Origin of the sequence: Sphingobacterium sp. UBA2610, from assembly GCF_002339225.1 — a bacterium.
Lineage (GTDB): Bacteria > Bacteroidota > Bacteroidia > Sphingobacteriales > Sphingobacteriaceae > Sphingobacterium > Sphingobacterium multivorum.
On record NZ_DDKA01000034.1, the window covers coordinates 218,442 to 264,196 of the forward strand.

Below are 45,755 nucleotides of genomic sequence, written 5' to 3' on the forward strand. Positions count from 1 at the left end.
TAGAATCAACGCGGGATAGCTGGCGGCAAGAAGTCCCGTAAAAATGGTAGTGAATAGGAATATTGCCCAGGTCGTCCCATTTTTCAGGGATGAATAATTGAGGTGTTTGCCCGAGAATGCTTCCAAAAAGGGGAGAAAGGCCATAACGAGCAGTATAGCCAAAATACTACTGACGAATACAAGAACCAATGATTCAGACATAAACTGAAAGATCAGATTGCTTTTGCTTGCTCCTATGGTTTTTCGTACGCCTACTTCCTTTGCTCTTTCCATTGACCTTGATGTAGCCAGATTCATAAAGTTCACACAGGCGATCAGTAAGATGAATCCGCCAATAATGCTGAATATGTATAAATTCTGATAGCTTCCATTGGTACCGGGTTGACGATCTGCAGACGAGTGCATGTAAGCTTGCAGAAGTGGCTCGATATGGAAATTGTATTTTGCATTTGGGTTTTCATTTGTTGGGAGATGCCGCTTGAGAAACTCCGGTATTTTCTGGTCGAACTTTACAGGATCAAAGTCTTTTGAAGCGAGAAAGTATGTGTAGAAGTCTACATAATCCCAGCCTTCTTTATTAAATACGTCTGGCCGTGCTTTTCGGAATGTACTCATCGAGAGCAATGCATCGAACGTAAAGTGTGAATTAGCAGGTACATCGGCCATTACTGCCGTTACAGTATATAGACCTGCGTCAGCACGGCCCGCAGCTAAACCTCCCTCCAGCGTCTTGCCAATGGGATTTTGATCTCCGAAATATTTCTTTGCGGTACTTTCTGTTAATACAACAGAATAGGCGTTTTTTAAAGCTGTATGAGGATCGCCGGCCAAAACCTTCCAACTGAAGACATCAAATGCAGTGGAGTCCATGAAAAATACATTTTCCTCCTGGAATCTTTTATCGCCCTGTTTGAGCAGGATAGATGTTTGACCCGAGAATTGAACAACTTTCTCGATTTCTGGAAAGTCTGCTTTGATAGCTTCACCAATAGGTCCATTGCCCCAGATTTGATGCTGCTCTGTGCTGCTAACATCTTTATAGTCGTGTACGATGCGGTAAATCCGCTCTTTGTTTACGTGATATTTATCGTAGGAAAGTTCGTTCTGAACATAAATTGCGATCAATAGGCAACAGGCCAAACCTATTGCAAGGCCAATGATATTGATGGTCGAGTATCCTCTGTTTTTCTGGATATTGCGCCAGGCTATTTTTATATAATTCTTGATCATAGCTTTATTTCTTAAGTGCCAGTGTATACATGCCAATCATCCACTTTCTTATATTCGTTTTTATTCGTCCCTTAAACTATCTACGGGATTGGATAAAGCTGCCCGAACAGCCTGGTAGCTGACGGTAACAATGGCGATCAGCAAGGCCAAAATACCACCGAAGACAAATGTTTGCAGCTCTAGATCTGTTTTATATGCAAAATTGCTTAACCATTGTTTCATCAGGTAAACCGCTATGGGACAGGCTATCAGAATGGAAATGGAAACGAGTAGCACGAAATTTTTTCCCAATAGCCGGACGACACCAAAGGTGCTAGCTCCAAGAACTTTACGGATGCCGATTTCTTTTATACGCATTTGCGCTTCGTGAGTTGCCAATGCAAACAGACCTAAAGCAGATATAAAAATGGCAATACCTGCAAAAACATTGAACAACAAACCTGTACGCTGTTCGGATTTGTATAGACTATCAAATTGTTGATCAATGAAAGTATATTTGAAAGGAGCGTCTGATGGATAGCGGTTATAAACCTTCTCTAAGGCTTTGATAGCCTCAGCGGCTTTTGTGGTACTTGTTTTTACATAAAGCGTGCCCGATCCCCAGCGCGTCCAGAAGACCATTGGACCTATTTTATCTTTGATGGATTTGAAGTGAAAATCTTTCACCACACCGATAATTTGTCCAGGGAAATCGTGGAAACTCATATTGGATCCCACATATGGCGGCTTTAACCCCATTTGTTTTGCTAAGGTCTCGTTGATAATATATCCGGAAGAATCCGCTGGCAGGCCTGTGAAATTTTTCCCCTCAACGAACTGTATATTCATTAACGGAATAAAATCCTTGTCAATTTTGGCTTGCGCTACGATTAGCTTGTTGTCTTTGGATTTGCCAGGCCAATCTATATCGCCCGTGGCATTTCCGAAATCCGTCATGTTGTAAACACTTGAAAGAGAGACTCCTTGTATTGCGTCGTTATTTTTGAGTTCGGTCTGTATGGCGTCCATATGTTTGTAGGCCTCCTCAGGAAGACCAAGTGTAATGACATGATCTCGGTCGTATCCGAGGTTGATCTTTTGGATAAAATCCAGTTGATTGCGGATAACCAAGGTGCATACAATCAGTGTTACAGAAAGTGTAAATTGAAAAACCACCAATATTTTACGCATGGTCGTTGAGGAAACTCCTTTAACTGATTTTCCTTTTAACGAATGAATGGGATTGAATGAGGAAAGTTGTATCGCAGGATATATACTGGATAAGCCTAGTGTGCCGATAATCGCAACACCTATATATATCCATATTGTACTGTTTTGGAAGGAGTAGCTGATTGATTTTTGTGCAATTTGATTGTATCCAGTATGAAGTACAAGGATAAGAATGAAAGCTATTACGAGCGAGCAAAAGAATACAACAACCGTTTCGGTGATAAACTGTAAGAATAGATGGAGACGATTAGCACCGATTATCTTTCGGATGCCAACATCTTTGGCCCGGTCCAATGCCCGTGCAGTACTCAAATTGACATAATTTACTGCACCAATAACCAATAATAAGATTGCAATGATCCCAAAAATTTGCACCATGCGAAGTGTCGATTTATTGCCGTCCGGGGCGATTAAGTGCATGGTTTTTAAAGGATCTAAAACAAAGATGGTTGAATTTTCACCATCGCGGGCTTTGGTATAATTCTCCGAGATAAATTTTCCAATGAGGGTAGGAGAAGCCGTTGGTTTTACTTTGACGTAGGTAGCGAAGCTGTAATTGCCTAAGTCTTCATCGATTGTTTTCCATTTTCCATTACCGCCCCAATTTGTAAACCGTTGTGCATGATAACCTAATGGAATGATCACATTGAATTGCATCGAGGAATTTTGTGGAACATCTTTTAAGATACCGGCTACGGTGAACAGATCTGCACCATAACGGAAGGTCTTTCCAATGGCCTGCTGGCTGCTAAAGAGTTTTTCTGCTGTTGATGCTGTGACCAGTGCCTGTTTATAATTTTCCTGAAAACCTACAAGCGAGCCCTCTTGTAAGGGAAAATGAAACATATTAAAAAAACTGCCATCAACATAATAGATACTCATATCCGTTACAGGGCGTTTCAGCTTATCGTTGACCAAGGTAACATTATAATCCTGTGAAACGCGCGTTGCAAATTCTACGTCGGGTGCATTTTTGGCATAGTTGCCTATAGGGCCGGGAGTTATGCCCCAAATTGCGCCGTTATGTTCTGGATCCAAATGGGAATTTACGGTATATATTGCCTCATAGTTTGGGTGAAATTTATCAAAGCTCTGTTCATCCTGTACCCAAAAAATAATTAATATCGCTGCAGTAAGACTGACCGACAGACCTAATATATTGATAGCGGTATAGAATTTTCTTTTCCTTAATTCTCTAATTGCGGTTATTAAATAATTCTTTATCATAGGGACAGGTGTTAGTTGTATTGTTCATTAATGAGCTTCTTTATCATCTTATTCATCTCTTAAACTATGTACTGGATTTGCACGTGCCGCTTTTATGGATTGGTAGCTAATCGTAAAAAATGCAATAAGTAAGGTTGCGGCAGCCGGAATAATAAACATCCACCAGGATAGCTCTATTTTATACGCAAAATCATCCAACCATTTGTGCATCGCCCACCAAGCAATTGGGGTAGCAATCAAAATAGAAATGAGTATAAGTTTGATATAATCTTTTGATAATAATCCAATAATCCCCAATACCGTGCTTCCCAATACTTTTCGAATACCAATTTCTTTGGTACGTTGTACCGTGGTGATGGTAACCAGACCGATCAATCCCAGGCAGCTGATGAGAATTGTCGTCGATGTAAATAGATTGATAATCTTCGAGAATTTTAGATCACTGCTATAGAGTTCTTTGATTTGCTGATCATAGAAATCATATTTGAATGGGGCTTTTGGATAATATTTTTTCCATTCTTTCTCAATCTGTTTTAAAGTTTCCGTCCAGGTAGTTGAATTACTATTGAGTTTGACGCTTAGTCTGTTTAATTCCCATTTTTTAATAGAGCTCAGCATGACAACAGGTTGAATGGCTGCATGGAGATTTTTTGTGTGAAAATTGTCGGTTACACCCACAATCTGCCGCTGTTTGTCTGTGTACGTGACAAAGCTACCTACAGCATTTTCAGCAGATTTAAAGCCTAACTTTTGAACGGTGGCTAAGTTTAACACGATGCCAGTGCTCGTATCGGCCAACTGCAGCGGGCGGCCAGCAAGCATTTTAAAATTATAGAGCTTAAAGTTATCTTGGTCGACAAATTTCATTTGTACATCAGCTTGTACCTGTCCCGTATCACTTTTCGCAAACAAGGCATTTCCCCAATGATCGTTACTCATGGGCAGATGCCCCAAGGAAGCCTGCTCTACACCTGTGATGTGCTTAATCGCTTGCTTAAAAACAAAAGGATCAACATTACTGTCCTGGTAGCTTTTACTCGGGAAACGTAGGGTAATAATCGCATCCTTATCGAAGCCGGAGTTATTCTGTAGCGCATGTTTCAACTGTAGACCAATGATGCAAGTTGAAATAACAAATAGCTGAGCAATCAAAAATTGAAATATAATGAGCATTTTCCGAAAAGAAAGATTGCCAAATTTGAGACTTTGCGCATTTGAGATTTTAATGACTTCAACAATCTTGACTTTGTTTGTTAGTAAAATCGGGTAACCCGAGGAAATTAAGGTAATCGTGATTGTAAGTGTTGCTAAAAATAGCGATACTCCCCACGGATCGGGATACAACTTGAGCTGATCGGGGATATAGGAGGCTAAAACTGTTTGAATGAGAATAAGTAAAGGCCATGATAAAAGTACCGAAAAAGCCGTAATGCAAAATGTTTCCAACAAAAAGGACTTTGTAATTCTTTTCTGGCTTTCTCCTAATGTCTTTCTGATACCAATCTCTTTAGCGCGTTGTGGGATTTGGGCGGTAGCGAGATTGATGTAATTGACACAGGCGAGTAGAAGCAAAAATATACCTATGCCGATTAGGCCATACATTATTTTCTTATTAACATTATTTTGCGCGTAAGAAGTAAAATGTAAGTCTTTTAAAGGTACTGTGTTTACATGCATTTTAAACCCAAACTTGTCAAATTCGGCATGCGTCATCTCATAGGCCTTTTTATCGGCTGTCTTTATGAGGTTAGGAAGGGAAGCCGATGATTTTACCTTAATAAAGAGCTGCCAATTTGAATTTGAATTGTTCCAGTTTGTGCTATTCCATTCCTTTTCTGGAATCTGGATAAATTCTTTACCCAAAAAGCTGCTTGGATGGGCTAGATCTTTTACAATGCCGGTGACATTGTATAATGTACTATCATAGGACAAAGTCTGTCCTATGATTTGGTCTATTGACCTGTTTGGGAAATACAATTTAGCCCGCGATTCTGTCAGGATGACTTCATGGCTATTTTTTAGTATATTCCTTTGGTCGCCAGCTAACCAAACATAAGGTGTCATTTTGAAATAGTCTCCCGTGGTACCGATGATATCGGGTTGATCTTCAAACTCTATTTTCTGCGTGTCGCCAATATTACTGACACGTTCGAAGTATTGTTTAAAGATGGGTACAGTCAGTTCAACACTAACAAAGTTTTCCTTAATATATGCCGGTAATGGTGCGGGAACACCATCGAAATGATCTAATTTATCCTTTTCTTCATAGGAGGTATGGACCTTGTAAATCTGCTCACTTTTCGGATGATGCTGATCAAAACTAAATTCATAATTGACGATACGGAAAATAAGCCAACAGGCACTTATTCCGATGGCAAGCCCAAATACATTTAAAAATGTGAAAAGACGGTTACGCCATAGTTGTCTGAAAATTAATTTAATCGTGCTCATCATTTACAGGTTATTAGGATAAATATCTTGGTTATATATGTGTGTCTTTATACCGAAGTTGTTTCCATAATCACTTGCCCGTCTAGCATGCGGATTACACGGTCAGAAAACTTTGCATCGTGTTCACTATGTGTTACCATGACGATGGTTGTGCCGGCTTCGTTCAATTCAGTCAGGAGTTGCATGACTTCGTTACCATTATTGGAATCGAGGTTACCTGTAGGCTCATCGGCAAGAATCAATTTTGGATTATTCACGACAGCGCGAGCAACGGCCACACGTTGTTGCTGACCTCCGGAGAGCTGTTGTGGAAAGTGATTTCGGCGGTGCATGATCTGGACTTTTTCCAAAACTTCTTCTACACGCTTTTTGCGTTCTGCAGCTGGAACATTGGTATAAACCAGTGGAAGTTCCACGTTTTCAAATACTGTTAGTTCATCGATTAGATTGAAGCTCTGGAATACAAAACCAATGTTATGTTTGCGGAGATCTGAGCGACCACGTTCTTTGAATTTGGCAACTTCAATCTCGTTGAACAGATAGCTTCCTTCATCCAAATCATCCAGCAATCCGATAATATTGAGTAAAGTCGATTTTCCACAGCCCGAAGGACCCATTACAGCAACAAACTCGCCCTCTTTGACATGAATGTTTAGGTTGTTTAATGCGACGGTTTCAACTTCTTCAGTGCGGTAATACTTTTGAAGGTTTGTGATCTTGATCATATTTTTTGTGCTCATGGTTTTTATGTTTTGGATCCTTGGCGATATTGCCTTGGACAGTTATTATTTCTGTTATTAAATTCTGTTTATTTAATTGTTTATTGATCTCTTAAAGTCTTCGTCGGATTGGCTATCGCTGCTTTAAATGCCTGTGAACTGATCGTCAGTAGGGCAATTACAATTGCTGCTACAGCACTGATGACAAAGATGGTCCAGGAAATCTCTACATGATGTGCATAGTTGGTTAACCATTTGCTCATAATCATCCATGCAATAGGAAAGGCAATGATACAGGAGATCGCTATAAGCGTAACAAATTCACGGTTGAGCATTTGGATAAGTCCCGAAACAGAGGCCCCCAGGACTTTACGAATACTGATTTCTTTTGCGCGTTGCTCTGTTGCAAAGGCGGCTAAACCAAACAGGCCTAGGCAGGATATAATGATAGACATCAGTGCAAATACACTGGATAGTTGCTGTACAAAAAGCTCAGCTTTAAACTTATTATTGAAACTATCATCTAAAAATTTATAGTCAAAGGGGAAGCCCGGGTTATTTTTGACGATGACCTTCTCGATTTGTTGAATGGCATCTGGTAAATCTACTCCAGCCTTTGTCTTGATGGTCATGATGCCATTATCTCTATTCATCGGTAGAAATAGCATCGGCTCAGGATCGGCATACACATTGTTATAAACGAAGTTCTTGACGACACCGGCGATGGTGAACTTTTCCTCACCGTAACTGATGATACTACCGGCCACAAGGCCATCTTTTTTGATCAGTTTTGCAAATGCTTCGTTGATGATAACCGAGGTGCTATCACCTACAAAATTTTGATGGAAGTTTCTACCGTCAGAAAGCTTTAGATCCAAAGCTGGAATAAGACCTTCATCAGAACGTAACATGCCAATCAAAATACTAGCATTTGGATCTTTTCCATCCCAGCTAAAACCGGACGTATTGGAGTTGATATTGAGTATACTCATATCACTGACACCGACCTCTTGCACAACTCCTGTTGCCAATAATTGATTTTTAATCAGTGGGAGATGTTTGGCCATATCGCCTTGTAGCGCTGTTGTCAACACCTGACTCTTATCAAATCCGAGATCCCTGTTCTTGTTGTGCTGAATCTGTTGGTAGATAATAATGGTACAGATAATCAAAACGACGGATTCCGTATATTGTAAAATCACCAATCCTTTGCGTACAAGACTTCCGCTTCCAGCTTTTTGCTTCGCACCTTTAATTGTCGTTAGTGGTTTGAATGCGGATAGGAAAAATGCGGGATAGCTACCTGCAAATAGGCCACAGGCAAGGGTAATTACCAACAGAAAAAGGAGGTGTAAAGGTGCCGATAAATTAACCTTCAGCTCTTGGCCTATCATTTCATTGAAAGGACCGATTAAGATGTAAATCAGCAACAAGGCTACCAAGGAAGAGATGGTTGCCAATACGAGCGATTCCCCTAGGAATTGCGTCACTAAAGATTTGCGGCTTGCGCCAACAACTTTACGCATACCCACTTCTTTTGCTCTTTTTTCTGACCTTGCTGTTGCGAGATTCATAAAATTGATGCAGGCAATTAATAGAACAACCCAAGCAATAAAGGTAAATAGACGTATATTTTTAATACCGCCTTCTATTTCATTTCCGCTATTGTCAAATTGGTTGTACGTAATCCAACGTTCCATTGGATAGAGGTAATTTTGTGAGAACGTGACCTCACCATTGGTTTTGCGTTTGACAAAATCCATCATCTGTTTGTTGATCTGGTCAACATTGGCATTATCTTCGACCTGAACCAATGTTTGTACGCCATTGTTTCCCCAGTTTTCCAACCAATCCTGACCAGCTTCAAACTTTTTGAAAGGAATCAGCCATTGAAAATCATAGCTGCTATTTTTGGGTAGGTCCTTGATTACCCCTGCAACAATAAATGGCTCAGTATTGTTTGTTTTGACGGTTTTTCCCAATGCCGGGCGGTTACCAAATAATTTATGGGCAGCTGTTTCTGATAACACGATATTGTGGACCTGATCGAAGGCGGTATTTCGATCACCCTCCAAAAAATCCAAGGAAAGCACATCTGCAATGGAGCCATCGGCATATACCCCTGTCTGAAATATATTATTGTCTCCTACAGAAAATAACATGGGCGAATTCCAGCTCATGCGAACGGCATGCTTAATACCGGGTATTTCTTTTGCTACGCTTTGGGCAAATGGTCCAGGTGTCGATTCGAATACATAAGTAGCACCATCGTAAGTCTGTTTTGATTTGACAACATAGATATTCTTTTTGTTGGCGAAATTATCGTTGTAGCCCAACTGGCTTTCAACCCATAAAAAAATCAACGATGCCGCAGCGATACCGACCGCCAATCCAAAAATATTAAGAAAGCTGTACCCCTTGGTTTTCCAAAGGTTGCGAAGTGCGGTTTTAATAAAGTTTTTAATCATAATTAAGTCGTATGATAAAAGCGGTTATCGAGAGATATGATGTGCTCGATAACCGCTAGGATGTTACTTTTTAATATTTAGCTCTTGCACCTTATCGTAGGTCTCATAGCTCGATACGATAACCTTATCGCCCGGTTGTAGACCTTTGATAACCTCATAATATTCCGGATTTTGTCTTCCTAATTGGATATCGACACGATATGCTGTACTTCCATTTTTATCCAATTTGAAGATCCAGTTACCACCGGTCTGTTGATAAAAACCGCCTTTTGCCAGCAATAACGCTTTGGTTTCATCGCTTAATGCCAAACGTATTTGTAAAGTCTGTCCACGGCGGATCCCTTTGGGAACATCATTGATAAACTCCATGTCAACCTGGAATCGGCCATTGGTGACTTGTGTATAGACTTTCTTGATACGGAGTTTGTAGGTTTTTTCACCGATAGAAAACTCCCCTTGTAGATCTGGGAAAATACGGTTGATATAATGTTCATCGATGTCAGCACGCACTTTGAATCCTGTTAAGACGTCGATTTGTCCCAATCGTTCCCCGGCGTTTTTATTTTGCCCGATCTCTGCATCGAAGGCGGTCAATTGCCCGTCAACAGGTGCCCTAACAATCAAGTCGCCAATTTTCCTTTTCATCAGTTCCAATGCACTCTGCGTGCGTTGGTAAGTTTGTTTGTCCTGATTGGTTTTTTGTGCATTGGAGATTTCGTCCTGTTTCAGGATCTGTTTGGTCAAGTTGACCCGTTCTTTTTGATAGTTGTATTCGTTCTTTGATTTTTCGAACTCTTGTGTACCAATGGCTTTTTCGTTAAGTAATTTTCTGTTTAGATTATAGATCCGCTCCGCTTCCCGATAGGCCTGTTCTACATCAGCCATTTGGTTGCGGTTGTTAATTGATGCTTGTTGTGCATTGGTCTGCGCAATTTGTGACTGTGTCAATAGATTGAGCACTTGCGTTTCTTGTTGTACCAGGGTAAGCTCCTGATCGGTATTGGAAAGACGCATGATTGCATCCCCTTTTTTTAAGATAGCTCCGTCTTCTACAAATTTTTCTTCGACGCGTCCGCCAACAGAAGCATCGAGGTATATACTACTAATAGGAAGCACGGTGCCATTTATCGGGATAAATTCTTGAAAGTTTCCATTTTTTATTTCGACAATAGAGATGCGGTCAGCTTCAACATTCAGTTTGCTTTTGCCGGAGGTAAAATAGAAACTGGCGCTGATCAATCCAACTAAGCCAGCAACCCCCACAATAGTCATGATACGTTTGCTATTCCACTTCTTCTTTTCTAAAGGTCTGTCCATAATTTAATATCAATTTTGTATGTAACTATGAAAGCTGTGCCAAGAATGTAAACTATTGATTGATAGATCCTTATTTTGTTTAGTTTTAAGCTTGGTGTTCGATAGCGGACACTTCTTGTACGAAGGCGTACAACTGGAAGTTTTTTGCTGTTTTGGGCGTCAACTGAAGCACTTTTAGCAAATATAAGCTAACTGCCGTGAAGCACATTAGTTCCGGTGGGGCAAAGGTTACCCTGGTTGGGTAAATTAGGTAAGGGGTAGGTCGCTATATTGACCGATAGGTCCTAAAGGTTTGTAAAAATGGTCTGTTAAAATTTAGGATTTAACTATATTACTTTCGTTATTTACTCGGAGCTTGTTCGGTACTTCTTCGGTGCTTCTTCGGTCACAACCGAAGAAAAACCGAAGAAGTACCGACTTATATCCATTGAATGGAAGAATAACTATCGAACTTGATTTGAATTATTCTGCTATTTATACAGTTTGTCTTTGCTATTGTCCAACTACGCACACCGACTGTTCATTAATGAACATTTTTGAAAATATGTTTTTTGTATCTATTTGATAGTTAGTGTTTTTGTTGTTTGGCATGGCGATGGTCAGCAAGAAAATAAAAACTGGATATGAAGAGAGTCTATATATATAGTACATTATGCTTTTTATTGAGTTATGCCAAGGCAGGGGCGCAACAGACGGAGCAGCGATTAACGGAAAGAGTGGCTGGGACAGCAACAATTGCAGCGGTCGACGATAAACAAATTACCAAGCGGAGCTTAGCTGAGTGTATTCAGTTGGCAATAAAGGCCAATCCAACCTTATTGCAGAATGAACTCGATGTGAGGCGTGCGGAGGTGAATTTAGCACAGGCTAAAGCGAATAGGCTTCCCGATGTTGATGCAAGCCTACAACATAGCCTAACATCAGGAAGATCTCAGGATAATTCGACCCTTCAATATATTTCATCCAACAACTCAACAGGAAATTTTTCTTTGGGCGCAAGCCTTCCAATATTTAGAGGGTTCCGTTTATTTCACGATATCAGGATGCGTGCTGATGCAAAGACAGCGGGTAAATTGACTTTTGATACGCAGATTAATGCGTTAAAACTGGACGTTATTACCGCTTATATCCAAAGCTTAACTGCTCAGGATATATTGCGGCAATCAGAAATGCAGACTGAAGTAACCCGAGAACAGGTCAGACGTGCGGAGAGTATGCATAAGGAAGGTGCAATTAATCCTGGGGATTACTTTGATCTGAAAGGACAACTGGCAAATGATGTCAACACGATTGAAAATAATCGTCAGTTACTATACAGTAGCCGCGTGAAGCTTGCTGCCTTACTAAATATGGATGAAAATCAATTGGGCGAATTGGATAACCTCGGAATAAAAGAGAGCGGGCAACGACTGGATGCGAAACAGCTCTATGAAATGGCCGTTGATCAATTGCCCGATATACAGGCGCTGGATTATCGGATCAAAGTGGCGGAGCGGGATATTAAGATTGCAAAATCATACTATTATCCGTCATTGAGTCTGAGCGCTGGTTTAGGGTCAAATTATTCTAAATTGGGGATTCAGGGAACGTATTGGTCACAAATGCGTAATAACGTAGGAAAGTATATTTCTCTCAATCTTTCTGTTCCGATTTTTAATCATTTGCAAGTTTATAACAACGTCCGCTTAGCAAAATTAGATCTGCAGACGGCTAGATTTCAAAAGGAGATCCAACAAAATGTTTTGCGGTCGGCGACGTCCAATGCGGTTTTTAACTTGCAGAATGCAAGTAACATGATTACACAATTACGTAGTCAAAATGAAAACTACGCGGAATCTTTTCGTATTGCCAAGGTAGTTTTCGAATTGGGAAACAGTAATTCAGTGATTTTTTTGACCGCAAAAAATAAATTCGATAACAGCCAGATTCAATTGGTCGTCAAACAGTATGAATGGCTGCTGCAAAAATATATCAATGATTATTACGCAGGCTCGTTGAATTTATAGTTATCTTAGTATCTTCAATGAAGTCAGGAAGTATGAAAAAAGCATCTATTTTAGTCGTTGATGATGACCAGGACTTATTAACTGCGGCAAGAATCTTGCTTAAACCTAAAGTTAGTCATATTCAAGTTGAACCCAATCCGGAGAATCTAATAGCACATCTGGAGAAGACACCTTATGATCTGGTGCTTTTAGATATGAATTTTAAAAGTACGATTAATACCGGTAATGAGGGATTATACTGGTTGTCCCGGATCAAAGAAAAGTTTCCACAGGTACATGTCATTATGATTACCGCTTATGGAGCTGTTGATCTCGCTGTGAAATCGCTGAAACAGGGAGCATCGGATTTTGTCGTGAAACCTTGGGAAAATGAGCAATTATTGGCAACGATAGAAAGCGCGCTTGCCGAATCAAAAAATAAAGAAAAGAAAAGTAAAAGTTCCTTGCTCAGTAGTGGAAGCAGTCCTGATTTGATTGGTAATTCCATTGTTATGGACGAATTGCAATATAAATTGGAGAAAATTGCCCCCACAGATGCGAATATATTAATATTAGGTGAAAATGGGACCGGGAAAGACCTGATTGCTCAAGCCATTCAGCGAAGATCCTTACGTTCAGATCGGACTTATGTTAAGGTTGATGTCGGGGCGTTGACAGAAACGTTATTTGAAAGTGAGCTTTTCGGTTATAAGAAGGGCGCATTTACAGATGCACGTGAAGACCGTCAAGGGCGATTTGAAGCGGCAAATGGAGGGACATTGTTCCTCGACGAAATTGGCAATATCTCTTTGCAGCAACAAGCCAAACTGTTAACCGTACTGCAGAATAGACAGGTTACACCGTTGGGTTCCTATCAACCAATCCCGGTGGATATTCGCTTAATCTCAGCAACCAATGTGCCGTTGAAACAGCTCGCAGATGAAAGCCGTTTTCGAAAAGACTTAATTTATCGGATCAATACCGTTGAAATTCAGGTACCGCCATTGCGTGAACGAGGAGAGGATATCAAGCTATTGGCTAATCATTTTCTCGATATCTATTCGAAGAAATACAATAAGCGGATTGAAGGCTTTGAACCGGATGCGGTTAAAAAAATGTGTGCGTATCATTTTCCCGGCAACGTCCGAGAACTCCAATACAGCATCGAGCGTGCTGTTATTATGGCTGATCAGCTCAGTATAGCTGGAAATGACCTCTTTTTCTCGCCAATAGAACAACAAATAGATAACCGCGTTGTCGAATCCAGTCCCAGCAGTCAAAATCTGGAAGAATTGGAACGTAAAGCAATCAAATCGGCGATTGAACGTTATAACGGAAATATCAGTAAAGCCGCAAAAGAATTAGGGCTTACCAGGGCGGCACTTTATAGACGTTTGGAGAAATATGATATTTAGTCGATGAGGCACGGAAAAATCTTAAATGCAATCAAGGTTATCTTACTGCTGGTAGCAGCACTTGTGAGCGCTTATTTGCTACTTAAAAGAGAATATGTACAGGCGGCTTTGATCTTTTGTATGATGCTATACCTGGGTTTTAACCTATATGCACAGTATAATTTTTTGGCCAGGCAGCTGATTGAATTTTCCGAAGCGGTCAAATACCGCGACTTTACCAGACGCTTCTTGGTGAAAAATACAAAGTCAGTGGAAGGGCAGCTTTTTATGGCCTTTAATCAGATCAACGAGACTTATAAGGAGATCAGCATCAAGCAGGAGATTCAGCACCAATACCTGGATCGTGTGATCAATATGCTGAATTCGGCGATTATCTTTTATGAGATGGATAGTGGTAAAGTCATGTGGGTAAATGAAGCTTTCAAACAGCTATTTCATTTGCCACATCTTGGAAACATCACTGGATTGAAGAAAAAAAACAATGATCTTTATGAAAAAACCATGTTGCTTGAAAATGGACAGCAGCAGATGGAGTCCGTTCAGTCAAGTAAAGGAAAAATAAAATTATTGATTCAGAGCTCAAGCTTTGAGACACAGGAAGCTTTGTTTCGCATTGTGGTGTACCAAAATATCAACGAAGCAATTGATGAGACTGAGACAAAGGCATGGCATAAATTATTACGTGTACTGACACATGAAATCATGAATTCCATCGCTCCGATCAGCTCACTTGCTGAAACCTTAAACGGTCGTTTGGACCATTTTAAAGGAGCTGAAGATATTGATGATCTAAAAACAGGTATTTCCACCATCAAACGTCGTAGCGAAGGACTTTTACATTTTGCGAAGAGTTATCGTATGATCAATAAGGTCGATCAGCCTCAGCTAGCGCCGATCCAAATTTCGCAGTTATTTGAGCATATCTATCAGCTGCTTGAACCAACCTTGATCCAGAAAAATATTGATGTCGATATTATTCTGAAAAATACACGGCTAATCTTATCTGCCGATGTCAATTTGATCGAGCAAGTTATTATCAACTTAATGTTGAATGCAATAGATGCGGTTAAAAATAGGGAAGAAGCCTATATTAGTTTATCTGCTCTTGAAGTAGACGGAAAGGTGCAGATTCGGATTGAAGATAACGGGGCAGGAATTCCTGCTGATCTTCAGGAGCAGATCTTTACACCATTTTTTACAACGAAGAAGACGGGTACAGGGGTCGGCCTTACCCTGAGCAAACAGATTATGCTTTTGCACAAGGGAACTATTTTCCTCAATAGTACGGAAGGAGAAGGAAGTGTTTTTATTCTCCAGTTTTAGGGGGATCATTCCCGCAAACTAAAACCTAATGTTCCATGTGAAAAATCATAAAATTTAGCGATGTTTGCAGCGAAATGAACTACATGCTTAAGTATTGGCGACATTATTTTGTATCCCATAGTCGCCATGGGACCCATTCTCCTTTTGTTTATAAATTGGTAGACGAAGTAATTTATCAAAAGACATCCAAAGGGAGCGTTTCAGAATTACCACAAACTATTCAAAACGAGAGCAAGGTAGAACAGAAAAAGTATGCATTAATCGATCGATTATTAAGGACATTTGCTTACGACAATTTTAGCTATTGGGCCGATCAGCCGCGCGAAAGTTATAGGAGTCTTTTGCACGACCGATGTGGACGTTATGCGTACCGACATATTTATTATATTGACCAGGACGATCTTGACCTGAATTTTTTGGGAAATGTTGGGGATCGAGATCTATTAATTATAAACGAGCCCCATTTATCAGTGAAAAGGGAAGCCTATTGGAATAGGCTGAAGGAGGATGATCATAGTGTAGTTACGATAGATCTATACCGAATTGGGTTGGTTTACTTTAGAAAAGGACAGCGAAAAGAGAATTTTCTGATTCGATTTTAGCCTTCTGTTCCGATCTAGCCTTCTGTTCCGATCTAGCCTTCTGTTCCGACCTCTTTTTGACTGTCGATGGTCAGTCATCTACCGCGTTCCGTTGGGCATCAACTATTTTAGCTGAAGTTGAGGGAATTGGAGAGGAGGGGAAAAAGGAAAAGGTGGATGTCATTAGGCAAGAATAAACAAGAGCATCCACACATATACGGATGCTCTTGTTTATTAAAAAGCTTCACTTAGGGACAGATAGAAACCCGACTGTCGTTTTTCTCCGGGTCTTTGTTCACCAAAAGAATAATCAAAGCGTATGCTGCTATTGTGTTCGAGACTAAAGAAGTAGCGTAAACCACCACCATAACTTGCGACATATCGACTGCTATTTTCCTTGGAAAAGGTCGATCCGAGTCCTGAAAATCCAGCGATGCCAAAGCGTGGATGAAAGCGATAACGCAGTTCAGCCTGTGAGGCAAGATAATTCTTGTCCCGGTAACGTCCGAGGTAATAACCGCGCATCATCATGTCTCCACCGAGCTCACGGTAGTTGTAAAATGGGACGGTTTTTCCAAATGTGGAACGAAAGATTCCTTGCAGGGCCAGCGTGACTTGGTTGTGCAGGGGAATAAAGCCACGGAGATCTACATCGAGGTTTGCCCCCGTAAAATCAGTACTTGTCCATAACTTTGGAGCATAGGCCAGCCGCAATTTAGCATAATACCCCTTTGTTGTATAAGAAACGTTGTCCCTATTGTCAAACAATTGCGAAAGACCTATGAGTAGCTGTTGTCCGCCATGCTTTCCAATAAGATCGGAATGATTGAAAATGCGATCGGCACTGTCGCTACGAATGGTGAAGTTATCGTATTGAATGTTGATACCCGAATACAGGTTGTTGCTGATTTTTTTCTCCGCTTCGAGTTTGACGCGAAATAATTTTTGATCAATGCGTTCTTCATCGGCTTTCCAAGTGTCCATACCGACGCCATAATAGTTAAAGGGCCAATTACGGTAGCGTATTTCACTAATCAGATGGTAGTCGTTGTTTCTAGTCCAAAGATCGGTCTGCAGTTTGAAGTTGGACTGACTATTGGATGTAAAGGTTCCCATCACCATGACAGTGGAGGTGCGGATTTTGGGATCAGATTTGTCCAGATAAAAATTATAAGCGCTCGCCAGGCCGTATTCAACTCCAGTTTCCTGCGCATAACCAACGGCCGGTAAAACCATAAAACTACCTGAACGTGTAGAATCTCTTTCGGAGGAAAGAAATTTTTTACTCAATTTTTGAATAATATTTTGAGCTTTCAATTCAGCCGATCCCATTAAAAGTACCGTAAATAGTACGGAGTATCGGGTAAGTTTTGAAAGTGATTGCGGTAAAATTTGCATGCCCAAAGATAGTATATTAGCCAAATAACCAAAACAGGTAAATATGCAATCAAAAATTATTGTGCTGCATATCAGTATAATTGCCAAAAACTGTCTTTTTTTTTTGACAAATATTTTTGTAAAGTGAGTTTTGTGTCTATCTTTGCATCAGCAAACAAGGGAACAACGGTTCAAAACAACGAAAGTTTGCTTAGTTCTTTAAATGAAAAAAAATAAAAAATAAACTTGCAGAAATCAAAAGTAAATTCGATATTTGCACTCGCTGAAAAGGTAGAAATACTTGGTCAGACGTTGATAGAATGTAAGTTTAAATAAAGATATTAGAAGCCTCTTTAGCTCAGCTGGTAGAGCAACTGACTTGTAATCAGTAGGTCATTGGTTCGATTCCGATAAGAGGCTCTAAATGTAACGAAAGTTACAGGTCTGGAGGGGTTCCAGAGCGGTCAAATGGGACGGACTGTAAATCCGTTGCTTCGGCTTCGAAGGTTCGAATCCTTCTCCCTCCACACTTTATTTTAATTAGGGTGTTAGATTTACTCTAGTTTCTAATTATTAAGCGGAAGTAGCTCAGTTGGTAGAGCGATAGCCTTCCAAGCTATAGGTCGCGAGTTCGAACCTCGTCTTCCGCTCAAATTTTTCAAGTATTAAATTTAGTCTCTATCTTCTTTGATAATAATGTATCTAAAGGTGGGGGCATTAATACGTAAATAAGGTTTTTTAGTAAGCCGAAGTAGCTCAGGGGTAGAGCACTTCCTTGGTAAGGAAGAGGTCGTGGGTTCAAATCCCATCTTTGGCTCGTACTTGTGTAAAAGTTAAGCAAGAGTATATAACAAATAGAAATAATTTATAATTACTAATTCGCATAAACATGGCAAAAGAGAAATTTGACCGTAGTAAACCACACTTAAACATTGGTACTATCGGTCACGTTGACCACGGTAAAACTACAACTACAGCTGCTATCACTAAAGTATTGGCTGATAAAGGTTTGTCAGAAGCTCGTTCATTTGATTCAATTGACTCTGCTCCTGAAGAAAAAGAGCGTGGTATCACAATCAATACTGCACACGTAGAATATTCTACAGCTAACCGTCACTATGCACACGTTGACTGTCCAGGTCACGCTGACTACGTTAAGAACATGGTAACTGGTGCTGCTCAAATGGACGGTGCTATCATCGTAGTTGCTGCGACTGATGGTCCTATGCCTCAAACTCGTGAGCACATCTTGTTGGCTCGCCAAGTAGGTGTTCCTGCGTTAGTAGTATTCATGAACAAAACTGACTTAGTTGATGACCCTGAGTTGTTAGACTTAGTTGAAATGGAAGTTCGTGAGTTATTATCATTCTACGAATTCCCTGGTGATGATATCCCTGTAATCAAAGGTTCTGCTTTAGGTGCATTGAACGGTGAGCCTGAGTGGGTTGAGAAAATCATGGAATTAATGGATGCTGTAGATAACTACATTCCAATTCCTCCACGTTTGACTGACTTACCTTTCTTGATGCCAGTTGAAGACGTATTCTCGATCACAGGTCGTGGTACAGTTGCTACAGGTCGTATCGAAAGAGGTGTAATCAACTCTGGTGATCCAGTTGAGATCTTAGGTATGGGTGCTGAGAACTTGAAATCTACAGTAACAGGTGTTGAGATGTTCCGTAAAATCTTAGATTACGGTGAGGCTGGTGATAACGTAGGTTTATTGTTACGTGGTATTGAGAAAACTGATATCAAACGTGGTATGGTTATCTGTAAACCAGGTTCAGTAACTCCTCACGATCATTTCAAAGCTGAGGTTTACGTATTGTCAAAAGCTGAAGGTGGTCGTCACACTCCATTCTTCAACAAATACCGTCCTCAATTCTATTTCCGTACAACTGACGTAACTGGAGAGATCTCTTTACCAGAAGGTACTGAAATGGTTATGCCAGGTGATAACGTTACAATCAGCGTGAAATTAATTTCTGCTATTGCAATGGAAAAAGGTCTACGTTTCGCTATCCGTGAGGGTGGTCGTACAGTAGGTGCTGGTCAAGTAACTGAAATTTTATAATCTGAATCAGATTATTCTAAATAAAATAAGCTAATCGACTGAGGTTGATTAGCTTATTTTTTCGATAAGCGATTTATCGGATTAAAATAAAAAAAAGTGAAAAAAGATTTGCAGAAAGTGGTTTAAAACACTATATTTGCATCACAAAATAAGGAATACACGGGCATAGTTTAAAGGTAGAACGAAGGTCTCCAAAACCTTTGGTCTGGGTTCGAGTCCTGGTGCCCGTGCTTATAAAAACAGATAAACTAAAATGGCAAAAGTACTTGATTTTTTTAAAGACTCTTATGTAGAGATCACTGAGAAAGTGACTTGGCCTACATGGTCTCAGTTACAAAGTTCAGCTGTTATTGTGCTTGTTGCGTCTCTTCTTATTGCATTGGTTGTCTTTGTAATGGATAAAGCTTCAAGCGTAGGGTTAGAATTCTTGTACGGTATTGCTTCTTAATTTTTCAATCGTATTTATTTATGGCAGATCAAGGTTTAAAGTGGTACGTAGTTCGTGCTGTAAGTGGTAAAGAAAAGAAAGTAAAGCAATATATTGATGCCGAAGTTAGCCGTTTAGGTATTGAGCACTTGATTCCTCAGGTGTTGATTCCAATGGAAAAATACTACTTGATGCGCGATGGTAAGAAAGTTGCTAAAGAACGTAACTACTATCCTGGTTATGTTTTATTAGAAGCAGCTCTTGACGGTGAGTTAGAGCACATCATCAAAAATATCAATAGTGTAATTGGTTTCTTGGGCGATAAAGCTGGTAACGCGGTTCCTTTGCGCCAAGCAGAAGTAAATCGTATCCTAGGTAAAGTGGATGAAATGGCCGAGCAAGGTGAAACCATTAACGTTCCTTACTATGTGGGTGAAACAGTGAAAGTCAACGACGGTCCTTTCAACGGATTTACCGGAGAAATCGAAGAAGTCCACGAAGATAAAAAGAAATTAATCGTGATGGTGAAAGTCTTCGGTCGTAAGACGCCACTTGAACTAAACTACATGCAAGTAGAAAAAGAGTAAGATTAGTAATTAACGATAGAGAAAAGCTTTTCATGAAAATTGGAAGGCTTTTTTTTGTATCTTACTACAAATGAAAAGGCCAACTATTTATCTATTCGTATTGGTGTATGTGCTGACATTGCTGAGCTGTGCAAATGTCGAGAAGTACAATCGATTTATTGAAACTCCCCTGGCGGTGGAAGCTATGCAGCAAGATATCAACTATGTTGAGCATAACTTATGGAAAATGCATCCAGACTTGTTTCTATATGTGCGGGAAGATCAGTTAAAGGTTAAGTTCGACAGCCTTCGTAGGGCGATCCGTCAGCCATTATTGCCGAATCAGTTTCAGTTGGCATTAGCATCTGTACTGGCTCAAGTTCGGCAGGGGCATATGACGCTGAGTCCCCTTATTTCCAAATTTGACCCGAAAGGTAAGGATAAAGTCCGTTATCAAAAAAGTAAGGGTCCCTTTTCACAACTGGGATTTCATTGGCAGGAAAATACACTCTATCTCTCAAAAAATGGAACGTTAGATTCAAGTTTGGTAGCAGGCTCTAAAATTCTTTCTATTGAGGGTATACAACCACAAAATCTGTACACAAAATATCGTCCAACCTTTACGTCGGACGGCTATAATACGACATTTATAGATCAGGCTTTTGAGCGTTTATTACCGCGGTATTACCAATTGGAACTGGGGTATAAAGATTCTATTTCGGTTTTGTTTTCTCGCGCCGATAGTACATATCAGCGGACTGTGGTCAGAAGGTTTGACAGTGTCGATACAAAGGCTAAATCAGGGATAAGGACCACGGTTGTGAAAAAAGTGAGCCAACCTGATCAGAAGAAAAGTGATCAAAAAAAGCAGCGTAAAATCTTTGGGTATAATGCCAACCTAAAAAGAATGAGTAAACAGCTCTCTTTCCCTGTTAAAGGCGATAGTAGTGTTGCTTTATTGAAAGTGGTTGACTTTTCGTATGGACGTCCAAAAGAAGCCTATAGAAGGATTTTTGATCGGCTGGAGCTTAATTCGGTCCAATACCTGATCTTGGATCTTCGTGGCAATTTGGGTGGACGTTTGTCCGATGTCCGTGAACTATACAGTTACTTAGTGGAAGAAGATAAATTCCAATTTATTCAGCCGGCAGTTATCAGCTCAAAATTCAACTTGCCGTTTTATCAGGTAAAAGGATTGCCGGGCTGGTCTTATCCCATTTTATCACCATTTATTATACCAAGTGCTGTAGTATCCTGGACAAAGAGCTTTTCCAAAGATGGGATAAATTATACCCACCTTACAGGGAGTAAAGTCGAAAAATCAAAAGGCAGTCGCTATCGCGGTGATTTATTTGTATTGATTGATGGCGGTACTTTTTCTGCTGCGAGTTTAATTGCTACAAATCTAAAAGTTGGGAAGCGGGCTGTGTTTGTGGGCGAGGAGACAGGTGGGGCAGCTAGTGGCACAGTTGCGGGAGTTCTTCCAGTGCTGAAACTTCCAAACTCCCATCTGCGTTGGCGTTTTGGCCTAATGGATGTCAAACCTTATTATCAAGTATCAGAAGAGGGAAGGGGTGTCATGCCGGATATTCCTGTCGTGCGGAGTGTTGATGATGTTATCAAGGGGAAAGATCCGGTATTGGATAAGGTGTTGAAGTCTATTAAAAAATAAGGAGAAGTGTAAGCGGGGGATTAGGCTTTACTTTGAGATCGTTTCCCTTGAAATAAGGTAATTATTTTCTTTAGAACAAGTTTGCTATAATGATAGATTAAGCCAAATATATTCTCTCCTGTTATATCGCTAGCCAAAGCAGGTGGTAAAAGTTCATAGATCGTGATACCAAAATAATCCGCTATTTTGTATACCTGCTCTACCTTTAGCTTCGTCTCATTGCGTTCGATTTTTGAATAGGCAGCCTGTGATATCTCCAAAACGAATGCAACAGCTTCCTGTGATATCCTGAGACTTTCTCTTTTCTGCCTAATAATTGTTCCGATTTCTTCTCTTGCCATTCTTTAAAAACCCAAATTATCGAATGGCCTAATTTAATAAATATAACTTGAAGTTGTGAAGTTTTTCAATGTTAAAACTTCTAGTTATAGTCTATAACCCTAGGTTGTGGTAGCTCAGCCTCTTTTCCATGAATTTTGATAAAAATAAATATTGAGATATCATGGAAAAGAAATTAATGTTAGCGAGTTGGATGCAAATGAAGTGTTGGAGATTGAAGGAGGATCGGAGCGGGAGGGTGAGAAAAATACAAATTGGTTAGAATCCATATGGAATTATCTTAAACCTTAAAATGCGTCTTTCAATTCGATAGCATAGGGGCTCATAATTAGTGCTAATATGGAGCCAAGAACAAATGCGACCAAGTGTAAGGATCTATTTATTTTGGATATTTTGATGAGGGAAAGTAGTACTGATGTTAGTAAAGCATATATCCAATAGTGTGTTGAATTATGAATCCATGGAATGAATAAATGATTCATTTTTTGCAAAGGGAAAAATAGTCCAGAAAAACCGAATAGTCCAAAGGAAAGGCCAGATGAACCCACAGCGGTAAATGTGAAGTCTTTCTTTTTAAAAAGTGTTTGGATGAGATTTGGTAGGATTATAAGAAGGAGAAAAATAAATATAGTAAAGACGTAAGCAATAGTAATTCCGTGTGCTTGATTTAAGACAGCACACATATCATACCCTAATCCGAAAATTACAATACAATTAAACAAGAGGTGAATCCAGTTGCGATGAATCAAAGCCGAGGTAAGCAAAGTATGAATACGCTTACCTCTTGCTATTTCGTAGGGGTGCAGGATCAGTGCATGGAAAAACGATTTATTATAAAATCCAATGATGCTGCATACCAATATAATCGGTACGACAATATAGGAATAGGGGGCTTCGGCAAAAGTTGGGAATATATCGAAAAATTTCATTTATAGTTGTTGGTGAATCACGCAAAAATATCTAATAAATTTTAAAATACAACCTCAGGTTGTGGTGGACGTAATGGGTAATGCCCAAATTTGTATCGTTGATCAACAAAAGCAGTTGCCGAAAAAGCTTTAAAATAGAGTAGGAATCAATAAATAATTTTTAATTTTATGAAAACAATAAAAAAAAATTCTCTTGCCTTATTGGCGGTAATATTTACTCTTGTAGGTATTTCTAAGATTGATTTGGTGAAAGCATCAAATGCAGGCGTGAAAGTATGTCCTGGTGATGGCAAAGGTTGCGTTCTTTGGGGTGCAATTGAAAAAGGCGACGGTAGTGGCTTTATTGAAATTGGAAAGGACGACGAATCTCAGGATACACCAGCTGAACCAGGAGCCTAACTCTATTTTATAACAAGTCTTGTAGCTAAGGGCTACAAGGCTGTATTTAATTTAGCCTTCCGCAACGCTTCTTTGATACGATGAAAGTGGGCGAGATTATATCGCGGGTTAACGATGCAGTCAAAATTCGTGCTTTTATCAATGATGTGGCGATACAAGCTGTCGTCAATGTGTTGATCGTGGTCTTTTCCTTTGCGCTTATGTTTACCTATTTTTGGAAGCTGGCCTTGATCATGCTGCTCGTTATCCCTTTTTATCTAGGGGTCTATTGGCTTTCCAATAAACTGAACAAAAAAGTAGAGCGCCGGATGATGGAAGAAGGGGCCGAACTGGAATCTCATCTGGTCGAATCGCTCAATTCGGTCAAGACTATCAAGCAGTTTGGCATTGAAACTTATTTTAATAGCGGTACAGACAATCGGTTTTCGCATGTATTGAAAACCATTTATGCCTCGGTGATGAATGGCTTGTTTTCCAATACCTCTGGCGAGTTATTGTCACGGTTATTTACCATTATCCTCTTATGGGTTGGCTCATACTATGTGATCGAACGTACGATCACACCGGGAGAACTACTCTCATTTTACGCCCTGATCGGTTATTTTACAGGTCCGGTGACGCAATTGATCGGCATGAACAAGACATTGCAAAATGCATTGATTGCAGCAGATCGCCTGTTTGAAATTATGGATCTGGAGCGCGAAGAATCAGAAGAAAAATTACAGCTTACTTCGGATCTGGTTGGGGATATTGTCTTTGATAATGTTCGTTTTTCTTACGGATCACGGGTAGAGGTATTCCGAAATTTTAGCTGCCGGATACAACAGAGCAAGATGACGGCTGTGATCGGAGAAAGTGGAAGCGGTAAGACTACGCTGGGAGCGCTTATTCAACAGCTGTATCCATTACAGGAGGGGAAGATTTCTATTGGGCAATACGATCTGAACTATATTTCGAAGAGCTCCCTTCGGGAACGCATTGCCATCGTGCCCCAACAGATCGATCTTTTTTCGGGTAATATTGTCAGCAATATTGCTGTTGGTGAGGATATCCCCAATTTTCAGCGTCTCTTGCAGGTGGTCAATGAATTGGACATGATGTCTTTTATTGAAAAGTTGCCAGCCGGTTTTGAAACTCAGCTGGGTGAAAATGGATCCATGCTATCCGGTGGACAGCGGCAACGAATTGCCATTGCACGAGCATTATACCGCAATCCGGACATTCTGATTTTAGACGAAGCAACTTCAGCTTTGGATACTTCAACAGAACAGGTAATCCAGCGGGCATTCCGTCGCTTTAAAGATTCGGGTAAGACGATGATTGTGATTGCCCATCGGTTGAGTACGATTGCCGAGGCCGATACCATTATGGTGCTTAAAGATGGTGTACTTATCGAACAAGGGGAGCATAATCAGTTGTTAGCCCAAGAGTCTACCTATAAGGATATGTGGAAAAAGCAATCGATCGTGTTAAACTAACTGTTGTTTTTTATTCAATGATGAACAATTATCAAAGAAGTAGGATAAAGTGTTGGTTTATTACTATAAACATACTGTTATCTACGAATGTACTGGCGCAGCGAGCCTGGACTTTACAGGATTGTATCGACTATGCTGTGGCTCATCATCTGCCGATCAAACAGCAGGACATCAAGGCTAAGATAAAAGTGCTGGATCAGGAAATGGCAGTGCGGGAACGCTTGCCAAGTGTGAGCGGCTACGCAAATGGTTATACCACTTTTGGATCATCACAGGATGTGTTTGGTACGATTCGGCGCAATGACAACCTGAATAGCAACATGGGGATCAATGCGGAGCTGACCCTATACCAATATAACTATTTTCGAAACCAGGCCAAGAAAGCTGCTTCCGAAGCGGAACAGGAACATATCGAAAAAGAGATATTGAAACGGAATCTTACCGTTCAGCTGATGGAAGCCTATCTGCAGACCTTGCTGGCTCAGGCACTGCTGGTCTCACAGGATTCGGCCATGCAGTTTTCACAGCAACTCTTGGATAAGGCCCAGAAAAGTACGGCGGTAGGGGCAACAGCAGTGTCGGTAGTTGCCGAAGCAAAAGCCAATCTGGCACGGGAGAAACAGCAATACCAACAATATCACAAAGATAGACAACAGTCCTTGCTCAAACTAGCCCAGCTGATGAACTACCCGGACTATAATAACTTAAGCCTGGCTGTCCCAGTAGCGGAGAGTGATCTTCTGCAAGAGCATACTTTTTCGGATATATCGAACCTGCGGGAAGAAGCTTATTTGCATAATCCGGTGTTTGCTAAGTTTCGAAGTCAAGCTGTTGGACTTGAGGTCGAGTCCAAGTTGGTTAAAGCAGCGTTATTTCCGACGGTAAAGGGATCCGCTGGCTTGGGAAGTACCTATTTCAATGCTTTTAAAGCGGACAATACGCGATCTTTTTTTGTACAGAGTAAAGACAACTTTGCCCAGCAGCTCGCTGTGACGGTTTCGGTGCCCATCTTCAACAAAGGAAAAACAAAACGTCAGTTGAAGCAGATCGACTTGAACCAGCAAAATATACAATTGGCGATTGATAATGAAAAGTTTGCTCAGCAGCAGATCTTAGATAAGCTATTGCTTGAATTGGATGAGAACAGAAAGCAATATGGTATTGCGGTAGAAGCGAGCACGGCAACAGCGCAATCTTTGGATTACACCTTGCGGAGTTTTGAAGCGGGCAAGGCATCGATCTATGATGTCAATACGAGTAAAAGTAATTTGATTAAAGCGGAGTCGGAAACGATCCGCAGCAAATATACTGTGGTGTTCAATCAGCTCATGCTGCGCTATCAGATTTATGGATCGATAAATTAAAATCATTATGAAGCTATTTCAATATATAGATCGGATTAATTTGTTGGACAAGTTGATCCGCCAAAGAAGGAAGGGGACGCAGTCAGAACTAGCAGTCCGCCTCGGGCTTTCTGTGTCACGATTGGCCCGTATTATTGAATATCTTAGAGATATTGGTGCTCCAATTACTTTTGATAGATCGCTTAATACGTATTACTATGAAAAAGACTATTCAATCCAAATCAAGGTAGAGGTTCAGCAGGAAAATATTCATTTGCTTGATTTAAATCAGATGAGACAAGCAAATGCGGGTGATAATTTTATTTCAAATCATTTTCTGAATGCTTTTTTTGTGCATTGAGCAAAAGTAATTTAGTAGTGTTGATCAATAGAGCAGGAATCCGAAAAGGCTAACAATAGAGTAGGGACTAATTTTTTATAAATCAAAAAAATGAATACATTAGATTTAAAAGGTTTCGGTGTTCAGGAAATGGATGCGAAAGAAATGGAAGTAATTGATGGGGGATGGTGGCAAGCTGCTTTGGGGACATTTTTATATAATGTCGTTGCTGATTGGAGACAAAACGTTGCTGCATTTGAAAGAGGAATAAATGGTGAAGCTTTATAAACTTGTAAATTTATGAACAAAATAGAACTAACAGAATTGACTAATTCTGAGATTATTGAAGTAAACGGTGGAGATGGTATGACAGAAGCTTTTTTTTGGGTTTTAGGTCGATTTTTTCAGGCTCAACAGAGAGATCTAGATGGATCCATTGGTGGCCCTACAGCAATTCATGGGTAATTTAGTGCTTTGAAAATAAAAACTATTTTACGTAAGAACCTAAGTACTTTACTACTTAGGTTCGTCCTAATTTTGATTTATTGAAACAAAAAATAAAACTTTTAATATTTGGTACTTTACAATCAAGTATTATATTGATTGTGTTTTTTCTATTGTTTGGCTTAGATATAGCCTCCAATACTATTACCATGTCTGATCAATTTAATATCTTTCTAATATGTATCTGTACAGCTTTTTTTGAAGAGATTGTCTTTCGGTATTATTTGATTCGCGGGTTGAGTAGATTTTTTAATAAGAAAAAATCAGTAATAATTTCCGCTGTGTTATTTGCTGCATGTCATCTAGGAAATTCTCATTTTACGACCACAGCATTTGCTTCCCATTTTCTAGGTGGTATAATTTATGCATATGCTTATATTCATACGAAATCTATATATTATCCTGTTGGATTACACTTCGGTTGGAATTATATTCAATGGTTATTTTCACTTCCAATGAGTGGAACAACAAAAAGTGGTTTATATAGTCTTATTTTGCCAACCAATGATTATTGGTTGGGAGGAAATTATGGGATAGAAGGAGGGTTTGCAAGTCTTCTGATTAGGAGTATCTTGTTTGGCGTTATCTTATTTACAGTTTCCAGATATGAAAGAAATGCACACGTGAATTATTAGGTTTCGGTTTTCTATTAATGTTAACATTTTATTTATATATGGGCCCAAAATAAGTAAAAAAGGGGAGAGTAGCATGATATTGAAATTATTAAAAAGTTGTGAATATAAGAATTATTCCATTGGATTGGGCTTTAAATTAAGATATTTAAATTATGTTGTTAGTAAAAAGTCATAACTTGATTATTATATTTGGCTATCGAATTTTTCTAATTTTGCTACTTATCCGTGCAATGGTTGCACATAATCAAAAAAATAAAGCCCGTATATAAATTAATACCACTAAATAATGATGAATCGCAGGCTATAAGAATAAACTATGGTATAAATTTATAGGAGAAAAGCATCTTCTATAAATATAATTTGAAGACATTATTACTTTTTCTACCCTAGTTCAAAGAAAGTAATGGTGTTTTGACTTGTGCTATTGGCAATTGAAGAGTAGTTGATGAGAATAATGTGAGAAAATTAATGAATGAATTAATAGATTATCCAGGGTTTGTTGTAGAGCCGAGATTGATTAGTATGTCTAAAGCTAACATGATAGGCATGTTGTTTTTCGCTGTTTTCATTCTCTTATACGGGATACCTTTTTGTTTACTGTGGGATCTAAAGGAAGAGCTGGCGGCAATTAAAGATAGCCTATATAATAAAGCTTCGAATGCATGGTGGGTTTATGGTATTGTCATTATTATCGGTGTCGTTCTTCATGAATTGATTCATGGCATTGTATTCGCATCCTTTGCGAAGCAAGGTTTCAAATCCATAAAGTTTGGAATTATTTGGAAAATGCTCACTCCATATGCTCATTGCAAAGAACCGTTACGGGTAAGACCTTATATGTTAGGTGTAGTTATGCCTTTTCTCCTTGTTGGCTTTTTACCCGCGATTTATTCAATTTTTACTGGAAATTTACCACTTTTATTTTTTGCAATTTTCTTCTCTGGTGCGGCAGTCGGAGATTTCATGATTTTAAATTTAATTTATAAAGAGAATAAAGATAACCTGGTACTTGATCATCCTACTGAGGGAGGTTGCTTTATTTTGAAAAAGGTTACTAATCCAGCGGATTTGTGATTACAAAACGATATTTGAGCTGAGATTCTAGTCTAAATACTTGTGTGATAAATTCTTAACTTCCTAATTTTTCCTTTAGCCTCACCCTTGTAATATAGATATATCCTAATGTTTATTTTTGGGACAGTAACTAAATCTAAATATTTATGGAAACTAAAACAATTTTATTATTTGTAGTAATAATAGCTATTCTGGCATTTTGTGTCTATCTGCTATCTAATGTCGGCGAATTTATTCGAGGATTTGAAGATGGTTTTAATGCGGCCAAAAATAAATAAAAACCTTAAATTTAAACGGATGAAAAAACACTTTATTCTTCTATTACTTTTTTTTATAATCACTTTTAGTGGTTTTGCGCAGGGGAATTCGATGCTGTGGAAAATCTCGGGAAATGGACTTAAACAAGATTCCTATCTGTTTGGTACGATCCACATGTTGTGCCCTGACGATTTTGAGATCAAACAAAAATGCCTGGATGCGCTTAATTCGAGTCAGAAAGTCGTATTTGAAGTGGATCTGTCGAAACCTGAAAATATGGAGGTCCTACAGGCATTTGCCGTACCTGACCCTAGTTTTATTAAAAACTTTACCGATAGCGAAGTGCGTAAAATGGATAGCGTCTTGTTGGCACAGCAGCTTTCAATTAAATTATTGGATCATGTTTCACCGGTAACAATGGCTTCCTTATTTTCAATGAAAGGCTTTAATTGTCCTGATCCAACAAAGTTGAAATCATATGAAATTGAGCTATCGGCTCTGGCCTCCGCTCAGGGTAAAACAATTGGCGAACTTGAAACAGCAGATTATCAATTCGGGTTATTGAAAGACTTGATTACGCCAAAGTTATTTATGGACTGGGTATTGCAGTTGGATAAATATCCCGCTCTAACGGCCAAAATGGTCAATGCCTATAAAAATGAAAACCTCAAAGAATTAACTGCATTGATTGAGGATCCTACATGGATGTCTGTCGAACAGAAAGAAAAGCTCTTGACAGGGCGGAATATAAACTGGACAACGATTATTCCGAATTTGATCAAAGACCAGGGGTGCTTTATTGCTGTGGGAGCTGGACACCTGTCTGGTGAAAAGGGCTTGATCTCGTTACTTAGAGCAAAAGGTTATAGCTTGACGACAATTGATTAGGATTGTTATTTTTTGAGATAAAGGAAGTATAGTCCCTTGATAGAATACGCTTATTGTTTTTCGATTGTCTCATCGTTTTATATGGAGTGCCCTTTTATTTATTGTGGGATCTAAAGAAAGAGCTGGCGGCAATTAAAGATCGCCTATATCATAAAGTTTCGAATGCATGATGGGTTTATGGCATTGTCATTATTATCGGTGTCGTTCTTAATGAATTGATTCATGGTATTGTATTCGTATCCTTTGCGAAGCAAGGTTTCAAATCTATAAAGTTTGGAATTATTTGGAAAATGCTCACCCCATATGCTCATTGCAAAGAACCGTTACGGGTAAGACCTTATATGTTAGGTGTAGTTATGCCTTAAAGTTTTAATTTATAACTTATGAAGTCGCTTAAGATCACTATCTAAAATGAAAAACGGACAATTTACGATGTGAAAATTGTCCGTTTTAGCTGGTTAAATTATTCTTTCGTAACTTACTGTTGTAAAGGTTTATCCATATAGACTTATCATACAGTTTCATCAAAAAGGAAATACATGTCAAAATATATAAATCGATTGTTGAAATTACCTGTGCTTTATTTATATACTCTTATGCTAGTTTCTTATCTGAGTATTGATGTTTTGTGTCACGTAATACTTATTGATTTATTCAAGTTTGAATCGGTTTCAAATGCGGTAACTCGAGATCAAAGTATATTGAAAATATTCATATATGCACTAATTTTAGGGCCATTTTTTGAGACATTACTATTTCAATTTATACCCGTAAAACTTCTGTCTACATATGTTTTTTTTAAAAAGAAAAAAATATGGATAGTTTTAATTTCTGCCCTTCTTTTCGCTTTGACTCATTTATATAGCTCTTATTATTTAATTTATACTTTTTTGATGGGTATAAATTTAGTCTTATTCTTTTTTATTATGGAGTTTAAGAATAAAGGTTCAGGACTTTGGCATACCACATTGCTTCATGCTATTATTAATCTAATGGTTTTTATCCATCAATATTTTAGATAATAAAATTTTGGCGTTCAGTAATCGATTTCCAAAAAAATAGTCGAAATTGATGAGGGACAAGCTACATTGTACATTTTATAATAGTGTTTCTGATTGGAGCCAAAATGTTGCTACATTTAAGCGAAGTCTACATCGGCGAGCTTTATAAAAAGATATGTGCTATGAACAAAGTAAAGTTAACAAAATTCGGAATATAAACTGGATAACGATTATTCCGAATTTGATCAAAGATCAGGGTTGCTTTATTACTGTGGGAGCTGGACACCTCTCTGGTGAAAAGGGCTTGATCTGGTTACTTAGGAGCAACAGGTTATAGCTTGATAGTAATTGATTTTACCTATGGATTGGGTTTACATATATTGGTGAGCTTTATAGCCGTTCTCATGAAAATATAGGTATAAAAATAATGAGTTGCGCTACAGGCATGGCCAATATAGTAGCCTTTTAGTAGGTTGACTATGCATATGAAACTAAAATTTATATTTATTCTGATCTGTTTGTTAACCGGGCTATTATGCAAAGCTCAGATACAGTTTGTCGGCGCTCAGAATAAGTTGCCAATTCCCTCATTAAATATTTACAATGAAAAAGGGACATTGATTGGATTTACAGATAAAACTGGTGTAACTCAGTTTCTCGATAATGGAGTGAAGAAGCAAAAACTACCATTAGCAGTTACGGTACAACATATCTCCTATGAAAACAAAACCTTTTCATTAGTATCGCTGGACGATAAACAACTATATTTTTTGGAGCCTAGAGCTCAAGTCTTAAAAGAGGTCACTGTTAATGCAAAGCCAAAAGAAGTCGTGGTATTGAAAGGGTATTTCCGCTCCCTAGAGACATTTGATGATCAGTATAAGTGTTTTTCGGACGGAATTGTAGAGTTTTATATTCCGTTGAAAAAGGGTAAACCTAAATATAGATTGGTTGATTATCGTGTGTTTGTGGATTCTATTGTCGCTAAGGATTATAATGCAAAAATGCGATCTTTCTTCCAGATTCCTAGGATTACGGAAATAGATAATAGAAAATTAGCGGATCGACTGAATGATCTCGTTAAGGAAAATGATGGGTCGAACCGTATTCACTTGTTGAAAAAAGGGAATGAGGTAGGATACCTAACGACAGACGCTGATCTAGGCAATGTTCAATTGTATTTGGATAAAGTGTTGCCTGATAGTGTAGTGAATGAGAAACTTTTTAGCCTCGAGGCGAAGACATTTCATGAGGTTACAGTCGAAAATTATAATGCAACAGAATTAAACAGCATGACGCCTTTCAATTTAACAGCTCTTTACCAAAATATTGTTGCGTCTTTAAAACGCAAAAAAGAATACGGCCATATTCCTTGTGAGATACTTAATGAATTTTATGTCATGGAGAATGGGTATATAACGGAAGAGGAATATAAATCCAATCAAAAGGGCTTGATGCAGAGTATTTATACAAAGCCCCATAAAAGCAATTATAAGACACGATTTTGGGAGAAGTTGGAAGACTATCATATTCCACCGGTCAATGATGGTCTAGCAAAAAAGCTTGGTGAAAACCTCCAATTGATTAATTGATAGTTCGCGTTAAATTTGTCGCTATATAACCACAGGTTGTGGTACAACTATTTCATAATGTCTATTTTTGGGACAGTAGTTAAGTCTAAATAATTATGGAAATTAAGAAGCTTTTAAAATTTGTAGCAATAGTAGCGGTGCTAACTTTCATTATTTATGTTATCATGAATAGTAGTGCTTTTATTGAAGCATTTAATGAGGGGTATAATAGGACCAGAAACAAATAAGTAGAATTATAGAAGATTATCGGATACTGTTAATCCCTAATTAATTAATAAAGTGCAAATAAAAAAGACTGAAATGAAATTTGAAATAAGAATAGGGTTTATTATCGGGATATTAACGATGATTTCTGTTTTGACCAATGCACAAATTAAAGTCATTGATAGCCTAACACAGGAACCTATAAGTGGTGTCAATCTGTATGCGGATAACGGTAGCTTACTTGGTGCAACAAATATAGCCGGAGAAGTTGTGTTGGATTCGTTGAAACAGGAAAAGACCGTTAATCTAACTTTTCAGCATGTTGCCTATAGTAGTTTGATGGTGCCTTTTTCGGAAGTAAAGACGATGGGCAAGATCAAAATGGTTCCCCGATCAATTAAGATTGATGAAGTAGCGATAGGCGATCGGACCAAGGCTGACTATGTTGTTTTAAAAGGGTATTTTCGGAACCTTGCTTTACTTAATAGTAAGATGGGGTATTTTGTCGATGGCACAATAGCGTATTATATTCCACTAAAGAATAAGAAAGAAAAAGTCCGGTTTATTTTGAAGGAGTACCGGATTTTTGAAAATAAAGTTGCTACGCAAGACCTCGCTGACAAGATGGGAACTTTTTTTTCCTATAATCCAAGCGTGATCAATCTTAAAAACACTTCGATCGCCTATCAGTTGCCGAAAGGATTTCGATTGGAGGAGGATAAAGGTCGGCGGTTTATAAAACAAGGGAGTACAAACATGGGCTTTGTACAAGTTTCCAACGAGGGAAAAGGGCAGGTATATCTAAATCGGGTAGCGCCGGGTACCTCAATTGACCGAAAGATATTTAAAATACAGGGCCGTCAACATAGTGGCGTAACGATAGAAACGTATGCGCATGTAACTCCGGATAATTTAACAATGGATCATTTGGTCAGTGTGGTTAGGTCATCTGTCGGTGGTCTTAAAAAAAAGAGCCAAACTGAATATATGCCGATAGAGTCATATGATGAATTTTATGTGCTTGAAAAGGAATATATCACCACAGATCAATTTACTGAATACAAAAAGCAATTTGCAAAAAGTATATTTCTGAAAGGAAGCAGTGATTATCAGAGCACCTATTGGAATGATCTCGATAGGTACGGAATCCCCGCTTTGCCTAAAGGGGTTAATGGTCAACTGGGAAATATTTTAAAAATTAAAGAGTAGCCTTATCGGGTTTTACCGTTGAACGATGAGAAACTTGAAACCGAACCCGATGAAATACATGCTATATACGTTGGTTATTAGTGTTTTTTTTATTGTATTTGTAAATAGTTTTGATGGCTTTTATGCTCGGGGAGAATAAGACGGTCGGTGATATATTTGAAAAATAAACGAATGGATGCCAGCTTTTTAAAAAAAGTATAAATTCCTGAAAAATTAAAAGTTAGATACTTGCAGGATTCAAATCTTCTTATTAACTTTGCACCTCGGTTGGGGTGTTACGTCCCGATCGATGAATGTTACGTTATTTGCTTCCAACTTACTAACAGACATTTAACAAAATTAAATTCAAAACAAAATGGCAAAAGAAGTCAGTGCGTTAGTAAAATTACAAGTTAAGGGCGGAGCTGCGAATCCTTCACCTCCAGTAGGACCTGCATTGGGTGCTAAAGGTGTGAATATCATGGATTTCTGTAAACAGTTCAACGCTCGTACGCAAGACAAACCAGGTCAAGTATTGCCTGTTGTCATTACAGTTTACGCTGATAAATCATTTGATTTTATCATCAAGACTCCACCGGTTGCAGTTCAGTTGAAAGACGCTGCTAAATTAAAAAGTGGATCTGGCGAGCCTAACCGTAAAAAAGTTGCGGCTATCACTTGGGAACAAGTTGAGACAATCGCTAAAGATAAAATGCCTGATTTAAATGCATTTACTGTAGAGGCTGCTATGAAAATGGTAGCTGGTACAGCACGTAGTATGGGTATTACTGTATCAGGTAATGCTCCTTGGAACAATTAATTAAGAAATCAATTTAAGAAAAGTGGCTAGATTAACAAAAAATCAAAAAGCGGCACTATCCAAAATTGAAGCTGGTAAAGCATACTCTTTGAAAGAAGCTTCGGCTTTAGTTAAAGAAATCTCATTGACCAAATTTGATGCTTCTGTGGATATCGACGTTCGTTTGGGCGTAGATCCTCGTAAAGCAAATCAAATGGTTCGTGGTATTGCAACATTACCTCACGGTACTGGTAAAACTGTTCGTGTTTTAGTTTTGTGTACTCCTGATAAGGAAGAAGAAGCTAAAGCGGCAGGTGCAGACTACGTAGGTTTAGATGATTACATCAGCAAAATTGAAGGTGGTTGGACTGACGTTGATATCATTATTACTATGCCTAGTGTTATGGCTAAAGTTGGTAAATTGGGTCGTATTTTAGGTCCAAGAAACTTGATGCCTAACCCTAAAACTGGTACAGTTACAACAGAAGTTGGTAAAGCTGTAACAGATGTAAAAGGTGGTAAGATCGATTTCAAAGTTGACAAAACCGGTATCATCCATACTTCTATTGGTAAAGCGTCGTTCGATGCAGATAAGATATATGATAACGCACTAGAGGTATTACAAACTCTAGCTCGTTTGAAACCATCTGCAGCTAAAGGAACTTACTTTAAGAGTATTCACATTTCCTCAACTATGAGTCCTGGTATTCATATTGAGACTAAATCAGTAGCAGGTATTTAATCATGAGAAAAGAAGAAAAACAAGAAATTGTTCTAGCTTTGGCCGAACAGATTAAATCTTACGGTAACTTTTACATTACCGATACTGCTGATTTAACAGTTGAAAAAATAAATGGCATCCGTCGCAAATGTTTCGAGCAAGGTATCGAAATTAAAGCGGTAAAAAACACGTTGATCAAAAAAGCATTGATCGAAGCTGGTGTTGACGAAGAAGATATTTTTGGAACACTAAAAGGTGCTTCTACAATGTTATTTTCTGAAGTTGCAAATGCACCTGCAAAATTGATCAAAGAGCTTCGCAAAGCTGGTGATAAACCAGTATTGAAAGCTGCTTACATTGAGCAAACCGCATTCGTTGGAGATAATCAATTAACTGCATTAGTTAATCTTAAATCTAAAAACGAACTTATCGCTGATGTTATCGCTGCATTGCAGTCACCTGCGAAAAATGTTATTTCAGCTCTTCAATCTGGAGGAAATACTGTTGCTGGCTTAGTAAAGGCTTTAGAAGAAAGAGGTTAACGAATCCTCTAGAACAGAAACATTCGTTACAATTTAATTAACAATTTTTATAAAGTACATTCAAAAATTCAAAATAAAATGGCAGATTTAAAACAACTTGCTGAACAGTTAGTTAACTTAACAGTAAAAGAAGTTAAAGAATTAGCTGATATCTTAAAAGACGAGTATGGCATCGAGCCTGCTGCTGCTGCTGTTGCTGTAGCTGCTGCTCCAGCTGAAGGTGGTGCTGCTGCTGCAGAAGAGAAAACTTCATTTGACGTTATCTTGAAAGAAGCTGGTGGTCAAAAATTAGCTGTAGTTAAATTGGTTAAAGATTTAGCTGGATTAGGCTTGAAAGAAGCTAAAGATTTAGTTGACGGTGCACCTAAAGAATTAAAAGCTGGTGTATCTAAAGACGAAGCAGAAGCTTTGAAAAAACAATTAGAAGAAGCTGGTGCTGTTGTTGAGATTAAATAATCTCAACTAATTAGCCCGAAAAGGTTTAGACTCTGACGATTTTTCGTCAGAGTCTATTCCTATTTATATCAATACGCCACTATGCTGTGTATATGCTGGGCACAGTGGAAAGGTGGTTTACAGCATAAGTGTAAGCGCAGTTTTTTTAAAACTAAAATTCATATTCCCTTGGCAAACAATAATATTCAACAAGAAAGAATAAACTTTGCGACAAGTAAGAAAGTATTGGAATATCCAGATTTCTTAGATGTGCAATTGGAATCTTTCAAGGAGTTTTTTCAATTAGAAACTACTTCTGACAACCGCCATCAGGAAGGGCTGTTCAAGGTATTCTCGGAAAACTTCCCTATTTCTGATTCAAGAAACATTTTTGTGCTAGAGTTTTTGGATTATTTCATTGATCCACCACGTTATGATATCCAAGAGTGTATCGAGCGCGGCTTGACTTATAGCGTTCCTTTAAAGGCTAAGTTAAAGTTATCTTGTAATGATGAAGAACACGAAGATTTCGAAACTATTGTTCAGGATGTATATTTAGGGACTATCCCTTATATGACTCCTAAAGGTACTTTCGTGGTAAATGGTGCAGAGCGTGTCATCGTATCGCAATTACACCGTTCACCAGGCGTTTTCTTTGGTCAAAGTAGACACACAAATGGTACTAAACTTTATTCTGCAAGGGTAATTCCTTTCAAAGGATCTTGGATCGAATTTGCAACTGACGTAAATAACGTCATGTATGCGTACATCGACCGTAAAAAGAAATTCCCAGTTACGACCTTATTGCGTGCTATCGGTTACGATTCGGATAAAGATATCTTAGAATTGTTCGATTTAGCGGATGAAGTAAAAGTTAGTAAATCTGGTCTTAAAAAATATGTTGGTCGTCGTCTTGCGGCTAGGGTATTGAAAAAATGGGTAGAAGATTTCGTGGATGAGGATACAGGTGAAGTTGTATCTATCGACCGTAACGAAATTATCCTTGAGCGTGAAACTGTTCTAGAAGAAGATCACATTGATTTGATTATCGAAGCTGGCGTTAAGTCTATTATCTTAGCGAAAGATGATGAATCAAACAATGCGGACTATTCTATTATATATAACACTTTACAAAAAGATACGTCCAACTCAGAAAAAGAAGCGGTAGAACATATCTATCGTCAATTGCGTAACGCTGAACCACCAGATGAGGAAACTGCTCGTGGTATCATCGATCGTTTATTCTTCTCTGACAAACGTTACGATTTAGGTGATGTAGGTCGTTACCGTATCAATCGTAAGTTGAAGTTGGGAACTCCGGATGATACGAAAGTATTAACCCGCGAGGATATCATTGCGATTGTGAAGTATTTGATCAATTTGATCAACTCTAAAGCTGAAGTAGATGATATTGACCACTTGTCAAACCGTCGTGTACGTACTGTAGGTGAACAATTATATGCTCAATTTGGTGTAGGTCTATCTCGTATGGCCCGTACAATCCGTGAGCGTATGAACATTCGTGATAATGAGGTGTTTACGCCGACCGATTTGATTAATGCTCGTACACTTTCGTCCGTAATCAATTCGTTCTTTGGTACAAACCAGTTGTCTCAGTTCATGGACCAAACTAACCCTCTTGCTGAAATTACGCACAAGCGTCGTTTGTCAGCTTTAGGTCCAGGTGGTCTTTCCCGTGAGCGTGCAGGTTTCGAGGTTCGTGACGTTCACTATACACACTACGGTCGTCTTTGTACAATTGAAACTCCTGAGGGTCCAAACATCGGTTTGATCTCCTCATTGGCTGTACATGCGAAAATTAACCACTTAGGATTTATCGAGACTCCTTACCGTAAGGTAAAAGGTGGGGTTGTTGTGGTTGACGAGCCAGTAGTATATTTATCTGCTGAGGATGAAGATGGTAAAACAATCGCACAAGCGAATGCTTTGTATGATGACAAAGGTAATTTCGAAGATGCGAAAGTGAAAGCCAGATATGAGGGTGACTTCCCAATTATCGAGCCTAATATGCTTGATTATATGGACGTTGCTCCAAACCAAATTACATCTATTGCGGCTTCATTAATTCCTTTCTTGGAACATGATGATGCCAACCGTGCATTGATGGGATCGAACATGCAACGTCAGGCCGTGCCTGTATTGCGTCCACAAGCTCCTATCGTAGGTACTGGTCTTGAAGGTCGTGTAGCGAAAGATTCACGTACATTGATCAATGCGGAAGGTCATGGTGTAGTAGAATATGTAGATGCTGATGAAATCAAAATCCGTTACGACAGAAACGACGATGATCGTCTTGTATCATTCGATGATGATGTCAAAACGTATAAATTGATCAAATTCAAGAAAACCAACCAAAATACATGTATGAACTTGAAACCTATCGTTAAGAAAGGTCAACGAGTTGAACCAGGACAGGTATTATGTGAAGGTTATGCAACTGAAAATGGTGAATTGGCATTAGGTCGTAACTTGAAAGTAGCATTCATGCCTTGGCAAGGATATAACTTTGAGGATGCGATCGTAATTTCTGAGCGTGTAGCGAAAGAAGACTGGTTTACTTCTCTTCACATTGAAGAATTCGAACTTGAAGTTCGTGATACAAAACGTGGTGAAGAAGAGTTAACAGCTGATATTCCTAACGTATCTGAAGAAGCGACAAAAGACTTAGACGAAAACGGTATTATCCGTATCGGTGCTGAAGTTGGTGGTGGTGATATCTTAATTGGTAAAATCACACCTAAAGGTGAGTCAGATCCTTCTCCAGAAGAGAAATTATTACGTGCAATCTTTGGTGACAAAGCTGGTGACGTGAAAGATGCTTCATTGAAAACTCCACCATCATTAAAAGGTGTTGTTATTGATACGAAGTTATTCTCGCGTGCGAAGAAAATGTCTAAAGAGGTTGAACGTAAAACTTTAGAGAAACTAGAGGTTGCTCACGATAGAGCAGTTAAATCATTGAAAGATCGTTTGGTTGAAAAATTATTCACTGTCGTGAATGGTAAAACAAGCCAAGGGGTATACAATGTCTATAAAGAGTTGTTGGTTGCTAAGGGAGCTAAGTTTACGCAAAAAATCCTGGCTGAATTAGATTACAACAACATCAACCCAATGGGATGGACAACTGACGAAGATAAAAACGAGTTGATCAAAATGGCTCTTCATAATTACAATATCAAGATTAATGAAGAGTTAGGTTCATTCAAACGTGATAAATTCGCAGTATCTGTCGGTGATGAACTTCCATCAGGAATTGTGCAGATGGCTAAAGTTTACGTTGCTAAAAAACGTAAGTTGAAAGTAGGGGATAAGATGGCCGGTCGTCACGGTAACAAAGGTATCGTTGCACGTATCGTACGTGATGAGGATATGCCATTCTTAGAAGATGGAACACCAGTTGATATCGTGTTGAACCCACTAGGGGTACCTTCACGGATGAACTTGGGACAGATCTACGAAACCGTATTGGGTTGGGCAGGTCAAAAATTGGGTGTGAAATTTGCTACACCTATCTTTGATGGTGCTGAAATGGATCAAGTACAAGATTGGGTTGCGAAAGCTGGCCTACCAAAATCTGGACGTACATACTTGTACAACGGATTGACAGGTGACCGTTTCGATCAACCGACGACAGTGGGTGTAATCTACATGTTGAAATTAGGTCACATGGTTGATGATAAAATGCACGCACGTTCAATCGGTCCGTACTCATTGATCACACAACAACCTCTGGGTGGTAAAGCGCAATTCGGTGGTCAACGTTTCGGTGAGATGGAGGTTTGGGCATTGGAAGCATTCGGTGCGTCTAACATCCTTCAAGAAATCTTGACTGTGAAATCGGATGACGTGGTTGGTCGTGCCAAAACTTACGAGGCAATCGTAAAAGGTAACAACCTTCCGACACCATCGGTACCAGAATCGTTCAACGTATTGGTACACGAATTACGTGGATTGGGTCTAGATATCACATTGGATTAATTAAGCAAATAGGGCTTTGAAGGGCTCAGTCCTTCAAAGCTTCTTTATAAAGCTTTAACTTTTGAATAAGTATGTCTTACAAAAAAGATAATAAAATTAAAAGCAACTTCACTTCGATTACGATCAGCTTGGCTTCTCCAGAAACTATTTTGGAACGCTCAAGTGGTGAAGTTACAAAACCGGAAACGATTAACTATCGTACCTACAAACCAGAACGTGACGGTTTATTCTGTGAGCGCATTTTTGGTCCTGTGAAGGACTACGAATGTCACTGTGGTAAATACAAACGTATCCGTTATAAAGGTATCGTATGTGACCGTTGTGGTGTTGAAGTAACTGAGAAAAAAGTACGTCGTGAGCGTATGGGACACATCAATTTGGTTGTTCCTGTTGCACACATCTGGTACTTCCGTTCTCTTCCTAATAAAATTGGTTATTTATTGGGACTTCCTACCAAGAAATTGGATATGATCATTTACTACGAACGTTATGTGGTTATCCAAGCTGGTATTAAAGAAGAAGATGGTATCAACTTTATGGACTTCTTGACTGAAGAAGAATATTTAGATATTTTAGATACCTTACCAAAAGAAAATCAATATTTAGACGATAACGATCCTCAAAAATTCGTTGCCAAGATGGGTGCTGAGGCGTTAGAAGATTTGTTGAAACGTATTGATTTGGATCAATTGTCATACGATTTACGTCACCAAGCTGCTAACGAAACTTCTCAACAACGTAAAAATGAAGCGTTAAAACGCCTTCATGTGGTTGAGGCTTTCCGTAGTTCACGTGAAAATATCGAGAATCGTCCAGAATGGATGATTGTGAAAATCGTTCCAATCATTCCACCTGAATTACGTCCTTTAGTGCCTTTGGATGGTGGTCGTTTTGCGACTTCGGATTTGAATGACTTATATCGTCGTGTGATTATCCGTAACAACCGTCTAAAACGTTTGATCGAAATCAAGGCTCCTGAAGTAATCTTACGTAACGAAAAACGTATGCTTCAAGAAGCGGTAGACTCTTTGTTTGACAACTCACGTAAAGTGAACGCTGTTAAGACAGAAGGTAACCGTGCATTGAAGTCTTTATCTGATATTTTGAAAGGTAAACAAGGTCGTTTCCGTCAAAACTTGTTAGGTAAGCGTGTGGATTATTCGGCTCGTTCGGTAATTGTTGTAGGTCCTCACTTGAAATTACACGAGTGTGGTCTTCCTAAAGATATGGCTGCAGAACTTTACAAACCGTTTATCATTCGTAAGATGATCGAGCGTGGTATTGTAAAAACAGTAAAATCAGCTAAAAAAATCGTTGATCGTAAAGATCCTGTGGTATGGGATATCCTTGAAAATGTATTGAAAGGTCACCCTGTATTGCTAAACCGTGCACCTACGCTTCACCGTTTGGGTATTCAGGCTTTCCAACCTACATTAGTAGAGGGTAAAGCTATTCAATTACACCCATTAGTGTGTACAGCGTTCAACGCCGATTTTGACGGTGACCAGATGGCAGTCCACTTACCGCTTGGTAATGCTGCAGTTTTGGAAGCCCAAATCTTAATGTTAGGTGCGCACAATATCTTAAACCCTGCGAATGGTTCTCCAATCACAGTGCCATCTCAAGACATGGTATTGGGTCTTTACTATATTACTAAAGGCCGTAGAACTGCTGGCGATCACATCGTAAGAGGTCAAGATATGACTTTCTATTCGGCTGAAGAGGTTATCATCGCTTTAAATGAGAAGCAAATTGACCTTCACGCTTGGATTAAAGTAAAAACAAAAGTTAGACAAAAAGATGGTAGCATCGTTGATACCTTATTAGAAACAACTGTAGGTCGTGTGATCTTCAACCAAGTTGTTCCTGACGAAATGGGATTTGTCAATGAATTGCTTACGAAAAAATCTTTGCGTAATATCATCGGTGAAATTGTGAAGACTACGGGTATGGCCCGTGCAGCACAGTTCTTGGATGATATGAAAGAATTGGGATATCAAACGGCCTTCAAAGGTGGTCTTTCGTTCAACTTGGAAGATTTGAACATTCCTGCTGCGAAAGCTGAATTGATTCAACAAGCAACTAACGAGGTTGAAGAAGTAATGAATAACTATAACATGGGTTTCATTACAAACAACGAACGTTACAACCAAATCATCGATATCTGGACGCGTATCAACAACAGATTGACGGCACACGTTATGGATATTCTTTCGAATGATAACCAAGGATTCAACTCAGTTTACATGATGTTGGATTCTGGAGCCCGTGGTTCGAAAGAGCAGATCCGTCAGTTATGTGGTATGCGTGGTTTGATGGCGAAACCTCAAAAATCAGGTACTTCTGGTGGTGAGATTATCGAAAACCCGATCTTGTCAAACTTTAAAGAAGGTTTGTCCGTATTGGAGTACTTTATCTCTACCCACGGTGCGCGTAAAGGTCTTGCCGATACAGCATTGAAAACAGCGGATGCGGGTTACTTGACACGTCGTTTACATGACGTAGCGCAAGATATGATCGTTGTGGAACAAGATTGTGGTGGTTTACGTGGTATTTATACAACAGCATTGAAAGATAATGATGATGTTGTTGAACCATTGTTCGATCGTATTTTGGGTCGTACACCATTGCATGATGTTCTTCATCCGGATACTGACGAATTGATCGTTTCTGCAAATGAAGATATCACTGAGGAAATTGCCGAAACTATCGAAAAAGCAGGTATCGAAGGAATTGAGATTCGTACGGTATTAACTTGTGAGTCTAAGCGTGGTGTTTGTGCTTGTTGTTACGGACGTAACTTGGCGTCAGGTAAGCGTGTTCAGTTAGGTGAAGCTGTGGGTGTTATCGCCGCTCAATCAATTGGTGAGCCAGGTACACAGTTGACACTTCGTACATTCCACGTGGGTGGTACGGCATCGAACATTGCTGCTGATTCAAGTATCATTTCTAAATACGATGGTAAAATCGAATTTGAAAACGTACGTACTGTTTCGCAAACAAACGATAATGGCACACATCAGGTAGTCTTAGGACGTTCTGGTGAGGTTAAGATCATTGATGCACATAATAAAATCGTATTCCAACAAAATATCCCTTATGGTTCACAGTTGTTCGTTGAGGATGGCGGTACAGTAGCTAAAGGCGATAAATTGGTCGAATGGGATCCATATAATGCAGTAATTATTTCTGAATTTGCTGGTAAAGTTGAATTTGACGCAATTATCGAAGGTGTTACCTTCCGTGAAGAGTCAGATGAGCAAACTGGTCACAAAGAGAAGGTAATTATTGAAACACGTGATAAAACGAAAAACCCATCCATCAAGATTCTTGATAAATCGGGAGAGGTTATTCGTACCTACAATATCCCGGTAGGCGCCCACGTTGCAGTTGCTAATGGTGTAACAGTGAAAGAAGGTGGTATCCTCGTTAAAATCCCTCGTTCTACAGGTAAAACGCGAGATATCACAGGTGGTCTACCACGTGTAACGGAGTTATTCGAAGCACGTAACCCTTCTAACCCTGCTGTAGTAACAGAAATCGACGGTGTGGTAACATTGGGTGGTGTGAAACGTGGTAACCGTGAGATGTCTATCGAGTCTCGTGATGGTCAAATCAAGAAATACTTGGTACCTCTTTCTAAACATATCCTTGTTCAGGATAATGACTTTGTGAAAGCTGGTATGCCATTATCAGATGGTTCGATCTCTCCTGCGGATATCTTGTCGATCAAAGGTCCATCAGCAGTGCAACATTACATTGTGAATGGTATCCAAGAGGTATACCGTCTGCAAGGTGTGAAGATCAACGATAAACACTTCGAGACGATCGTTCACCAAATGATGCAAAAAGTTAACATCGAAGATCCAGGAGATACTCGTTTCTTAGAAAAAGAAGCCGTTAACAAATGGGATTTCATGGAAGAAAATGATTCTTTGTTTGACAAGAAAGTTGTTGTTGATGCAGGGGACTCTAATAATTTACGTCCGGGACAAATTGTTTCTTTACGTAAGTTGAGAGAAGAGAACTCTAGTCTGAAACGTCGTGACTTAAAACTTGTTGAAGTTCGTGAAGCAATTCCGGCTACTTCAAGTCCATTGTTGCAAGGTATTACCAGAGCTTCATTGGGTACGAAATCGTTCATCTCTGCTGCCTCTTTCCAAGAGACTACAAAAGTGTTGAACGAGGCTGCTATCGCAGGTAAACGTGATAACTTATTAGGTTTGAAAGAAAACGTAATTGTTGGTCACTTGATCCCTTCTGGTACAGGTATCCGTCAATACAGCAATTTAATCGTGGGCTCTCGCGAGGAGTACGATCAATTGTTGGCTTCGAAAGAAGAAGATTAATCGTTACTCGATTATTTTATATAGGAAGGTCCAGACATTCGTCTGGACCTTTTTTGTTTCGATAACGACCTTATATGATATTGAAGAAGGTCGTAAAATATATTTAGCTTGCTTTTTTAGCGGTGAAATTGCTTGTTAAGGAAGGGGGCGAACTGAAATTTATAGCAAGCAGCTTGGCCGTTTAATTGGTTAATTTTACCTGATAGGACGGTTTAAAGCATAGCTATCTTAAATGAATCGTTCAATGTTACAGTTAGTTAACTTTAATATTAAAAAATAATAAACAAAAGGCTTGGAAGTTTGTTAGTAAACTCCCTATCTTTGCACCACTCCGCAAGGGAGGGACGGTTACTTCGAGAGAAGGAGCCATGAAAAAAGAAGGGTTTAAGAGAAGTCTGGCAGGATTTAAAATCCCGCTCAGTTTATTTTAAACGCGGAAATCGAAAAAAGGGAAAAGAAAAAAAACTTCAAAAAGTTTTTGGAAGTTCAGAAAAGATTTCTACCTTTGCAGTCCCAACGGAAACGAAGGGAAAAACAAAACGATAAAGAGGGGCGCAATGCCTATCGGAATAAAGCGGATACGGAAGTTGAAGCGAGAAAAGTTCTTTAAGAAAACACAATCATGTAAGCGTGACGAGTAGACAAACGAAAGTCATGAACAAATTCAAGTAATTCGTTCAATTCGATCCAAGATCAG

General features: G+C 39.1%; 39 protein-coding genes, 5 tRNA genes and 1 pseudogene (1 of these 45 only partly in view). 36 read left to right on the plus strand and 9 right to left on the minus strand.

Annotated elements, in window-relative coordinates:
- The 6 genes from B4Z47_RS23950 to B4Z47_RS23975 all read right to left on the minus strand — a co-directional run.
- On the minus strand, nt 1-1,230 hold the 5' portion of the coding sequence (locus tag B4Z47_RS23950; protein ID WP_070566262.1) for an ABC transporter permease. Its footprint begins 1,191 nt before the window's first position; only the first 1,230 of its 2,421 coding nucleotides appear in the window; its start codon is at nt 1,228-1,230; its stop codon lies off the left edge, out of view.
- A 60-nt stretch (nt 1,231-1,290) separates the two neighbouring features.
- Nucleotides 1,291-3,666, minus strand: a complete 2,376-nt coding sequence (locus B4Z47_RS23955) for an ABC transporter permease (RefSeq protein WP_286728090.1) — start codon at nt 3,664-3,666, stop codon at nt 1,291-1,293.
- A 48-nt stretch (nt 3,667-3,714) separates the two neighbouring features.
- Complete coding sequence (locus B4Z47_RS23960) at nt 3,715-6,120, minus strand: ABC transporter permease (RefSeq protein ID WP_286728091.1); 2,406 nt, start codon at nt 6,118-6,120, stop codon at nt 3,715-3,717.
- 44 nt (nt 6,121-6,164) lie between these two features.
- Nucleotides 6,165-6,842, minus strand: coding sequence for an ABC transporter ATP-binding protein (locus B4Z47_RS23965; protein WP_046672289.1), 678 nt, complete (start codon nt 6,840-6,842; stop codon nt 6,165-6,167).
- 95 nt (nt 6,843-6,937) lie between these two features.
- Nucleotides 6,938-9,304 (minus strand): ABC transporter permease, encoded by a 2,367-nt coding sequence (locus B4Z47_RS23970; protein ID WP_286728092.1) that lies wholly within the window; start codon nt 9,302-9,304, stop codon nt 6,938-6,940.
- A gap of 63 nt (nt 9,305-9,367) precedes the next feature.
- Nucleotides 9,368-10,621, minus strand: a complete 1,254-nt coding sequence (locus B4Z47_RS23975; protein ID WP_112373733.1) for an efflux RND transporter periplasmic adaptor subunit — start codon at nt 10,619-10,621, stop codon at nt 9,368-9,370.
- Nucleotides 10,622-11,244: 623 nt separating this feature from the next.
- Here B4Z47_RS23975 and B4Z47_RS23980 point away from each other — a divergent pair.
- The 4 genes from B4Z47_RS23980 to B4Z47_RS23995 all read left to right on the plus strand — a co-directional run bounded on the left by B4Z47_RS23980 (nt 11,245) and on the right by B4Z47_RS23995 (nt 15,946).
- The gene (locus tag B4Z47_RS23980; RefSeq protein ID WP_158638948.1) at nt 11,245-12,627 is read left to right on the plus strand and encodes a TolC family protein; all 1,383 of its coding nucleotides are present in this window, start codon (nt 11,245-11,247) and stop codon (nt 12,625-12,627) included.
- A gap of 32 nt (nt 12,628-12,659) precedes the next feature.
- Nucleotides 12,660-14,021: a sigma-54-dependent transcriptional regulator gene (locus tag B4Z47_RS23985; protein WP_286728093.1), complete on the plus strand. Its 1,362-nt coding sequence runs from the start codon at nt 12,660-12,662 to the stop codon at nt 14,019-14,021.
- Nucleotides 14,022-14,024: 3 nt separating this feature from the next.
- Nucleotides 14,025-15,344 carry a sensor histidine kinase gene (locus B4Z47_RS23990; protein WP_070566275.1) on the plus strand — a complete coding sequence of 440 codons (1,320 nt, stop codon included), beginning with the start codon at nt 14,025-14,027 and terminating at the stop codon, nt 15,342-15,344.
- 83 nt (nt 15,345-15,427) lie between these two features.
- Nucleotides 15,428-15,946 (plus strand): hypothetical protein, encoded by a 519-nt coding sequence (locus B4Z47_RS23995; protein ID WP_115047353.1) that lies wholly within the window; start codon nt 15,428-15,430, stop codon nt 15,944-15,946.
- Between the two features lie 213 nt (nt 15,947-16,159).
- Here the strand turns inward: B4Z47_RS23995 and B4Z47_RS24000 are convergent, their stop codons facing one another.
- Nucleotides 16,160-17,323 (minus strand): BamA/TamA family outer membrane protein, encoded by a 1,164-nt coding sequence (locus tag B4Z47_RS24000; protein WP_070566280.1) that lies wholly within the window; start codon nt 17,321-17,323, stop codon nt 16,160-16,162.
- Between the two features lie 326 nt (nt 17,324-17,649).
- On the opposite strand from B4Z47_RS24000, the gene B4Z47_RS24005 reads away from it, so the two are divergent.
- The 9 genes from B4Z47_RS24005 to B4Z47_RS24045 all read left to right on the plus strand — a co-directional run bounded on the left by B4Z47_RS24005 (nt 17,650) and on the right by B4Z47_RS24045 (nt 22,041).
- Nucleotides 17,650-17,722, plus strand: a tRNA-Thr gene (locus B4Z47_RS24005).
- A 26-nt stretch (nt 17,723-17,748) separates the two neighbouring features.
- Nucleotides 17,749-17,829 (plus strand) — tRNA-Tyr (locus B4Z47_RS24010).
- 50 nt (nt 17,830-17,879) lie between these two features.
- Nucleotides 17,880-17,952, plus strand: a tRNA-Gly gene (locus B4Z47_RS24015).
- Between the two features lie 95 nt (nt 17,953-18,047).
- Nucleotides 18,048-18,119, plus strand: a tRNA-Thr gene (locus tag B4Z47_RS24020).
- Between the two features lie 72 nt (nt 18,120-18,191).
- The gene (tuf, locus tag B4Z47_RS24025) at nt 18,192-19,376 is read left to right on the plus strand and encodes an elongation factor Tu (RefSeq protein WP_070566283.1); all 1,185 of its coding nucleotides are present in this window, start codon (nt 18,192-18,194) and stop codon (nt 19,374-19,376) included.
- A gap of 159 nt (nt 19,377-19,535) precedes the next feature.
- Nucleotides 19,536-19,606 (plus strand) — tRNA-Trp (locus B4Z47_RS24030).
- A 23-nt stretch (nt 19,607-19,629) separates the two neighbouring features.
- A complete protein-coding gene (secE, locus tag B4Z47_RS24035; protein ID WP_028072657.1) occupies nt 19,630-19,824 on the plus strand; it encodes a preprotein translocase subunit SecE in 195 nt (64 codons plus the stop codon).
- Between the two features lie 20 nt (nt 19,825-19,844).
- The gene (nusG, locus tag B4Z47_RS24040; protein WP_046672242.1) at nt 19,845-20,390 is read left to right on the plus strand and encodes a transcription termination/antitermination protein NusG; all 546 of its coding nucleotides are present in this window, start codon (nt 19,845-19,847) and stop codon (nt 20,388-20,390) included.
- Nucleotides 20,391-20,460: 70 nt separating this feature from the next.
- Nucleotides 20,461-22,041 (plus strand): S41 family peptidase, encoded by a 1,581-nt coding sequence (locus B4Z47_RS24045; protein WP_115047355.1) that lies wholly within the window; start codon nt 20,461-20,463, stop codon nt 22,039-22,041.
- A gap of 20 nt (nt 22,042-22,061) precedes the next feature.
- On the opposite strand, the gene B4Z47_RS24050 is transcribed toward B4Z47_RS24045, so the two are convergent.
- Nucleotides 22,062-22,382, minus strand: a complete 321-nt coding sequence (locus B4Z47_RS24050) for a helix-turn-helix domain-containing protein (protein ID WP_070566287.1) — start codon at nt 22,380-22,382, stop codon at nt 22,062-22,064.
- Between the two features lie 151 nt (nt 22,383-22,533).
- Here B4Z47_RS24050 and B4Z47_RS24055 point away from each other — a divergent pair, with 151 nt between their 5' ends.
- Nucleotides 22,534-22,671 carry a hypothetical protein gene (locus tag B4Z47_RS24055; protein WP_286728094.1) on the plus strand — a complete coding sequence of 46 codons (138 nt, stop codon included), beginning with the start codon at nt 22,534-22,536 and terminating at the stop codon, nt 22,669-22,671.
- On the opposite strand, the gene B4Z47_RS24060 is transcribed toward B4Z47_RS24055, so the two are convergent.
- The gene (locus tag B4Z47_RS24060) at nt 22,668-23,309 is read right to left on the minus strand and encodes a rhomboid family intramembrane serine protease (protein ID WP_070566289.1); all 642 of its coding nucleotides are present in this window, start codon (nt 23,307-23,309) and stop codon (nt 22,668-22,670) included. The genes B4Z47_RS24055 and B4Z47_RS24060 overlap by 4 nt on opposite strands.
- A gap of 168 nt (nt 23,310-23,477) precedes the next feature.
- On the opposite strand from B4Z47_RS24060, the gene B4Z47_RS24065 reads away from it, so the two are divergent.
- The 22 genes and pseudogenes from B4Z47_RS24065 (at nt 23,478) to rpoC (ending at nt 45,058) form a co-directional block, all read left to right on the plus strand.
- Nucleotides 23,478-23,708: a hypothetical protein gene (locus B4Z47_RS24065; RefSeq protein WP_070566291.1), complete on the plus strand. Its 231-nt coding sequence runs from the start codon at nt 23,478-23,480 to the stop codon at nt 23,706-23,708.
- Between the two features lie 65 nt (nt 23,709-23,773).
- Nucleotides 23,774-24,313: pseudogene (locus tag B4Z47_RS24070) on the plus strand (ABC transporter transmembrane domain-containing protein); the annotation flags it as partial.
- A gap of 81 nt (nt 24,314-24,394) precedes the next feature.
- Complete coding sequence (locus tag B4Z47_RS24075; RefSeq protein WP_286728106.1) at nt 24,395-25,186, plus strand: ATP-binding cassette domain-containing protein; 792 nt, start codon at nt 24,395-24,397, stop codon at nt 25,184-25,186.
- Nucleotides 25,156-26,550, plus strand: a complete 1,395-nt coding sequence (locus B4Z47_RS24080; RefSeq protein WP_115047369.1) for a TolC family protein — start codon at nt 25,156-25,158, stop codon at nt 26,548-26,550. The genes B4Z47_RS24075 and B4Z47_RS24080 overlap by 31 nt, the downstream gene beginning before the upstream one ends.
- Before the next feature lie 7 nt (nt 26,551-26,557).
- On the plus strand, nt 26,558-26,890 hold the full coding sequence (locus B4Z47_RS24085; RefSeq protein ID WP_115047371.1) for a hypothetical protein: 333 nt from the start codon (nt 26,558-26,560) through the stop codon (nt 26,888-26,890).
- Between the two features lie 90 nt (nt 26,891-26,980).
- Nucleotides 26,981-27,157 (plus strand): hypothetical protein, encoded by a 177-nt coding sequence (locus B4Z47_RS24090; RefSeq protein WP_175441997.1) that lies wholly within the window; start codon nt 26,981-26,983, stop codon nt 27,155-27,157.
- A gap of 12 nt (nt 27,158-27,169) precedes the next feature.
- Nucleotides 27,170-27,334 carry a hypothetical protein gene (locus B4Z47_RS24095; protein WP_157625908.1) on the plus strand — a complete coding sequence of 55 codons (165 nt, stop codon included), beginning with the start codon at nt 27,170-27,172 and terminating at the stop codon, nt 27,332-27,334.
- A gap of 80 nt (nt 27,335-27,414) precedes the next feature.
- Entirely contained in the window at nt 27,415-28,008 is a 594-nt protein-coding gene (locus tag B4Z47_RS24100; protein ID WP_070566311.1) for a CPBP family intramembrane glutamic endopeptidase, read from the plus strand.
- Between the two features lie 468 nt (nt 28,009-28,476).
- Nucleotides 28,477-29,082 carry a DUF3267 domain-containing protein gene (locus B4Z47_RS24105; RefSeq protein WP_070566313.1) on the plus strand — a complete coding sequence of 202 codons (606 nt, stop codon included), beginning with the start codon at nt 28,477-28,479 and terminating at the stop codon, nt 29,080-29,082.
- Between the two features lie 146 nt (nt 29,083-29,228).
- A complete protein-coding gene (locus tag B4Z47_RS24110; protein ID WP_262896115.1) occupies nt 29,229-29,360 on the plus strand; it encodes a hypothetical protein in 132 nt (43 codons plus the stop codon).
- Between the two features lie 19 nt (nt 29,361-29,379).
- The gene (locus B4Z47_RS24115) at nt 29,380-30,228 is read left to right on the plus strand and encodes a TraB/GumN family protein (RefSeq protein ID WP_286728095.1); all 849 of its coding nucleotides are present in this window, start codon (nt 29,380-29,382) and stop codon (nt 30,226-30,228) included.
- 194 nt (nt 30,229-30,422) lie between these two features.
- Nucleotides 30,423-30,593 (plus strand): DUF3267 domain-containing protein, encoded by a 171-nt coding sequence (locus B4Z47_RS24785; RefSeq protein ID WP_368072491.1) that lies wholly within the window; start codon nt 30,423-30,425, stop codon nt 30,591-30,593.
- Between the two features lie 231 nt (nt 30,594-30,824).
- Nucleotides 30,825-31,250 (plus strand): type II CAAX prenyl endopeptidase Rce1 family protein, encoded by a 426-nt coding sequence (locus B4Z47_RS24790; protein WP_376783021.1) that lies wholly within the window; start codon nt 30,825-30,827, stop codon nt 31,248-31,250.
- A 154-nt stretch (nt 31,251-31,404) separates the two neighbouring features.
- Nucleotides 31,405-31,566, plus strand: coding sequence for a TraB/GumN family protein (locus B4Z47_RS24795; RefSeq protein WP_083295959.1), 162 nt, complete (start codon nt 31,405-31,407; stop codon nt 31,564-31,566).
- Between the two features lie 148 nt (nt 31,567-31,714).
- On the plus strand, nt 31,715-32,821 hold the full coding sequence (locus B4Z47_RS24120; protein WP_286728097.1) for a hypothetical protein: 1,107 nt from the start codon (nt 31,715-31,717) through the stop codon (nt 32,819-32,821).
- 300 nt (nt 32,822-33,121) lie between these two features.
- A complete protein-coding gene (locus B4Z47_RS24125; protein WP_201639704.1) occupies nt 33,122-34,234 on the plus strand; it encodes a hypothetical protein in 1,113 nt (370 codons plus the stop codon).
- Between the two features lie 355 nt (nt 34,235-34,589).
- Complete coding sequence (gene rplK / locus B4Z47_RS24130; protein WP_070566323.1) at nt 34,590-35,033, plus strand: 50S ribosomal protein L11; 444 nt, start codon at nt 34,590-34,592, stop codon at nt 35,031-35,033.
- 22 nt (nt 35,034-35,055) lie between these two features.
- Nucleotides 35,056-35,754, plus strand: coding sequence for a 50S ribosomal protein L1 (rplA, locus tag B4Z47_RS24135; RefSeq protein WP_046672240.1), 699 nt, complete (start codon nt 35,056-35,058; stop codon nt 35,752-35,754).
- 2 nt (nt 35,755-35,756) lie between these two features.
- On the plus strand, nt 35,757-36,275 hold the full coding sequence (gene rplJ, locus B4Z47_RS24140) for a 50S ribosomal protein L10 (protein ID WP_070566325.1): 519 nt from the start codon (nt 35,757-35,759) through the stop codon (nt 36,273-36,275).
- Nucleotides 36,276-36,353: 78 nt separating this feature from the next.
- Nucleotides 36,354-36,731, plus strand: coding sequence for a 50S ribosomal protein L7/L12 (rplL, locus tag B4Z47_RS24145; RefSeq protein ID WP_002992785.1), 378 nt, complete (start codon nt 36,354-36,356; stop codon nt 36,729-36,731).
- 168 nt (nt 36,732-36,899) lie between these two features.
- Nucleotides 36,900-40,709, plus strand: coding sequence for a DNA-directed RNA polymerase subunit beta (gene rpoB / locus B4Z47_RS24150; RefSeq protein WP_115049452.1), 3,810 nt, complete (start codon nt 36,900-36,902; stop codon nt 40,707-40,709).
- A 71-nt stretch (nt 40,710-40,780) separates the two neighbouring features.
- A complete protein-coding gene (rpoC, locus tag B4Z47_RS24155) occupies nt 40,781-45,058 on the plus strand; it encodes a DNA-directed RNA polymerase subunit beta' (RefSeq protein ID WP_070566328.1) in 4,278 nt (1,425 codons plus the stop codon).
- The last annotated feature ends 697 nt before the right edge of the window (nt 45,059-45,755 follow it).

What these genes read in the sequence shown, in the direction of transcription:
- B4Z47_RS23955 (WP_286728090.1), bottom strand. Translation starts at nt 3,666, where the DNA reads ATGATAAAGAATTATTTAATAACCGCAATTAGAGAATTAAGGAAAAGA.
- B4Z47_RS23960 (WP_286728091.1), bottom strand. Translation starts at nt 6,120, where the DNA reads ATGATGAGCACGATTAAATTAATTTTCAGACAACTATGGCGTAACCGT.
- B4Z47_RS23965 (WP_046672289.1), bottom strand. Translation starts at nt 6,842, where the DNA reads ATGATCAAGATCACAAACCTTCAAAAGTATTACCGCACTGAAGAAGTT.
- B4Z47_RS23970 (WP_286728092.1), bottom strand. Translation starts at nt 9,304, where the DNA reads ATGATTAAAAACTTTATTAAAACCGCACTTCGCAACCTTTGGAAAACC.
- B4Z47_RS23975 (WP_112373733.1), bottom strand. Translation starts at nt 10,621, where the DNA reads ATGGACAGACCTTTAGAAAAGAAGAAGTGGAATAGCAAACGTATCATG.
- B4Z47_RS23980 (WP_158638948.1), top strand. Translation starts at nt 11,245, where the DNA reads ATGAAGAGAGTCTATATATATAGTACATTATGCTTTTTATTGAGTTAT.
- B4Z47_RS23985 (WP_286728093.1), top strand. Translation starts at nt 12,660, where the DNA reads ATGAAAAAAGCATCTATTTTAGTCGTTGATGATGACCAGGACTTATTA.
- B4Z47_RS23990 (WP_070566275.1), top strand. Translation starts at nt 14,025, where the DNA reads ATGAGGCACGGAAAAATCTTAAATGCAATCAAGGTTATCTTACTGCTG.
- B4Z47_RS23995 (WP_115047353.1), top strand. Translation starts at nt 15,428, where the DNA reads ATGCTTAAGTATTGGCGACATTATTTTGTATCCCATAGTCGCCATGGG.
- B4Z47_RS24000 (WP_070566280.1), bottom strand. Translation starts at nt 17,323, where the DNA reads ATGCAAATTTTACCGCAATCACTTTCAAAACTTACCCGATACTCCGTA.
- tuf (WP_070566283.1), top strand. Translation starts at nt 18,192, where the DNA reads ATGGCAAAAGAGAAATTTGACCGTAGTAAACCACACTTAAACATTGGT.
- secE (WP_028072657.1), top strand. Translation starts at nt 19,630, where the DNA reads ATGGCAAAAGTACTTGATTTTTTTAAAGACTCTTATGTAGAGATCACT.
- nusG (WP_046672242.1), top strand. Translation starts at nt 19,845, where the DNA reads ATGGCAGATCAAGGTTTAAAGTGGTACGTAGTTCGTGCTGTAAGTGGT.
- B4Z47_RS24045 (WP_115047355.1), top strand. Translation starts at nt 20,461, where the DNA reads ATGAAAAGGCCAACTATTTATCTATTCGTATTGGTGTATGTGCTGACA.
- B4Z47_RS24050 (WP_070566287.1), bottom strand. Translation starts at nt 22,382, where the DNA reads ATGGCAAGAGAAGAAATCGGAACAATTATTAGGCAGAAAAGAGAAAGT.
- B4Z47_RS24060 (WP_070566289.1), bottom strand. Translation starts at nt 23,309, where the DNA reads ATGAAATTTTTCGATATATTCCCAACTTTTGCCGAAGCCCCCTATTCC.
- B4Z47_RS24065 (WP_070566291.1), top strand. Translation starts at nt 23,478, where the DNA reads ATGAAAACAATAAAAAAAAATTCTCTTGCCTTATTGGCGGTAATATTT.
- B4Z47_RS24075 (WP_286728106.1), top strand. Translation starts at nt 24,395, where the DNA reads ATGGATCTGGAGCGCGAAGAATCAGAAGAAAAATTACAGCTTACTTCG.
- B4Z47_RS24085 (WP_115047371.1), top strand. Translation starts at nt 26,558, where the DNA reads ATGAAGCTATTTCAATATATAGATCGGATTAATTTGTTGGACAAGTTG.
- B4Z47_RS24090 (WP_175441997.1), top strand. Translation starts at nt 26,981, where the DNA reads ATGAATACATTAGATTTAAAAGGTTTCGGTGTTCAGGAAATGGATGCG.
- B4Z47_RS24095 (WP_157625908.1), top strand. Translation starts at nt 27,170, where the DNA reads ATGAACAAAATAGAACTAACAGAATTGACTAATTCTGAGATTATTGAA.
- B4Z47_RS24105 (WP_070566313.1), top strand. Translation starts at nt 28,477, where the DNA reads ATGAATGAATTAATAGATTATCCAGGGTTTGTTGTAGAGCCGAGATTG.
- B4Z47_RS24110 (WP_262896115.1), top strand. Translation starts at nt 29,229, where the DNA reads ATGGAAACTAAAACAATTTTATTATTTGTAGTAATAATAGCTATTCTG.
- B4Z47_RS24115 (WP_286728095.1), top strand. Translation starts at nt 29,380, where the DNA reads ATGAAAAAACACTTTATTCTTCTATTACTTTTTTTTATAATCACTTTT.
- B4Z47_RS24790 (WP_376783021.1), top strand. Translation starts at nt 30,825, where the DNA reads ATGCTAGTTTCTTATCTGAGTATTGATGTTTTGTGTCACGTAATACTT.
- B4Z47_RS24795 (WP_083295959.1), top strand. Translation starts at nt 31,405, where the DNA reads ATGTGCTATGAACAAAGTAAAGTTAACAAAATTCGGAATATAAACTGG.
- B4Z47_RS24120 (WP_286728097.1), top strand. Translation starts at nt 31,715, where the DNA reads ATGAAACTAAAATTTATATTTATTCTGATCTGTTTGTTAACCGGGCTA.
- B4Z47_RS24125 (WP_201639704.1), top strand. Translation starts at nt 33,122, where the DNA reads ATGAAATTTGAAATAAGAATAGGGTTTATTATCGGGATATTAACGATG.
- rplK (WP_070566323.1), top strand. Translation starts at nt 34,590, where the DNA reads ATGGCAAAAGAAGTCAGTGCGTTAGTAAAATTACAAGTTAAGGGCGGA.
- rplJ (WP_070566325.1), top strand. Translation starts at nt 35,757, where the DNA reads ATGAGAAAAGAAGAAAAACAAGAAATTGTTCTAGCTTTGGCCGAACAG.
- rplL (WP_002992785.1), top strand. Translation starts at nt 36,354, where the DNA reads ATGGCAGATTTAAAACAACTTGCTGAACAGTTAGTTAACTTAACAGTA.
- rpoC (WP_070566328.1), top strand. Translation starts at nt 40,781, where the DNA reads ATGTCTTACAAAAAAGATAATAAAATTAAAAGCAACTTCACTTCGATT.